Here is a 56,422-nt window from a genome sequence, read left to right on the forward strand (position 1 = left end):
ACCTCGGCCTCGGCCTCCGGCTGCGGGGCCGGCTCGGCCTCGGCCTGCGGCTCGGCGTCGGTTGCGGCCTCCGGGGCGGCGGGCGCCTGCGCGGCGGGGACCGGCTCCGACACGGCCTCGGCCTCCGGCTGCGGGGCCGGGTCGACCTCGGGCTCCGCTTCCGCTGCGGCCTCGGCCTGCGGCTCCGGCTCGGCGTCGGCTGCGGTCTCGGGGGCCGGGGCGGCGGGCGCGTCGGCCTGCGCGGCGTCGGCTGAGGCGGCGACCGGCTCCGCCACGGCCTCGTCCTGAGGCTGCGGGTCCGGCGTCACGGTCGGCTCCGCCTCGGCCTCCGCCACGACAGCGGACTCGGCGGGCTCCGGGGTGGCGGTCGGTTCCGCTTCTGCCGTCGGCGGGGCGGCCGGCTCGTCGTTCTCCGACGCCTCCGGCGTGGAGGTGGCCTCCGCCTCGGGCTCGGCGGTCGGGTGTGCCGTCGGGTCGGACTCCACTCGGGCGTCCGGAAGGTGGGGCTCTGTGCCGTTCTGGTCGGCGGCTGAAATGGGACCCGTCTGGTGGGGGACCGTCACCTTGTCGAAGGCCGCCGACACCAGTTCGTGCTCCGAGCGGGGTTCGGGCACCTGCGGGGTGGGGGCGGGAGCGTCCGGCGTCGTGGCCGTCGGCTCGGCGGTCGGCGTCGACGGCTCCGGCGTCGTGGGGGCCGGTGTAGAGGAAGTCGGTGTCGGGGCGGCCGGCGGCGTTGATTCCGGCTGCGTGGAGACACTCTCTGCCTCGGGGCTGCGGCCCTTTCGGGAACGGCCGAACGCGTTCCGCAGGAGAGTGAGAATGCCCATTAGCGCAACCCTTCGCGTGAGTTGATGCCCGTCAATCCCTGGCCAGGACGGACACGTAAGGTTAGCGGTCCTGGGAGGCCCGACGGCGTCCACGTCAAGGGTCGGACCCGGCCGGACTGCGGCCAGACCTCAACTCCCCGACCGATACCCCCGGTTCACGCGTCGTTCATTCAATGGCTCCGCTCCCGCACAAACGTGCTCCTACCGTCCGTCACGCTGGATACAAGGGGAAGCAAGGGGAGTAATGGTGCGCAATCTGCTGCCGATCATCCGAACGAACGACTCGCATTCGGGCGGACGATCTGCCCTGACCTGCCGTTTCCGCTGTGGTGACGCCTGCTTCCACGAGGTGCCCAACACCACCGCCAACCCGTACGTCGGCGACGTCATCGCCGGCGCCCTCAGCCGCCGTGGCGTGATGCGCGCCGCCGCCGTCGTCACCGCGGCGGCCGCCGCCGGCACGGCCGCGGGTGTCGCCGCCGCGCCGCGTGCCGAGGCCGCGCCCGCCGGTCACTGGCCGTGGCCGAAGCCGGGCGACAAGGGCGCCCGCGGCCTGCGCTTCACGCCGGTCGAGCCGAACACCGCCGACGTCGTGACCGTGCCCGAGGGCTACGGCCAGAACATCGTCATCCGCTGGGGCGAGCCCATCCTGCGCGGCGCCCCCGCCTTCGACCCGGACAAGCAGTCGGCCAAAGCCCAGGCCGGTCAGTTCGGCTACAACTGCGACTTCCTGGCGCTGCTGCCGCTGCCCGGCGAGCGCGGCCGCCAGATCCTCGTCGCCAACCACGAGTACACCGACGAGATCCTGATGTTCCGCGGCTACGACGCCGCCAACCCGACCCGGGAGCAGGTCGAGATCGCCTGGGCCGCGCACGGCCTGTCCGCGGTCGTCGTTGAGGAGGAGCGCCGTACGGGCAAGCTCACCCCCGTCTCCCGGCACCCCCTCAACCGGCGCGTCACCGCGACCACCGAGTTCCGCATCACCGGCCCCGCCGCCGGCTCCGACCTGCTGAAGACCTCCGCCGACCCGACCGGCACCAAGGCGCTCGGCACCCTCAACAACTGCGCCGGCGGCGTCACCCCGTGGGGCACCACGCTGCACGGCGAGGAGAACTTCAACCAGTACTTCGGCAACGCCACCCGCGCCACGGACAAGCGCTACGGCATCGGCACCGGCGCCACCGAGCGCAAGTGGGAGCGTTTCGACAAGCGCTTCGACGTCGCGCAGGAGCCGAACGAGGTGCACCGCTTCGGGTACGTCGTCGAGCTCGACCCGTACAACCCCGACGCCAAGCCGCGCAAGCACACCGGCCTCGGCCGCTTCAAGCACGAGGGCGCGACCGTGCGCCTGACGGACGACGGCCGCCCGGTCGTGTACTCCGGCGACGACGAGCGGTTCGACTACTTCTACAAGTTCGTCGGCAGCAAGCGGATGATGAAGGGCAACTCCCGCGCCGCGCGCGAGCACAACCTCTCGCTGCTGGACGAGGGCACCCTCTACGTCGCCAAGCTCACCGGCGACTCCCCGGCGATCGAGATCGACGGCACCGGCAAGCTCCCGAAGGACGGCGAGTTCGACGGCAGCGGCGAGTGGATCCCGCTGGCCACGGCCACCTCGCGCGGCGCCGTGTCCCACGTCGAGGGCATGACCGCCGAGGAGGTGTACGTCTTCACGCGTCTGGCCGGTGACAAGGTCGGCGCCACGAAGATGGACCGCCCCGAGGACATCGAGCCCAATCCGCACACCGGCAAGGTGTACGTCGCGCTCACCAACAACACCAACCGCGGCATCGGCACCAACGCCGTCGCGGACGAGGCCAACCCGCGCAACGCCAACAAGCACGGACACATCCTGGAGCTGACCGAGCGCTGGAACCGGGCCGACGCGACCCGGTTCGCCTGGTCGCTGTTCCTGGTCGCCGGTGACCCGGAGGACCCGGCCACCTACTTCGCCGGGTTCCCGAAGGACGACGTCAGCCCGATCTCCTGCCCGGACAACGTGGCCTTCGACCCGCACGGCAACCTGTGGATCTCCACCGACGGCGCCCAGCTCGGCTCGCACGACGGTCTCTTCGGTGTGGCCACGCGCGGTGACCGGCGCGGTGAGCTGAAGCAGTTCCTGACGGTGCCGAAGGGCGCGGAGACCTGTGGCCCGCTCGTCCAGGACCGGCGTGTCCTGGTGGCGGTGCAGCACCCGGGCGAGCTCGACGGGGCGACCGCCGAGAAGCCGCTGAGCGCCTGGCCCGACGGCCCCGGCAAGATGAACCGTCCCGCGGTGGTGGCCGTGTGGCGCAAGGACGGCTGCGACATCGGCGTCTGAGCGGCCGCGACGGCCCCGGCGGCCGCGGCGCGATCCGTACGACAGGCCCTAGGTCAGTGGTGACGCGATCGCCCGCGCCGCCGCGACCTCCTGGCGCAGCGGCTCCAGGACACTGCCCGCCGGGCCCGTGAGGTCCGAGCGGACCGGGACGAGGGTGTCCGCCTCGCGCAGACCCTCGGAGAGTTCCCGGAGCTGCCGGGCCACCTGCTCGACCTCTGCCCGCGACGGCGGTGCGGATCCGTGTTTGACGCGGACCCGTGCCGCCGTCGTCGCGTCCACGATGCGTTCGACGGCGACGACCAGCGGCCACCAGGCGGCGGCGCGCCGGCCGGTCGGCGGGGGTTCGGTCAGGGCGCGCTGGAACTCCGTACGGATGCCGGACAGATCGCGGTACAGCCGGCGGCGCAGCCGCGCGCGGGACGCGGGGTCGGCGGTGCCGGCGAACGCCGTCTCGACGTAGCCCGCCGTGTCCGCCACGGCGTCGGCGAGGCGGGCGCCCACGCGGGTGTGCCAGCTCTCCGGCCACAGCAGGTACCCGGCGATCAGCGCGATCGCACAGCCCATCAGGGAGTCGACCAGGCGGGGCAGCAGCAGCGCGGTGCCCTCCTGGTTGAGGATGTCGGAGAGCAGCAGGATGACCGGCGTGATGGCGGCGGTCTGGTAGCCGTACCCGCGGGGCGTGAGCGCCGGGACCAGCGGGGCGAGCAGCAGCATCACCGCCACGTCCCACCAGCCGCGCGGCACCTCCGAGAGCACCGCCGCGGCGACGACCAGCCCGACGACGGTGCCGAGCGCGCGCAGCAGGGCGCGGGAGAAGACCGAGCCGAAGTCGGGCTTGAGGACGAAGGTGATGGTCAGGGCGACCCAGTAGGAGCGCGGGACCGGGATGATCGAGACCAGGGCCTGGGCGATGCCGATGCACAGGGCGAGGCGCAGGCCGTAGTGCCAGGAGCCCGCGGACAGCAGCATGCTGCGGGTGGCGTGGGCGGTGCGGATGCCGAGGGCGGCGGGGCGGCCGAGCCGGTCCTCCAGGCCCCCCGGGTCGATGTCCGGGGCGGTGACGACCGAGGCGGCGTGCCGCAGGGCGTGGTCGACGGCGCGGCCGGTCTCGGAGGTCGGGGGCGGCAGGTGCAGCGTGAGGGGCTCGCTGCGGCTCGCCCGCACCGCCTCGGCGACGGAGCGGACGCCCGCGGGGATCTCGTCGGGCAGCGGGCTGCCGCCGAGGTGGACGGCGGGTGCGGCCTCCAGCATCGGGGTGACGGCGTTCAACTGGGCGATGAGCCGGGTCAGTTCCGGGCTGCGGCCGTGGTGGCGGGCGCGGTGGGACAGGACCAGGTCGTACGCGTCGTTCATGGCGTCGGTGACGGCGTGCCGGGCGTCGTCGTAGGCCACCTCCGACCGGCCGGCGCAGGTGGTGAGCAGGTCGGCGACGCCGTCGTAGGTGCGGGCGACCGCCAGCCGTTCGGGCACCCCGGCGCGCAGCGGCCAGGCGATCAGCGCGAGCAGCAGGACGAGCAGACCGCCGCCGCCGATGAGCAGCGCCGGCGTCCACCAGGCGCCCGGCATGGGCAGTCCGGCCCCGACGACGCAGTTCAGCAGCAGGAGCAGACCGGAGACGGAGGCGACCGCGCCGATCGTCGAGATCATCCCGGAGACCAGCGCGATGCCGGTGACGACGGCGACGGCGACCCAGCCCTGCCCGTACACGAGGGTGCCCAGGGTGACGCCGGCGGCGCCGAAGAGCTGGGGCACGGCGATGTTCAGCACCCGCATCCGGTACGCGGCGGCGGTGTCGCTGATGACGCCGTTCAGGGCCCCCATGGCGGCGAGCGCCCCGTAGGCGGGCCGGTCGAAGGCGAGTCCGACGGCCAGCGGCAACGCGAGCGCGACCGCCGCGCGGGCCACGGCGGGCCGGTTGACCGGCGCCTGCTGTGCCCGGAGGTTCCTCACCAGCCAGTCCGGCGGTGCGAGACGGACGGGAAACTCACGGGCCATGGGCCCATTATGTCCGTCAGGCCTCGGCCCGGGTCGTCGGCCGGGGCGCGGCGGCGGTGGGTGCGTCGGGGGACGGGCGGTGGCCGTGGCGGCCGGTCAGCCAGGTCGTCAGGGCCACCGCGAGGCCGAGGGTGACGAGCAGCCAGGACGCGGTGCGCAGCGTCGCGGTGAGGGCGTCGTAGACCGCGCCGGCGGCGGGGCGGGAGACCGACGGGGGCAGGTCGGCGAGGGTGAGCCGGCGTCCGATCGCCACGGCTGCGGCGAGCAGGGCGCCGCCGAGGGCGGTGCCGAGGGCGGTGGCGGTGAGCGCGCGGCGGCGGCAGGTGGCGACGGCGATGCCGGTGACGGCGAAGGCGACGGCCGAGACCGGCAGCCAGAGTGCGGCGACCTCCAGCACGTCGTACCCCTTTCTGAGCCGGTCCAGATCGCCGGGGGCGAGGACCGCGACCTCGGTGTGGCGGACCGGGATGCGGCGGGCCAACGGCACGTTCTCGTCGGCGAGCTGGTCCCTGATGCGGGTGGTCACGGGGGCGAGGTCGACGGTGACGGGTCCGGTGCGCGGCCGTTCGTCGTCGCGCAGGGCGTGCAGCACGGCGCCGTGCACGGCCCGGTTCGCCGCGTCCCAGCCGGCCCGGAAGGCGTCGGTCTGCGTGAACGAGCGCACCGCGTCCCGTACGAACGGGCCCATCATGTCCTGCGTCCCGTCGAACCGGTGGGTCACCTGCTCCCCGACGGTGTCCGCCACCGCGTCCCGCACCGCCGGGTCACCGGCCAGCGGCGCCATCGTGCGGACGTAACGGCCGGTGTCGGCCAGCCCGTACGCCGCCCATACGGACAACGCGCCGAGCGGCACGAACAGGCAGCACAGCGCGATCAGCGCGGCGGACAGGGCGCCGCGCAGCCGGGGGGCGCGTGCAGGGGCTGGCCTGGGAGACACCCTCCCAGGCAACGGCCCGGCGCCGGGCGATGCGAGCGGTGGGGCTGCGATCGGGTGTACGCGGCCCCCGTGCTCCGGTGGAGGGTTGAGCCGAACGGGTGTTTCCTGGAGAGGAAGGTTTCAGGGACCTCGTCGGACGACCGGGGCGCGCTGCCTGTCGTCCGGTGAGTGGAGGGATGAGGGAAAGTGTGGACCCCGGCCACCGTGCCGGGGTCCACACGATTGCGCGTTCCCGCGCGTGAGCCGGTCCGGGCCTACGTCCTCGACGGGGGACCTGCCGCGACCCGGTGGTCGACCGCCTTCGACGGCTCGGGCCGGGACGCCGGCTCGTGGGTGTAGTAGCGGTAGAACAGCGTCAGGAAGAAGACGCCGCCCACCACCAGCGACAGCATGGCCGAGCGCAGGACGCTGTAGTCGGTCTGGCTGTACAGGAAGCCGAACGCGACGGCCGCGAAGGCCGCCCAGAGCAGTGCGTGGGCCCCGCGGTGAAGGCGCTTGGCGATCTCGCGGACGCCGATGTACGCCAGGACGAACACGAGTGCGGTGAGGAAGCCGAACAGCAGGTTCCAGCCGGTGATCGGGCCGGCGTCGCGCCGGTTGGCGGCGGCCCAGTAGCCGTAGACGAGGCCGAGGCCAGCCGGCCAGGCCCACCGCGCGATCAGGTGCGTGCGCGCGCTGAAGACGTCGGGCAAGCGGGTGGTGGGTGCGCCGGGTGCGGGTGCCGCGTGAGCCATGAGTGCGCTCCTCTCTCCTCGCCCCCGCCTCCCAGCGCACACCGCGGCGGGGGCGGCGGCAAGTCGGACGGGCGGGCGGGCAGGGCGCGGGCGGGCAGGGTGCGGGCACGGCGGGTAGGGCGCGGGCGCGGGCGGGTAGGGCGCGGGCACGGCGGGTAGGGCGCGGGCACGGGCGGGTAGGGCGCGGGCACGGGCGGGAAGAGCGCGGGCACGGCGGGTAGGGCGCGGGCGCGGGCGGGGAGGGTGCGGGCACGGCGGGTAGGGCGCGGGCGCGGGCGGGGAGGGTGCGGGCACGGCGGGAAGAGCGCGGGCACGGGCGGGACGGGCCGGGGCAACGGATGCGCACGGCACGCAAGCGTGTTTCGCTGTGGTGCATGACCAGGCCCGTGTCCGGCGGGGGGCAGAGCCTGCTCGTGCGGTATCCCCGCGCCGGGCGCCGGGAGGCCCTGCACCGGCACCAGATGCTCCGTGTGCGCGGCCGCAGCATCGCCTGGGTCCCCCCGCTGCTGCTGCTCCTCGGCATCGCCGTGGTGGACGCCAACACCGCGGGCGACTTCCGGATCATCTCCTGGATCGTGCTGGTCCCCGGTATCGCCGCCGCGCTGTGCGGGGTGTGGGGCACGGCCGTCTTCGCGGTGCTGTCGCTGCTCACCTATCTGATCGTGGACAGCGCCTGGCCCGACGAGTTCCAGGCCGGGCTGCCCGACTTCATCCTGGTCGGGCTGGGCGGGCTGCTGGCCACGGCGGCGTGCGTGGTGCGCATCCGGGGCGAGGAGCACCTGCTGCACATCCGCAGCATCGCCGAGACCATCCGCAGCACCGTCCTGCGCCCGCTGCCCGCCGAGTGGGGCGGCCTCGTGCACGCCGCGGTGTACCTGGCCGCCGACACCGACGCCCGGGTCGGCGGCGACTTCTACGACATCCAGCCCGGCCCGCACGGCACCCGGGTCCTCGTCGGGGACGTCCAGGGCAAGGGCCTCGGCGCGGTCGACGCGGCCGCCGCCCTGCTGGGCACGTTCCGCGAGGCCGGCTACCACGAGCCGGACCTGGCGACCGTCGCCGCGCGCATGGCGGTACGCATCCGGCGGCAACGGGAACGCGAGGCCGCCCTCGGCCGCACGGACAGCGACCGCTTCGCCACCGCCGTCCTGCTCGGCTTCCCGCAGGACGCGGCGGACACGGTGGACGTCGTCAACTTCGGGCACGACCCGCCGCTGATCGCCGGGCCGCGCGGCGTGCGCACCCTGCCCACGAGCGGCGGTCTCCCCCTGGGCCTCGGCGATCTCGTGCCGTCGGGCGCGCCCACCCTGCCCCCGGTCCGCCGGTTCCCCTTCGCCGCCGACGAGACCCTCCTGCTCACCACGGACGGCGTCACCGAGGCCCGCTCCCCGGACGGCGTGTTCTACCCGTTGACCGTCGAGGTGACCCGCGCGCTCACCGCGGACCCGCGCACCGCCCGCCCCCGACGGCTCGTCGCCTTCGTACGGGACGGGGTGCTGCGGCACTCCCGGGGGCGTCTGGAGGACGACACGACGGTGTTCGCGGTGCGCAGGCTCTGAGCGCGCCCGCACAGGCCGCCCGCGGTGGTGGCGGCCCACCCGCGAGGAGCCGCGGGGAACGGTGCGACCAGCCAGGACGGGCGGGGGCGGCGTCGCAGGCCCAGGCGGCCCGCCGAAGCGCGTCCTCACGCCGGTTTCCGCCTGCGAACGGGCGGCTGTCCACCGTCCCGGCCCCGGCCGCCCGGCGCAGCGGTTACGGTGCTGAGGTACGTGATCGACAGGGAGGGACCATGCCGGGGACCGTTTTGCTGGTGGCCGCCTCGCCCGTGGGCAAGGGGCGGCTGGTGGACGCGGCGACGGTGCTTCCCGTGCTGGCGGCCGTGCCGCCCGGGGTGCTGGCGGGCGCGGACACCGCGAACGTCGTCGAACTCGCCGACCCGGTGGAGCCGCAGACCGTGCTGACGCGGCTGCGGGCGGCCGCCGCGGCGGTGGGGCCGCTGACGGTGTTCGTCACCGGTCAGCTCCTGCTCGACCGGCGCCAGCGGCTGCCGCACCTGGCGCTGGCGCGGACGACGCCGGCCACGGCCCGCTACACGGGCTTCCCCTGGCACTGGCTGCGCGAGGAGCTGCGGCTGCGCGCTCCGGGCGCCACGACGATCTTCCTGGACCTGCACGCCGACGCGGAGAGCTGGGAGCACCTGCGCGGCGCGCCCCTCGACTCCGGGCCCAACTGCGCGGTCTACGGCCGGATCGCCCCGCCGCCGCAGCGGCGCACCGTCGCCGACCCGTCGTACATGAAGGCCGTGGCGACCGTCCTGCGCAGCGGGCACCGGCCGCCCGTGGAGCAATTGCACCAGCAGGCGCTCGCCCGGACCGCCGGGGAGCACCCCGGCATCGTGCTCACCGCGCGGCCGCCCGGCGTGAGCGATCCGCACGCCGCCATCGCCGCCGCCGTGCAGGCAGGCCGGCACTCCGACGCCGACGGGCTGGCCGCCCGCTGGGAGCAGGCCGCCGTACGGGCGCACGGCGCCGCCTCGGAGGAGGCGCTGCACTGGACGGAGGTGCGCGCGGACCTCGCGATGTTCGCGGGGGACGCGGCCCGCAGCTGCCGTGCCTGGCTGGCGGTGGCCTCGACGCGGCTGGCCGCCGGGCAGGCGCCCGACGCGCCCGCCGTCGAGGCGGCCGTCGACCGCGCCCACCACCAGTGGGGCGAGATCCGCGACCCGGTGCGGGCCCGCGAGATGGGGCCGGTGCTGGCCGACCTGCGGGGGCGGGTGCCGGGCCGGCGGACCGGCGCGCTGGACCACGTGCGGCGGCAGCTGCGGCAGCTCCAGACGCAGAACTGAAAACGCGCCACCCGTGTCCGGGCCCTCCCCAGGGGACAACCCCGGTGCCATGATGGGGAGTTATGGCTGACGGGGACGAAGGGGCCAGGCGGGTCATCCGTGTCCGGTTGGACGACACCGCGACCGAGAGCGACATCGGCGCGCTGCGCAAGTGGCTGGAGCGGGAACAGGGACTCGACGAGATGGTGCGGGCGGGCCGGCTCCGGATCCACGAGCGGCGCCGCACCGACGAGACCGGCGCGCCCATGGGCGTCGGGATGGAGATCGTGGTGGCGCTGGTCAGCGCCGCCGCGACGGTGGGCTTCAACCAGCTGCTGACGCAGGTCGGCCGGGCCGTGGAGGCCTGGCGGGAGAACCGGCGCGAGGTGGAGGACGGCGATCCGCCCGAGGGCCGCGTGGACCCCGTGGACCTCGACGGGTAGGCCGGTGACCCGTTTCGACCCGCGGGGGAGGGTGAACCGGGCACTGCTGGTGGGTGTCTCTCGTTACGACTTCACGGAGCCGCCCCACGGTGTGCCCGGGGATCTGCCGGCCGTCGAGCACAATCTGGACCTGTTTCAGGACACCCTCGCCCGCGCCGGGGTCTTCGGCGCGGCCGACGTCACCGTCGAACGCTCGCCCTCGCTGGACGACTTCGACCGCGCGCTGCGCACGGCCGCCGAGGAGGCCGAAGGGCTGCTCCTGCTGTACTTCGCCGGGCACGGGGCCATCCCCAGCGCGGGCGACGAGCTGTTCCTGCAGATGCGCAACGCGAGCGTGATAGCGGGCGGGCACGCCGTCTTCCCCGGCGCGGAGATGTTCACGACCGTGCTGACCTGGCTGGCGAGCAGCCCCGCCGAGCGGATCGTGGTGATCCTCGACTGCTGCTTCGCGGGCAACGCGGCCTGGATCTGGGAGCACTTCCGCGACAAGCGGCGGGTGCTGCTGCTGATGAGCGTGCAGGCCAACCACCGCACCGACGCGGGGGACGGCGACACGCCCACGCCGTTCACCTCGGAGCTGCTGCGCCTGCTCGACGTGCCCGGCGAAGTGGGCTTCCAGGACGTCTCGGACGCGCTGCGCAAACGGATGGCCGAGGCGCGTCACGAGACGTTGCGCGGGGAGCCGTGGACGCCGCAGAGCCGGGCGGAGCACGACGAGGACGTGCTGGTGTCGGCTCCGGGGCCGGGGCACGGGGGTGTCGCTCCCGGGTCGGGGCATGGCCGAGGCGGTGGGGGCGCGGTCCCTGGGTCCGGGCACGGTCCGGGAGCTGGGGGCGTCTCTCCGGGGTCCGCGCATGGCGGGGAAGGCAAGGGCGGTGGGGGCGCGTCCGGGCGTCCTGGGCAGGGCAGGGAGGGCGACGGTTCGGCTCCGAAGTCCGGGCACGGCCGGGGCCGTGATCGCGCGGGGGTGCGTCCCGGGCGTGGGCGGGGTGGCGCGGGCCCGCGTGAGGTCGTGTCGCGCGTGCCGGGCGGCGTCACGGCCGTGCCGGGCGGCCCGGTCGCCGCGCGCCGGCGCCGCGTCCTCGCCCCGTTCCGGGCGGCCCGCCGTCTCGCCGGGCTGGCCGGGCCCTGGGGCACCGCACTGACCGCGCTGCTCTCCCTCACCGCCACCGGCCTCGGCGTGTACGCCCTGACGGGCATCGCCGGCGCCTCCCCCGACTGCGCCCCGCCCCTCGAACTGCGCGTCCTGACCGACCCCGACCTGGAGGCGACGGTCGGCGCGGCGGCCGAGGCGTATCTGACGTCGGACGCGAACACCACCGGCGACGGCTGCCGGCGCAGCGGCATCACCGTGTACAGCGCGGGCTCCGCCGACGCGGTCACCGCGCTGCGCCGCGAGTCGGGCGCCTGGCACGAACCCCACGACGAGGGCCCCAACCCGCAGCGGGACGTGGGCCCCCAGCCCGACGTCTGGATACCGGCCTCACGGGCGGACGTCGCCCGGGTCACCGACGGCCAGGACACCGACGCGCTCGCCCGCCTGGAGCCGGACGACGGGGCGCTCGCGTACTCCCCGATCGTGCTCGCCGTGCCCACCGAGCTGGCGGCCGACTCCCTGGACGAGCGGGTCGGCGGCCCGCTGACGGGGATGGTCGACGCCCTGCGCGAGCGTCACCCGCACGCCGAAGTACGCCGCTCCGACCCGGAGTTCGCCGACGGGGCGCTGCTGGCCACCATCGGCCTGTACGGCACGGGCGCCGACCCCGGCCGGGTGGAGCAGCGGCTCGCCCCGCTGGGGCCGCCCTCCCCCACGGCCGCCGCCCTGCTGTGCGCGCTGCCCGACGACGACGACGTCGACAACCGCACCGCCGCGCTCGTACCGGAGTTCCTGCTGCGCAGCGGCGTCGGCTGCGACCGCACGACGCGCAGCCCGCGCACCGCCCAGTACCCCGGCGACGTACCGGGCCTGGAACCCGTCTTCGTCCGGGTCCGCTGGGACGGTGCCGACCTGGACCGGGAGGCGCGTGACGAGGCCGCCGGGAGCTTCGGGGCGTGGCTGGCCGGCGCGGGCGGGCGGTCCGCCTTCGGCGCGGCCGGCTTCCGCGCCGCCACCGGGGACCGCGCGCTGCTGGACACGGAGGAGATCGCCGCCGGGGTGCTGCCCGCGCCGTCCCTGCTGATCGAGTCCGCCGGGCGGGACGCCATGGAGACGGCCCTGCGCAAGTACCGGGACGCGCGCGGACCCGGCCGGGTGCTGTTCCTGCTCGACAGCTCGGGTTCGATGGCCGGGCGGTGGCGGGGTCCCAGCGGCGGCCCCGGGCTGCTGAAGGAGTCGCTGGGCGGGCTCGGCGGGCGCGACGAGTACGGCGTGTGGGCGGTGGCGGACAGTGCCCGGGACCGTTCCCACGAGGTCGTGCTGCCGTTCGGCCCGCACAGCCGCCGCTCCGCCGAGTCCGTGATCGACGCCGGTGCCCGGATCCGGGACGCCGAGGCCGACCCCTACGCCGCCCTGGTGGCGGCGCTCGACGAGATGGCCGGGCGGGGCGCCGACGACGACCGGCCCCAGCTGATCGTGCACCTCACCGACGACGAGGACGCCGGCCGGCTGACCGGCGCCCGGCTCGACGACGTCCTGAGCCGGGCGCGCCTGACCGACGTGCCGATCACCACGGTGTCGCTGGTCGGCGGCGGCTGCGACGCGGGCCGGCCGGGCGCCCTCATCTCGACGGCGAGCGGCGGCCGCTGCCTGGACGCCGACGACGAACTCGGCACCGGCCTGAGCGCCGAGGTCGCCCGCACCGGAACGGGGGAGCAGTGATGATCCGACGGCTCGCGGCCCTGCTGGCGCTGCTGCTGCTCGCCGCCTGCACCGGCGGCGGGGGCGGCAAGCCGGCCGCGCCCACCGCCGATGTGCAGGGGGACATCGTGGTCGCCGGCGGACGGGACGTCACCGGCAAGAACGGCATACGGCAGCAGCTCATCGACGCCTGGAACCGGCAGCAGGAGCGGGACGGCACCGGTTACCGGGCCCGCCTGGTCGAGCTGCCCGGCAGCGCCGACGAACAGCGCAGCCAGCTGCTCGGCGCCCTCCAGTCCGGCAGCGCCACCTACGACGTGGTCATCCTGGACGTGACCTGGGTACCGGAGTTCGCCGCCGCCGGGCTGGTCCGCCCGCTGCCCGGCGAGGTGCTCGACGCGGACGTCATCGAGTCCGTCGCGGGCACCGCCCGCTGGGACGGCGAGGTCTTCGCGGTGCCGTTCAACAGCGACGTGGGGCTGCTGTACTACCGCCGCGACCATCTGCGCGACGGCGGTGTGCAGCGCACCGACCTCAGCGCCGGGCTCGACTGGCGGGAGCTGGAGGCGATGGCCGACTCCCTGGACGAGAACCCGCCGGAGGGCTACGAGAAGGGCTGGACCACCCAGCTCGCCCCCTACGAGGGGCGCACCGTCAACGCCGTCGAGGCGTTCACGTCGGCCGTGCCCGGCCTCGCGCTCACCGACGCCGAGGGCCACTACGACGCGACCGTCGAGGAACTCACCGGGGGCATCGCGGAGCTGCGCCGGCGCACCCAGGCGCCGTACCTCCTCCAGGACGCCGTGCACTCCGACGAGGCGGCGACCCTCGGTGACTTCGCGGAGGGCCGCACCGCGTTCCTGCGGCACTGGCCGTACGCCTACTTCACCCTCCACCAGACCCTCACCGCCGCACAGCTCGGCGTGGCGCCGCTGCCCGGCCGGGCCGTCCTCGGCGGCCAGAACCTCGCGGTGACGGAGGCGTCGAAGCGGCCGGGGAAGGCGCAGGAGCTGATCAGGTACCTCACCGGCGAGGAGAGCGAGCGCTGTCTGCTGGACGCCGGTTTCGCGGCGACGCGCGTCTCGGCGTACACGGACGACGCCGTACGCTGCACCGCGCCGGCCGCGTCACCGTCGCCGTCCGGCGAGAGCGCCGACCGCACCCCCCGCGACGCGGCGGGACGCCCCGCGTACGCCCGCGGCATCCTGCTCCCGGCGCTGCGCGAGGCCGTGCACCGCCCGCGCACCGCCCTGTACGGCGCCTTCACCCAGACCTTCATGGGCCGGCTCGGCCCCTTGTTCAGCGACAGCCCGCCGGGGGACGCGGCTCTGGCGGCGAGCCTGGACGAGGCGCTGAGGAAGGCGCTGCCGGACTGACGCCGCGGTCACAGCGGTGGCTGCGCGGGCGCGGGCCCGAGGGTGGTGGTGCCGGGCGCCGTACGGTGGCCCAGTCCCGTCCGGTACGCGTCCAGCGCCGCCTCCACCCGGCCGGTGCGGCGCAGCAGATCGCCGAGCAGCCGGCACAGGTCGGCGAGGTCGCCGGCGGCGCCCGCGCGTTCCAGCAGGCTGAGGGCGCGGACGTAGTGCTCCTCGGCCGACTCGGTGTCCCCGGCGTCCTCGGCGATCCGCCCCAGCAGCCGGTGCGCGGCGGCGGCGTGCACGGCGCCGCGCTCGGAGGAGAGGTCGCCGAGCACGTCGTTCAACTGGGCGGCGGCCTCCGCGGACTTGCCCCGCCGGTGCAGCACGTCGGCGAGCTCGACGGCGACCTGGCTGCTGTAGAGGGAGGCGCGCTTGGCGGAGAGCATGTCCTGGGCGGCGCGCAGTTCGGCCTCCGCCTGCTCCAGGTCGCCGTTCTGGGCGTGGACGTAGCCGCGCATCCAGTGGCAGTTGGCGAGTTCGGTACGGATCTGGAGCTGGCGGTACATCTCCGCCGCCTTGGCCAGCGAGGCGTCGGCCTCGGCGAGCCTGCCCTCGGCGACCAGGGTGCGGGCGACCTGCCGGTGCATGCGGGCGACCAGGGCGGGGTCGCCGGCCTGCGGGGCGAGGGCGAGGGCGAACTCGGCGGCCTGGGCGGCGCGGGCGTGGGCGCCCATGTCCATGTAGGGGCCGATGGCGGCGGCGTAGAGGAGCAGCAGGGCGTCCGGGTCGTGCAGGCCGCCGCGGTTCAGCTCGTCGAGGGTGGACTCCAGGAGGTAGACGGCGTAGCGGAGTTCGCCGGCGAGGTAGTGGGCGACGGCGCGGCCGCGCAGGGCGGGCACGCGGGTGGGCAGGGGGGCGTCGAGGAGCGTCTGCTCGGCGCGCTCGAAGTGCTCCCGGGCGGCGGTCAGGTCACCGGTGTCCAGCGCGCACTCGCCGAGCCCGAGCAGCGCGGTGGCCTGTTCCTCGACCAGCCCGTGCGTCTCCGCCTCCGCGAGCAGGGCGGCGTACCGCTCCCTGGCCTCTTCCGCTTCGCCGGTGGCGAGGGTGCGCTGGGCGCCCGTCAACCGCAGCCGCAGGTCGGTGGCGAGGCGGGCGGGGCGGCCGGTGGCCAGTTCGTCGAAGGCCACGCCCAGCCGGTCGGCGAGGTGGCGCAGCGCGTCGTCGGAGGGACGGACGCGTCCCGCCTCCAGGGTGGAGATGTAGGCGGGGGTGTAGGCCGGTTCGGCCAACTGCCGCTGGGTGAGGCCGCGTTCGTGCCGCAGCTGCTGCACCCTGCGGCCGATGGTCTCAGGGTCGTCCCGCTTCGCCATGCGCTTAATCATGCCAGTAAATGGACTTACGCCGGGGGTGGTTGACGAGGAGGCAAGCGCTGCTGGGAGTGGATGGACGCGTGGTCCCGCAGTCACCGTCCGGTGCCCACGGGTTTCGCCAACTCCTAAGGGCCCCCTTCCGGTTGGCCCTGGGGACCCCCTAGGTTAGGAACGAGATTAAGGCTGCTTAATCCCCCACTGTCGTTGCGGAGGTTGCCGTGCACGGACCCACATCCGCTCCCCACGGTCGGTCCTCCGCCCGCTACGCGCGGGCCGTCGCCGCGGCGGTCGTCGCGATCGCGGCGCTGATCACGGCGGCGAACGCGGGTCCTGCGCGGGCGTCGGAGCCGGCGCGGACGGCGGTGCAGGCGGAGCGCTGACGGCCGCGGCTGCCCCCTCCCGGCGTGCGCGCGCGAGCACCCTGCCGCCAGGCCCGCCGGCACCCACCCGCTCCCCTCGCCCGGCCTTCCCGGCGGCGGAGGGCGTACGCGGTTTCGGCCCGCCCGGCAGGGGTAGTCGGCCCTCGACTCCGGGCGGCTCGTGGGCCCCTGGCGCTACGGCGCAGGACGGCAACCGACGTCGTCCGAAGAGGGCGTCCGAGGAGGGAGTCACCGTGCGGCCCAGGGACGATCCGGAAGGGGCATGGGCCGCCGACGCGATCGCCGAGGGGGTCCGGGGCGCCGAGCCGAACGACGTACCCCGCAGGCTGTGCCACGTCGCGGTCCGCCTGCTCCCGGTGGCCCGGGCCAGTGTGTCGCTCTGCAACGAGGGCATGCCCGTGCCGCTGAGCGCGAGCGACGACCGCGCCGCCTACCTGATGGAGGTCCAGGCCACCCTGGGCGAGGGCCCCTGCCTGCACGCCGCGCGGACCGGGGCGCCCGTGATCGCCGCCGACCTGGCGGGCGGCGGGGACAGCGGCCGCTGGCCGGTCTTCGCCCAGCAGGCGACGGCACTCGGGGTACGGGCGGTCTACGCGCTGCCGCTCGGCGACGCCGTCGGGTGCCTGGGCACGCTCGACCTCTACCGCGACGTCCCCGGCGTCCTCAGCCCCGGTGAACTGCGCACCGCGTACCTCATGGCCGGTGTCATGACGGTCGCCCTGATGTCCCTGCCGACCGGCGACGACAGCGGTGACCGCCCCCCGAACGGCTTCTGGCTCAGCGAGCTGGCCACCGAGCACGACGAGGTCCACCAGGCCGTCGGCATGGTCATGGCCCAGCTGGGCGTCGGCGCGGACGAGGCACTGGCGCGGCTGCGGGGGCGTGCCTTCGCGCGCGGTCTGACGGTGCTGGACGTGGCGCACGACGTGGTGGCCCACCGGGAGCGCTTCGAGCGGGACCGGCCCTGAGGTCTCAGACCGACACCCGGGCCTGCTTGCGCACCTCCGCCAGCCGTTCGGCCCCCAGCTCGGCGACCGCCTGGGTGACCTCGGTGAAGACCTCGCCTAGGCCTCCGTTGGTGAGGGTGAAGGCGTCCTCGCCGACCCGGACGGCGGCGATGTCGAGGGTGAGGGTGACGGTGTCGTTGCCGTTGGGGCGGGTGACCGTGATCCGCAGGCCCTGCCGCGCGTCACCGAACTCCGGCAACCGCGAATCGGCGACCTGCACGCCCTGCACCACGCCGAGCGCGGTGGTGGCCGTGAACTGGCGGCACTTCTGCGGCAGGCTCCGCAGCCAGGCCAGCGCCGTGTCCACGTCGGCGGCGCGCTGGGCGGACACCTGGTAGCGCAGCTGGGCGCCGGCGTACCCGTCGTCGATGCCGACGGCGGCGCGGGCGGGGGCGCCGAGCAGCTCGTCGCTGTACAGCGCGTCGATCAGCCGCTGGCAGTCGGGCGTTCCGGCCGGGGTGGAGGCCTTGAGGAACGCGTCCCGCCAGGTGGCGACCCCCTGGGTGGGTCCCCACGGGTCCCCGAGGTCGGCCTCGGTGACGAGCGCGGACTGGGCCTGGGCGTCGGTCAGGGCGGGGGCGGACCCGGAGGACGTCGCGGAACCGCTGGGCGAGCCGGCGGTGCGTGGGGAGGACGCGTACCGCGCGACGTCGGAGGCGAGCCCGGAACAGCCGGTGACGGCGAGCAACCCGCTCGCCGACAGCGCGGAGACGACAAGCAGACGGGCGGCGGAGCGCCGGCGCGGGCACGGGGTCATAGGGGTGCCTCCAGGAGAACCGCAGACGGGGACATGTCCACGGGACCACCTGAACCGGCAGGTCACCAGCACGCCGGGCCGTACGGGGCGGGGGGACGGGCCGGATGGGTGAGCGGGTTCGGCCGGGCGGGCCGGAGACCACCCCCGTCCCGCCCTCCCCACCCGCAGAAATCGCCTGGTCGGCGTGCACGGGACGCGAGTAGGGTCGTCCGCCCGGAGCCAGGGCGGAGGGGGCGACCTCTACGAGTTCTGCCCCGACGACCTCCTGGCGGAGCTGAACGGTGCGGCCGACAGCGCCCGCCTCACGGCGCTCCTGAAGCGCTACCGGGCCCTGCGGCGCTGACCGGGGACGGGCCCCCGGAGCCGCGTAAGGTCGCGTCCGTAGGCAGGGGGCGTATCGCCCGGTGAAAGGAGCCCCGCGTGAACGGTCAGCCCATCCCGGTGATCATCGACTGCGACACCGGAGTCGACGACGCCCTCGCCCTGCTCTTCGCCGTACGGCACCCGGCGATCGACCTGCGCGCCGTCACCTGCGTGGCCGGGAACACCGACGTGGACGGCGTCGTACGCAACACCCTCACCGTGCTGGAGCAGGCGGGCGCCGGGGACGTGCCCGTCGCCCGGGGAGCCGCCCGGCCGCTGATCGAGGAGCCGCGTTCGGCCCGCCATGTGCACGGGCACGACGGGATGGGCGACCTGGGGCTGCCCGCCCCGGCCCGGACGCCGGTGGACGTGGACGCCGTGACGCTGCTGCGCCGCGAGATCCTCGCCTCCCCGCGGCCCGTGACCCTCGTCCCGACCGCCCCCCTCACCAACATCGCCCTGCTGCTGCGCACCCACCCCGAGGTGGCCGCCCACATCGAACGGATCGTCTTCATGGGCGGTGCGGTGGCCGTCGGGAACGCGACGCCCGTCGCCGAGTTCAACGTCTGGCACGACCCGGAGGCCGCCGCGATCCTGCTCACCGCGGGCGTGCCGATCACGATGTACGGCCTCGACGTGTTCACGCGGGTCGTCGTGCCCGCCTCGGACGTCCGGCGGCTGCGGGAGAGCTCCGAGCCGGGCGCCCGGCTCGGGGGCGAACTGCTGGCCCATCGCGGGCCGGGCACCGAGGAGGACCCGGCGGGCGGGCTCGGCGACGCGGGGGCCGTCTGCGCCGTCGTCGATCCCGCCGGGCTCACCACCCGCGCGCTGCCCGTAGAGGTGTCGCTCGCGCCCGGGCCGACCCGCGGGCAGACCGTCGTCGACCTGCGGCCGCGCCCCGGCGAGGCCGAGATCCACGGCGAGGCGCGTGAACAGTCCCTGGTCGACGTGGCGTTGGACATCGACGAGGAGCGGTACGTGAAGCTGTGGCTGGCGACGGTGGAGGGCTAGGGCCGGTCGCGAGGCATGCCCGTCCGCCGGAACGCGCGGATGCGGGCGGGTCGGCTTGCGCCTTCACTGGTGGCAGGACGGTTCCTCTCGGGGCCGGAGAGCTGGAGGCGGCATGGCGGGTTACCGGAGTCGGTGGGTGGTCGCGGCGGCGTTGGCGGGAGTCATGGGCGCCGGCGCGGTGGCGTGCGGGGGCGGCGGGGACGGCGGTGACGGGCCGGCCGCGAAGGCCAGCGACGCCGCCTCGGCCCTGAACTCGGCCGCCGCGCAGGCCTCCGAACTGTGGGCCTCGGCGTCCGCGGAGGCGGACCGCAAGCTCGACGAGATCAAGGGCGTCAACGCCAAGAACGAGGTCACGCTCGGTGAGCCGGCCACCGGCAAGGACGGGCGCACGGCCGTCGAGGTCGAGGTGCGCAACACCGCCGACAGTACGAAGTCCTTCGCCGTGCAGGTCAACTTCACGGACTCCGGGGGGCAGCTCCATGACGCCGTGGTCGTGACCGTCTCCGACGTGCCCGCGGGCCGGACCGGCAAGGGCACGGCCCGCAGCGCCCACCAGCTGTCCGGTGACGTGGGCGCGACGGTCGCGCGGGCCGTGCGCTACTGACCCGGCCGCCACCCGTACGGGCCAGTCCGCGCGTCCTTCCACGACGCCACGGCGCTACCGCGGTCCGGTGACCTCCACGCAGGCCGGCCGCAGCAGCTGGTCGCCGACCCGGTAGCCCGGACGCAGGATCGCCGTGCAGGTCAGGCGCGCGCAGGACGGGGAGACCAGATGCGCGAGCGCCTCGTGGCGGGACGGGTCGAAGGCCTCGCCCACCTCCCCGAACGCCACCAGACCGAGCGCCCCCGACCGGACCCGGAGCGTCTCGGAGATCTCCCGCAGCCCCGGCGTCATCGGCTCGTGCGCGCACGCCCGTTCCACCGCGTCCAGCACCGGCAGCAGCTCACGCAGCACGTTGGCCACCGCGACGTGCCGTACGGCGAGCCGGTCCCGCCGCACCCGTCTGCGGTAGTTGTCGTACTCGGCCTTCACACGTTGCAGGTCGGCGGTGCGCTCGGCCAGTTCCGCACGAGTGGTCCCGTCGAAGGCCCGGGTCCCGGCCATCCAGGCCACCTCCTCGTCCACCCCACGACGTCCGCCGCGTGCGAGCGGTGCCTACGAGCCCTGGGTATGCCGGAGGCCGCGCCTTGTCAAGGGCGGCGCGGACGCCCTAGCGGCCGAGCCAGACCGTGGTGTCCGGGCCCAGGCGCCCGTCGGGCTCCAGGGGCGCGCTGGACAGGAGCGGCTCTCCGGGCGGCAGCGGCACGGGCCGGTCCGAAAGGTTGGCAAGGCAGCGCCAGCCGTCGCCGCGGGCGAAGTGCACGACGCCGGGCGCTGTGTCGTCCGCCCAGGTCAGCGACTCGCCCTCCAGCAGCTTGCGGCGCAGCCGCAGAGCCGTGCGGTACAGCTCCAGGGTCGAGCCCTCGGCCCCGTCCTGGGCCTGAACGGCGTACGACGCGAAGCTCGCCGGCTGCGGCAGCCAGGCACCGGCCGACCCGAAGCCGTACGACGGGCCGGTCGTCGTCCAGGGCAGCGGCACCCGGCAGCCGTCGCGGCCCTTGCGGACGTGTCCCGTCTGCTCCCAGATCGGGTCCTGCAGCACGGCGGTGGGCAGGTCCGCCACCTCGGGCAGACCGAGTTCCTCCCCCTGGTAGACGTACGAGGAGCCGGGCAGGGCCAGCATCAGGAGGGTGGCGGCGCGGGCGCGGCGCAGGCCGGCCGCCGGGTCGACGGCGGGGGCGTTGCCGCCGGACAGCAGCCAGGCGTCGAGGTCCGTGCCGGGCGGGAGCATCAGGCGGGTGGCGTGCCGGACGACGTCGTGGTTGGACAGCACCCAGGTGGCGGAGGCGCCGGCCGCGTGGGCGGTGGCGAGGGAGGCGGTGATGACCTCGCGGAGTTCCGTGGCGTCCCAGTGGGCCTGGAGGTACTCGAAGTTGAAGGCCTGGCCGAGCTCGTCGGGGCGGGCGTAGAGGGCACGGCGGGCGCCGGGCACCCAGGCCTCGGCGACCGCCATGCGGGGCGGCGAGTAGGCGTCGAGGATCTTGCGCCAGTCGCGGTAGATCTCGTGGACCTCGTCGCGGTCGTAGAAGGGGTGGCTGCCCGGGGGCATGGTGGCGAGGGCGGCCTCGTCGCTGAGCTCGGGGTCGCCGAGGTCGCGCAGGGGTTCGTCGAGGTCCTTGGCCAGGGCGTGGGCGACGTCGACGCGGAAACCGTCGACGCCGCGGTCGCACCAGAAGCGCAGGGTGGTGCGGAAGTCGGCGCGCACCTCCTCGTTCTCCCAGTTGAGGTCGGGCTGCTGCGGGGCGAAGAGGTGCAGGTACCACTGGCCGTCGGGGACGCGGCGCCAGGCGCTGCCGCCGAAGACGGACTGCCAGTCGGTGGGCGGGAGTTCGCCGTGGGCGCCGCGGCCGTCGCGGAAGACGTAGCGGTCGCGGGCGGCCGAGCCGGGGCCGGCGCGCAGCGCCTCCTGGAACCAGACGTGCTGGTGCGAGGTGTGGTTGGGGACGATGTCGACGAGCACCTTCAGACCCAGGCGGTGGGCCTCGGCGACCATGGCGCCGAAGTCGTCGAGGGTGCCGAGGCGGGGGTCGACGTCGCGGGGGTCTGCCACGTCGTAGCCGCCGTCGGCCAGTTCGGAGGGGTAGAAGGGGCTGAGCCAGAGGGCGTCGACACCGAGGGCGGCGAGGTGGGGGAGGCGCTGGGTGACACCCCTCAGGTCGCCGAGGCCGTCACCGTCGGCGTCGGCGAAGCTGCGGGGGTAGACCTGGTAGATGACGGCCTGGCGCCACCAGTCGGGGCTCTTGGGGGAGAGATCGGGAGTGGTCACTCGGGCTCCTGTGGGTGCGGCTGCTGTCCGGTCGGGCTGCTCTGCGCCGGACGATACGAGGACTTTGTCCACATCACCGGAAAGGTGAACCTCGGCGTGTGGGGGCGTGAGGGGCGGACCGGGCTCGGGCGGCGCACGGAGGGAGTTGTTCCGGCTGTGGCCGAATGGTGAGAGTTCCCCAACTGCCTTGTGCAGATGGTCAGTTGACAGTGTTCTCCCGGTCGTCCCACCATGTGCTCACACCGTGGCGCATGTGACCAGTGGGCCCGGTGTTCCTCTTCCTTTCACTCACTCCTGTGCACCTTCATGTGCACGCCACGATGGGATACGCATGTCCATTGCGAGACGTGTCACCATGCGCCGCCTGCTGGGGACGGGCGCCGCGTCGCTCGCGCTCTGCGCGGCCTCCGCCTCCGGCGCCTGGGCCACCGGGTCGCCGGGCGGCGGCGACGGCTGGGGGGCCGGCGGCCAGTACAGGCCGGGGACCGGGGCCGGGACGGTCACGGGGAGCGACCGCTGCGAGTTCTCGCTCGACGGGGCGCATTTCCAGGACTCGGTCAAGGTCGACGACGTCAGCCTGCGGCCGACCGACGACGGCAAGGTCCACATCGAGGTCCGCGCCGCCGGGGACGCGACGACCTGCACGGCGTCCCTCGCCTCCTACCTCGCGCACGGGGCCACCTTCGCCACCTCCGGTGAGCAGAAGTTCGTCGACTTCGACACGGTGACCGTGCAGCCGGGCCGGACCGAGTCGCTCGACATAGCCGTGCCCGACGCCGGGTGCTTCGCGCAGATCGACCTCTACCGCGGCGCCGTGAAGTACGACGGGCTCCTCGGCGCGTCCGACGGCTTCGAGCACGGCGAGCTGCCCAAGGGGCCGGACCGGCCGGTGATCAAGGACAAGCTGATCGCCGCGTGGAACGGCGGCACGAAGGACTGCACGACGACGCCGTCGCAGCCGCCCGCCACGACGCCGCCCGCCACGACTCCGCCGGAGTCCGCCGAGCCGTCGCCCCCGGCCGCCACGACGCCCGCGCAGACCGAGCCGGCCGGTGAGCCGCCGTCGAGCACGTCACCGAGCGCCTCCCCGAGCACGCCGGCGCCGAACGCCCCGTCGCCGGCCGGACCCGGCGACGACCTGGCCGAGACGGGCGCCGACAGCAACACGACCCCCATCGCCCTGGGCGCGGGCGCCCTGCTCGTCGGCGGCGCCGTCATCGTCGCGACCACCCGCCGCCGCAGGTCCACCGACAACTGACCCGCCCCCCAGCGACCCCAGCCCGGCCGATGGCCCGGCCGGCCTGCGGTCTGTGTGACCGGTGTTCGGGGCAACCGGCGGGCGGGACTTCCCGGCGACGGGCGACCTGGTGAGTCGTCGATCCGGGCCGGACCACGGCCGTGCGGCCCTGGCCGGGCGGGCGGACCTGGGCCACGCCGGTCCGACACCGGGCCGGCACGTGATCGGGGCGGTGGCCGGGCGTCGGGTCGGTCCGCAGGCGGCGGCCGGTGGTCGCGTAAGTCGACTTGCCTTCGGCCGGCGAGCGGATCAGCCCAGGCAGAGGACCAGCACGCAGAGTTGCGGGGGTGTGGACTCCGGGGGTGCCTGTGGTGGCGTTGCGGGAGTGGTGGGGGCCGTGCCGGTGTCCGCGGGGGGTGCGCTCGGCTGAGGGGTGGTCGGCGCGGGGGTGGCTGCCGACTCCGGCGGGGTGCCGGGGGCGTCCGCCCGGCCCTGCGGGGACTGCGGGGCCGACGGCACGGTCACCGGGGCCTGCGAACGGTCGCTCTGCGGTACCGGTGACGCGGGGCGCCGCTGGGAGCGGTCGACCGTGGCGACCTCGTCCTCGGACGGCGTGGCGGACGGGCGGGGCGCGGTCCGCCGCTCGTCGGGCCGCGTCTCGGTGGGGGCTATTCGCTCCGCCGGATGCCCCGGCGCGGTGTCCAGCGTCAGCTCGTCGGGTGCCGCGGCCGCCTGGGCGCGGTCGGTGGAGGCGCCGCGCTCCACGGTCGTGAGGGTCAGCCCGCCCCCGATCAGCGCGACCGCGGTGGCCACCAGGGCCCGGCGCTGACTCTTCTTCCAGCGGATCCGCTGCCTGCGCCGCGCCGCGCGCCCGTCGCGCAGCGGGACCACCGCCGCCTCGGGCCCGTCCTCCGTGTCCGGAGCGACGTACGCCGGCTCCGGCTCGGCGTGCGCCTGGGGCGCCGGTGCGATGTCCGGTGCGTAGGCGCCGCAACCGGGGCACACCAGGGCGCCGTTGAGATGCCGTCGGCACGAGGAGCAGTAGTCCATCTGCCAGTAGTCCATCTGTGCGGTCTTCCTGAGTCGACAGCCCCCGAATGGCCAGCAACGCTAACGACGGATTCCGGCCACCGTGTGCAGCCGGTGTGACGCTCCTGCACAGATTCACCGGGCCGCGGTCGCCCCCAGGGCACCCCGTCCGCACGAACGTCGCCGTCAACAGGCAACCCGCACAAGCGGTTTACCCCTCTCACAGGACGCTCACAGAGTCTCGGTCGCCGGACGCGTGGGGTGCGTCGGGAAAGCGGTGGCCGCGCGGACGTGAGCTGTCCGGTCCGATGCCGCCCACGGGCGGCACTCGCAGACGAGGAACCGATGACCAGTCAGCAACACCGCAATCGTGTGAGGCGTTCGGCGCTCGCCGCCGGCACCGCGCTCACCGTCGTCGTGGGCGGCGCCGCCGTCGCCTCCGGCGCCGACCCGGCGAGCACCACGCCCGGAAAGCCGAAGCTCAAGCTGATCGCCGCGTCGAAGTCCGTGACGCTGGATCGCTGGGAGGGGGAACCCGGGGTCTACCTCGACCTCGGGACGTACGTGACCGTCGACGGCGCGCCGCTGGAGTTCAAGGTCAAGCGCAAGTCGTACAAGGACCCGGTGGTCGCCCAGCAGATCCTGCGCCACGGCAACACCGTCCGGACCAAGACCCTGCCCGCCGGCCTGGTGAAGGACTTCTCCGGACTGCCCGGCTTCCTGGAGGTGTCGATCAAGAACGCGGCCGGTCAGGAGGTCTCGAAGTCCAAGGGCACCTTCTGCCCGAACAACGCCTCCGGCCGGCTCCGCCCGGACGCCCCGGCGACCTCGCGCTACCCGGAGAGCTGCCCCACCAACCCGTGGACGCTCGGCTCCGTGTGGGGCGTGGAGAAGGGCTGGGCCTCCAACTCCAGCACCGTCGACTACGACAAGCCCGTGGACCTGCCGGCCGGCGAGTACACGGCGAAGGTCTCGGTGGCGAAGAAGTACCGCGACCTGTTCGGCATCCCCGACGACCGGCCGACTGTCAAGGTGACCGTGCGGGAGATCAGCGACGACGGCGGCGAGGGCGCGGCCGCCCCGCGCTCCGCCGGCCGGCACGGCGGTCACGCCGGCCACGGGGCGCCCGCCGGGCAGGGAGCGCACGCCGGGCACGGTGCCGCCGCGCAGGACACCCACGGCGCGCACCACTACGGCCCGCGCGGCGCCGACGCCCCGACCCCGCCCCAGCTGTCCCACGCCCTGGCCGACCGGGGCCGCGCCTCGCACCTGGGCGACGGACCGGGCCACACCGACGGCTCACGCGTCGCGCCCGCGCTGAAGCCCCACACCAAGCGGCCCTCCGGGCGCGCGGGCGTGCCGGCGGGCGTGCCCAAGCCCGACCTGCGGTCGCTGCCGGCCTGGGACATCGCCATCACGGACGGCGAGGACGGCGACGTACCGGGCAAGGACTACCTCGCGTTCAGCGCGAACGTGTGGAACGCCGGGCCCGCCCCCCTCGTCGTGGACGGCTTCCGCAGCCCGGGTGCCGACCTGATGGACGCCTACCAGTACTTCTACGACGCGAACGGCAAGCAGGTCGGCTACACGCCCACCGGCACCATGGAGTGGGACCCGCGCGTCGGGCACGAGCACTGGCACTTCACGGACTTCGCCAGCTACCGCCTGCTGAGCGCGGACCAGACGAAGGAGGTGCGCAGCGGCAAGGAGGCCTTCTGCCTGGCCAACACCGACGCCGTGGACTACACGGTCAAGAACGCCAACTGGCACCCGTACAACACGGACCTGTCGACCGCCTGCGGCCAGCAGAACTCCCTGTCCGTGCGGGAGGTGCTCGACGTCGGCTCCGGCGACACCTACACGCAGTACCGTCCCGGCCAGTCCTTCGACGTCACCGACCTGCCCAACGGCACCTACTACATCCAGGTGATCGCCAACCCGGAGAAGCGGCTCAAGGAGACCGACCTCAAGAACAACGTCGCCCTGCGCAAGGTCGTCCTCGGCGGCGAACCGGGCGCCCGCACGGTCAAGGTCCCTCCGCACCACCTGATCGACGCCCCGTGACCGCCCCCGCCTGACCGCTCCTCGAACGCCCCCGGCCACGGTGCCGGGGGCGTTCCCCGATGCGCCCGCCGTTTCTTCCGCCAGGCCTGAGCGTTGGTCCCGTTGTGCACTGAGCGATGCCCAGCAGACACGGGCGCCCGGCCGGTCGTCTCCCGTGGGCAGACGAACGGAGAAATGCTGTGCGAATGACGGACATCCAGCGCTGCGAGATCCGCCCCGGGCGGCTCGTGGAGTGGACGCTGCACCCGGCGGCGGTGCGGGCCGCGGCCGACATGCCGGAGGACTCCCGGCCGCCGGCGTACGTCCAGGAGTCACATGTGCGCACCGCGCGTTCCGTGCGCGAGGACGGCCTGTTCGTGCCGACCTGGCTCGGCGCGGCCTTCGACATCCCCGGCCAGGTCGACCTCGGCGTCCTCGAGGAGGCCCTGCGGGCCTGGACCCTGCGGCACGAGACACTGCGCAGCGGGTTCCGCTGGATCGGTGACGACATGCGGCGTTTCACCCTCGACGCCGACGCGGTCGTCCTGCACCGCGAGGACCGGGGCGCCTTCGGCGAGGCGGCCAGGCTGACCCGGTACCTCCAGGACCGCTTCGACACCGTGGCGGACGCGCTCAGCTGGCCCAACTTCATCTACACCGCGGTCGTCCGGGACGACGGCACCAGCGTCTACATGGCCTTCGACCACAGCAACGTCGACGCCCACTCCATCCACCGCATCCCCGCCGAGATCCACGAGCTCTACGCCAGCGCCCTCGCCGGCCGCCGCCTCGACGCGCCACCGGTCGCCAGTTACGTCGACTTCTGCGCCCTCGAACGCACCGAGGCGGACCGCCTCGACGACACCCACGAGATCGTGGGCCGCTGGCGGGAGTTCATCGTGCAGTGCGACGGCAGGCTGCCCAACTTCCCGGTGGAGCTGGGACTCGACCCCGAAGGCCCGCTGCCCACGCAGAAGTTCATGCAGGAGATGCTCGTCGACGACGCCGACGCGGCCGCCTTCGAGGCGTACTGCCGCCCCTACGGCGGCAGCCTGGTCGGGGTGCTCGCCGCGACCGCGCTCATCGTCCGCGAGATCGGCGGGCAGCAGGTGTACCGCACGGTCGTGCCCTTCCACACCCGCGTCCGCTCCCAGTGGTCGGACTCCGTCGGCTGGTACGTCGGCGGCGCCCCGATCGAGGTCCCGGTCGCCGAGGCGTCCGACTTCGACAGCACCCTGCGCCTGGTCCGCGCCGCGCTGCGCGAGAACCGCCCGTTGTCGCGCAAGCCCATCGCCCGCGTCCTGAAGCTCCTGGGCGCCGACTTCCGTCCCACCTCGCCCGACCTGTACTCGATCGTCTCCTTCGTCGACGCCCGCGCCACCACCGGCTCCGAGCACTGGCAGGACCTGAAGGCCTACGGACTGATCCGGGTGTCGTACGGCGACCAGGTCTGCGTCTGGCTGACCCGCCTCCACGAGGGCCTCCAGCTCGCCAGCCGCTACCCGGACACCGACATCGCGCGCAAGAACATGCGGCTGTTCACCGAGCGGCTGCGGGAGCACGTCGTCACCGTGGCCCGGGAGGCCCTCGTCGCCGGCCGCTCCGGCGTACGCCCCGCACCCCACGGGTAGGGGACCGGTGTGACGGACCGGGGGGAGCAGGGGCTGGACGCGGCGCGGGTCGCCGAGGTCCTCGTCGGCGGGCCGCGAGGACAAGGACGCCCGGGGCGGCGCGGGTCCGGGTACCGGGTGTCCGGGGACTGCGTGCTGACGGCCGCCCATGTCGTGTCCGGGCAGGTCGGGTCCCTGCGGGTGCGCTTCGACGCGGACCTGCCCGGGGAGTGGAGCGCCGCCGCCCGCGTGCTCGTGCTGGACGAGGCGGCCGACGTCGCCCTGCTGGAGCTGGCCGACACCCCGGCCGGGGTGCCCGACGCGGACCCGCCCCGCTACGCCGCCGTCCCGGACGCCGACGTGGTGCTGCCCTTCAGCGCGATGGGCTTCCCCCGCTTCAAGCTCCGCCGGGACACCGCCCCGGTCCCGGGCGACGGGCCGCCCGGCCGGTACCGCGACTCGTGCCACGTCTCCGGCACCGTCTCGGTGCTGTCCAACCGCCGCGCGGGCACGCTCGAACTGGCCGTGCTCGTCCCGCCCGCCGACGTCGAACCGGAACGCTCCCCGTGGGAGGGCATGTCCGGCGCGGCGGTCTGGTGCGGGGGCGCGGTGATAGGCGTGGTCGGCGTGCACCACCGTGCCGACGGCCTCGGCAGGCTCGCGGCCCGGCGGGTGGAGCGGTGGTACGACGTCGCCTCCGCCGCGGCGCTGGAGCGGCTCGGACGCAGGGCCGGGCTGCCGCCGCGCGAGGCGCTGGGCCGCGCCGACGGCACGCCGGCCGCCCCCCTGACCGCCCTGCCCGGCGAACTGCCCCTGCGCGACCTCATCGAGCTCGTGGACGCGCTCACGGCCCTGCCCCTGCTGCGGAGCCCGCACGGCATGAACCTGCTGCTCGACAGCATCACCGACCGCATCGCCGCCCACAGCCCCCGCGACCCCCGGCTGCGCATGGACGTCTACGGCGTCGTGCGCACCTGCCTGCGCTATCCGGGCACGCTCGACCAGCTCCTGGAGGCGGTCCGGCTGCTGGAGGGCCCCTCACCGGAAGTGGAACGGGTCGACCGCGCCGCCGCCCTGCTGGCCGCACGCCACCACTGACGTGATCTCGCGGGGCGGCCGGGATGTGGGGTTTCGACTTGTGGTCCGCTGGGTCATGATGGTTGGGAGCCGACAGCGCGCTGACTCGTAGGCACGGGAGGGGACTTGGCAGCCGTGGAGCAAACGATGCCTGCCGTCGAGTCTTGCCTCGTCGATCTCTCGGGGGTCTCCCTGCAAGCGCTGCGCTCCATGGACGGCCCGGACTTCACCGAGTCGCTGGAGCGCCTGCTGCACCACATCGACGGACCACAGGGCATCACGGCCGGTGGCTACAACGGCTCCCGGCTCGACGACTCGACGAGGTGACCGGGGTGCGGTGGGGGATGATCCGTGGCCGCTGACGCCACGACGACGGGGGATCACCTGCCCTTCCACCGGCTCTCGGCGGCCGGCGTCCAGGCCCTGGCGCGCGGCGAGGGCGACGAGGCGGTGGTGCGGGCGCTGCTCGGCGCGGAGCGCAGCCGCCGCCTGCTGCTGATGCGGGCCCTGGACAACGCGCTTCCCGAGGACGGGACCGCCCCGCTGTCGCACGCCGACGCCTGGTCGCTGCTGGAGCGCGCCCAGCAGGCGGCGCCCGAGGCCTTCGAGGACGTCCTGATGTCCCCCAACACCGGTATGTGGGTCTCCCTCGCGGTACGCGCGGCGCGGGGACGGGCCTCGGAGGCGGAGGACGCGCCGGAGTGGGTGGTCACCGGACATCTGTCCGCGCTGGCCGCGGCGGCGGGGGCGCGGGCCGGGCTGGACTTCTCGATCACCGTGCCGGTGCGGCAGGGGCTGGTGCCGCTGCCCACGCTGGGCTGCGCGGTCCTGCCGGAACGGGAACGGTGGGGCACGGCCCGGGTGACGGGCCACGCGGGCCGGTTACGGATCACCGGGGCGACCGGGGACGTGCGGGTCGCGCCCGGCTGGGAACTGCCCGAGAAGGACTGGATGCCGGTGCGGCGACTGGCGTGGCCGACCGCCGGGTCGCTCGTGCTGGAGGAGTTGGACCCGTATCGCACGTTTCCCCGTCCCACGGCACCGCGGCCGATGCCCGAGGCGGAGGCGGAATCCTGGTCGGCGCTGTTCGCCCGCGCCTGGGACATCGTCCGCCGCGACGACCCGGTGACCGCCGGAGCCATGCGCAGGGGGCTGTTGTCGATCGCCCCCACCCCGGCGAGAGAAAGGTTTCGGCCGTACAGCTGCACGTCGGCGGCCGCGTTCGGCGGCGTCGTCGCCTCCCACCCGGACGACGCCGTCCAGCTCGCGGCGACCCTGGTCCACGAGTTCCAGCACATCAAGCTCGGCGCCCTGATCAACCTGGGCCCTCTGAGCGAGCCGCCCCCCGGGCCCGGTAGGCCGGAGGAACTCTTCCACGCCCCCTGGCGTGACGACCCCCGCCCGCTGGGCGGCATCCTCCAGGGCATCTACGCCTTCCTGGGCGTCGCCGGCTTCTGGCGCACCCACCGGCACACCGCCGACCCGGCGTACGTGCCGCTCGCCCACTTCGAGTTCGCGCTGTGGCGCGGCCAGGTGTGGTCGGTGCTGAACCGGGTGCACGCGCACCCCCTGCTGACGCCACTGGGCCGGTACGTCCTGGACTGCCTGCGGGAGCGCTGCGCGCGATGGATGACCGAAGAGGTCCCCGCCGCCGAACTCGCCCTGGCCGAACAAGTCGCCGCCGACCACCTCGCCCGCTGGCGCGCCCACCATCTGCGCCCGCCGGCCGCCGCCGTCGAGGAAGCCGTACGCGCTCGGCTGCGCGGAGCCGAACGTCCGCCGCCGGCCCTGTCCGCGGAGCCGGCCCTGGTCCCCGACGCCGAGGTCCGCTTCCTCGACACCGCGGCCGTCCTCGCCCGGCACCGTCTCACCGGCCCGGAGGGAGCCCTGCGCACGGTGGCCGCGAGCGTCCAAGGCGCCGACCCGGCCGACGCCCTGCTGATCGCCGGTCACCACGAGGCCGCCCGGGACGCCTACGTGGCCCGCCTCTCGGGCAGGACGGCGCCGGTGGCCGCCTGGGCGGGCCTGGGCCGGGCCCTGTCCGCGGACCCCGCCCGGCAACGGGCGGCGCGGCTTCTGCTGAGCCACCCCGAGCGCGCACGGGCCGTCCAGGACGGCCTGCTCTCCGCCACCGGCCGCGCCGCCGACCCCGTGGAGCTGGCGCAGTGGCTGGGACAGGCCGCCCCGGACTGACGATCTCGGCTACAGCGGGAGCGGGTCGATGTCGCAGTTCGCGCGCCGGCCCTCCCGGAACTGGGCCGTCGCCGGGTGGCCCGCGCCGGACTCGAACTCCAGATGGGGCGCGTCGAGGACGCGGATCATGCGCTCCAGCGTGTCCTGGCGGAGGGCGGCGGACTGAGCCTCGGCGCCGGCCGAGGCCAGGTCCATCGACAGGTTGGCCGCGCACATCAAGGTGGTCGGGTGGTCCTCGCCGAAGGTGGACCGGCACAGGGCCAGAGTGTCCTCACCGCGTCGGCGCGCCTCCTCGTGCCGGCCGAGCGCGGCCAGGTCGCTGGCCAGGTTGACGGCGCAGATCAGGGCGAGCGGGTGGCCCGCGCCGAGCCGGTCGGCGAGGGAACCCAGCGCCGTGTCGTCCAGCCGCAGGGACTCCTCCGCCTGACCGAGCATGCGCAGCGTGACCGCCAGGTCGACGTCGGCGGAGAGCACGTGCGGGTGGTGCTGGTCGTAGATCTTCCGGTAGCCCTCGCAGGCCTTCAGGCCCCGGGTACGGGCCGCCTCCAGATCGCCGTTCTGCCTCAGGGCGACCGACAGGGTGAGGGCGGCGGCCAGCGACTGGGGGTGGGTGTCGCCGTAGCGGCGGGTGAACTGGGCGTGCGCCTCGGTGGCCAGCTCCAGCGAGCGCAGGTGGTCGCCCTCCTTGCGGCAGGACTCGCTCAGCTGGCGCATGGTCTCGACGGTGGTCGGGTTGCCGTGGCCGAACACGTCCCGGCATGCGACGAGGACGGGCTCCTGCAAGGAACGCGCGCCGACGTAGTCGCCCGTCTCGCGGACGTCGATGGCGACGCTGTTCTCGGTGATCAGGGTCCGGCGGTCCTCGCGGCCGAAGAGCCGCACCTTCAGTGCCAGCGTGCGCCGGTCCAGCTCCAGGGCCTGGCGGAAGTCACCCGCGAGGCGCAGGCTCACTCCGAAGTTGTGAGCGATGTTGAGGGTGGTCGGATCCTCCTCGCCGAAGGCGCTGTGGGCGCGCTCGTAGGCGATGCGGTCCAGTTCGGCGCCGGTGGCGAAGCGGCCCTCGACACGGCGTACGGCGGCTTCCATCTGCAGCGCGTCGAGGGCGTCCTCCCGGGTGTCCTCCTGGTCGGCGGGTGCGGTGCGCTCGTAGATCTCCCGGATGTGCGCGATCAGCTGCGCGGAGTCGTCGAACCTGCCCACCACCCAGTACATGAAGCACAGCCACCGCCCCATGAGCAGCGTCTGCTGGTCCTCCTCACCGAAGATGGTCTTCCAGGAGCCCCATGCCTGCTCGGAGAAGTCGACCGACACGTCGTGGTCGCCCCAGTAGTACAAGTACTCGGCGATGTTCCGTACCAGTTGGCGCACCCACGGCTGGTCGGACTTGATCGCGTCCGAGGCGCTCACATGGCTGTACAGCTCCGCGTACCGGGGCCAACTCGCCGGGCTCTCAGGTGTCTTGGGGTCGGCCGCGGCCAGCAGGGTGTGGGCGCCATGGCGCATGCGGGACTGCTCCTCCGGGGACATGCGGTTGTTCAGGACGAGTTGCACCAGGCGGTGCATCTCGATCGAGTTCGTGCGGTGGTCGATACGGGCGAGGGAGTAGCGGTTCACCTCCCTTATCGCCCGGGCGAGCCGCATCGGGTCGTTCAGCGCCGCGTCCAGCTCGGGGAAGATGCTGCTGTTGCCGAGGCCGGAGAAGATCGACCGGGAGATCGGGTCGGGCGCGAAGTAGGAGCACAGCTGGAGCAGCCGCAGCGCCGCGGGGCTGCGGGTCTCCAGATGGTCCAGGGAGACGTTCCAGGCGGCGGCGACCGGCAGTTGGTAGTCCGGCGGCGGCGCCACTTCCAGCAGCTCCATCCGCTTGTTCTCGAACAGCCGCAGATACTCCGAGGCGGGCATCCCGGTCTCCGCCCGCCAGGCCGCGGCTTGTTCCAGGGCCAGCGGCAGGTCGCCGAGCGCCTCGGCCAGCGCGTCGGCCTCGCCGTCCCGCAGCGGCGGCCCGGAGCGGCGCAGCAGCTCCTTGCTCTCCTCGCGGGTGAACACGTCCACCTCCAGCGAGCCGCCGACCTGGCCCCAGCGCCGGTTGCGGGAGGTGACGAGGATGGTGCCGTTGCCGCCCTGCGGGAAGTAGTGGCGGACCTGCTCGGGGTTGTCGGCGTTGTCGAAGATCAGCAGCCAGCGGGCGTACGGCCGGCCCTCGCGCAGCGCCTCGCGCACCGCGGGCCCGGCGATGTTGGCCTCGGTGGTGGTCACCAGGCCCAGTCGCTGGGCCAGTTCCACCAGCGCCTGCCCGATCTGGCCGGGCCGCTCGGCGGGGATCCACCACACGATGTCGAACTCGGCCTGATGCCGGTAGGCGTACTCGATCGCCAGCTGGGTCTTGCCGACGCCGCCCATGCCGTGGATCGCCTCCGGCAGCACGGTCGTGGTGCCCTCGCGCAGCCGCTGGTCGAGCAGTTCGAGCAGCTCGGCGCGCCCGGTGAAGTTCGGGTTGCGCGGCGGCAGGTTCCCCCAGACCCGCGGCTGTGTCGTGCGGTCCCCCGTCTCCACGGTCCGCTGGGGTGATGTCGGCATGTGCGAGGCTCCTTCGGAGGGGGTCCGGGGGGCGGGGTCGGTGGCGTCGTCGGCCGACCGGGCCGCCGCCACCCGTCCCGGCACTCCGCGTGGTGATTTCTCCAGGCTGACCGCGTAACGCCGATCGTGCCAGCTCAGCACCTGCGCCAGCATCGCGGCACGCTGGTCGTAGCGGCCCGACAGGGCGCGCAGGGCGGTCAGCTCCACCCGCAGGAAGGCGATGTTGCGGCTGCTGACGTGGGGCATCGCCAGGGTGTCCGGCGGTTCGTCGGGCGACGGCAGCAGCGTGCGGGCGATGTCGTCCGCGGCGAACAGGGCGCGCACCTCGCGCAGTACCCGGGTGGTGGCGCTGCGCCGCCCGAGCGCCAGCAGTTCCTCGCGGATGTCGGGGGCGAAGGTGAACACCACGTCCGCCGGGCCCTCGTCGTGCTCCCAGGTGGGCCGTACCAGACCGCTGATCAGCAGCTCGGAGACATGGACCGGGCCGGCGCCGGGCGTGGTCGCCACGATCGCGCGGATGACGGGCAGGCTGAGCGGCGCGGCGGCCAGCCGGGTCGCCAGGGTGAACCCGGTGGGGCTGGCCACGGCCCGGAAGTCGGAGACCCGTTCGGCGGCGGGCAGGGTGCTGAGCGGATCGGGCAGTTCCGCCGCCCAGGGCAGCGCGCGGGCCGCGTCCGGTCTGCTCTTCCACTCCCTGGCCTGGATGGCGGCCAGATCCAGCCATTCGGGCTCCGGCCCGGACACCAGCCGGGTGAGCGCCGCCGCCCATCGCCGGGTCAGTGCCAGCACGGGGACGACGACGGCGGTGCCGTCCCGGTCGGTGACCGCGTCGTCGGTGTCCCGGAGCCCGGCGGGTGGTTCGCGTTCCTCCCAGTCCCAGGCGCTGTTGGCGGTCCAGCCGCGCGGGGCCCGGATCCGCACCCGGTACACGTCGAGCCCGGTGCGGAACCACAGTTGCTGCGGCAGCAGATGCACCACGGCGACCGGGCAGCTCCGCCCCCAGCCCCGCAGCAGCGGCTGGACGGCCCCGAGCCGCCAGCCGGCCGCCAGACCGTCCGTCAGCACCAGCACGACCCGGCGGGCGTCCCGCGGTGCGGGGCCGAGGGGTTCGTCCGGGCTGACCCGGGCCGGGTCGGTCTCGTCGGTGCCGAGCAGCCGTAACACCCGTACGTGGGAGAAGGCGCCCGCGCGTTCGAGTTCCGCGACGAGGTCGTCACGGATCGTCTCGTGCCACACCCGCATCGTGGGGTGGGTGTCGATGACCAGAACCGCTTCCGTGGGTGCGGGCCCGCCCGGCTGCCCACCGAGGCGGCTCAGGACGTGGGCGGCCTCACGGCGTGCTCGTGCGGACTCTCCCGGTCGCTGGCCATCGTCATCATGCATGCGTGCCCTCAAGGCGTCGTAGTGACGATGAGCGGGTGGCGGAGTCCCGCACACCCCCGGCATGCGTGACGGCCACGGACAAAGCCTTGCAGCGGTTCCGCTCGTGAAGCAAGTGCGCACGGGGGCTCGTGGCGGGTGTACGCGAAAGCATGACGGAAGCACTGGGGCCGACCTGAAACACAGGCGGGCGGTTACGCGCACGCTCGTTCAATTCGGGTCACCCTTCGGCTCGCGGGCGGGCGGTCCGTGCACCTCGGGCCCGGCCGGCCGGTCACCCCGCGCACGGTCGGGCCCCGGGGGCACGGGTCTGCGGTCCGGGTCGTCGAGCAGGATCGCGAGATGGCGCCCCACGTGGTTGTCCCACCCCTCGGGCCCGGCGGCCAGCGCTTCCTTGCGCCATCTTCCGGTCCGCTCCACCAGACCGGCCAGCCCGCGGTCCTGCACGATGTCGGCGACGGCCTCCTTGAAGGCCGGGTCGGCGCAGTCGCCGCGGTGCCAGATCATGGCCGGGACGCCCGCGCGCAGGCCCGCGAGATACGCCTGGCGGCTGGTGGGCGAGTCGCCGCCCGGCGGTTCGCTCAGCACCAGGCAGACGGCGTGCTCGTCCTCCTTCAGCTCCCGCTCCAGATGGAAATGGGAGTGGCCGGGCCGGTTCCAGTAGGGGTGCGTGTCGGCGGGGCGCTCCTTGAAGTGCCGCCACTTGTTGTGCCAGGGACGGTGCCAGGAGGCCCTGCGCAGCCGCTCGAAACTGCGCACCAGGACGGCGTAGTCCATCACCAGCGGGGTCGGGGAGGACGAGTCGGACTCCTTGTGCCACCACTCGACGGGTTCGCCCAGCAGTTCCCACGGGAGGATGAACTCCAGCACCACCGGCTGGCGCAGGTCCGACCAGCGTTCCTCCGTCTGCTCGATGAGCTGCTCGACCTCGGAGGGGAGCTCGTCGCGGTGCAGATGCACGGTCTCGCCGGGCACCGGATGCCAGCCCTCGGCGTCCGACTGCCGCCAGTGCGACAGGTAGTAGCGCTCGCGGTCCACGCCGTCCGGCTCGAACTGGATCATCAGATACGCCGGCATCAGCGAGGACGTCACCGGTTCGGCCACGGCGCCGCCGCGCTGCCACTCGGCCATCTTGTCCTCCAGGCCCCAGGCGCGGGCCTGACCACGGTTCCAGCGGCGCAGCAGCTCGGCCGCGTCCCTCCGGCCGTCCTCGACCAGCTGGTCGGCGGCCAGGGACACGAACGCCATGCTCACCGGCAGTTCCTTCGCCGCCGAGTTGTCCCCCGCCAGGCGCAGGAAGACCGTCCAGCCCGTGTCGCACCACTGCGGCAGCTCCTGGGTGCGGGAACGGCTCGCCCGGCGGGCCATCGAGGCCAGCGTGGAGGCGGAGCGGATCTCCCGGAGCAGCGGCCGCAGCGGACGCAGATCGGCCCCGTCGAAGAAGTCGACGGCCTCCCACTCGTCCACCAGCCGGTGCAGTGCCGTCACGCCGGACGACTGCTGCTCGACGTACCCCAGGCAGCGCACCAGGCAGGGCATCCCGTCCGGGACGCCCGTGCACTTCTCCACCAGGCGCAGCAGCCAGGGCCGTAACGCCTCGCCGCGCGGCGGTTCCACCGGGGCGCCCAGTTCTTCGGCCAGCATGGTCACCAGCAGATCCGCGCTGTTCGTGTGCCGCATGGTCGCCGACTCCTGGAGGACGTCCACGACCTCGGCCACCAGCTCGTTGCGGACCCGTGCAGGGCTGCGCCCTTCCACCCCCGTGACCTCCCGACCGCCACCAGTCCCGCCTGAGTTACCACTGACAGTGCCGACCAGCGTACGGCCAGTCGTCCCCCCACGTCAGGGGGTCGAAACGAGCGTCCTGCGGCTCATCGTTCCCCTTCCGCCTCGTCACCCGAGACCAGCACGTCGTGGTGCGTGCCGTCCGGTGCGACGAGTTTCGGCTGCAGGGTCAGGCAGATCCGGTGCGTCCGCGACGACTCGACGCGCGCCTCACCGTCCGCCTCCACCACCCAGAACCGCACCTTGCCCCCGGCCCCGCCGGAACGCCCGACGGCCACGGTCGCCTCGATCTCGACCGGTCCCAGCTCGAACCGCACGGGCCCGTCGCCGCCACCGGCCAGCGCGGAGTTCAGCTCGTGCCTCAACTCCCGGATCATTTCGGCTAGTTCGACCATGCCGGGATCCTAGCCCCTGTCGTCGCGCTCCCGTCCGCCTCGCGACGCCGGGCCGGCGCGCAGGCACTCGACCGCCAGTCTGGCCGTCGTACCGATGACCGCGTCGGCCGCCGGGAGGGTGGCCGCCGGGTTGGCGGTGCGGGTGAAGACGGCCACGGCGTAGCGGCCGCCGTCGGGGTACTCGACGACGCCGACCTCGTTGCGCAGCGTCGGCAGGGTGCCGGTCTTGCCGGCGACATGGACGTCGTCGAAGGGGAAACCGGAGGCCAGGCGGTGCGGCCAGACCTGGAGGCCGAGCAGCCGGCGGACCGCCGCGGCTCCTTCGGGGCCGCAGACCTCGTCCCGCCAGACGGCGCTCAGCAGACGGGTCATGTCGCGGGGCGTGCTGCGGTTGGTGCGGGCCGGGTCGAGCGCCCGCAGGCGGGTCAGGACATGCGGGTCGGTGAGCACCCGCGCGCCCCCGGGACCGGCGTCCTCCCGCAGGGTGGCGAGGAGTTCGCCGAAGGTGTGCACGGCGTGCGTGCGGGCCAGGCCGAGGCGGGCGGTGGTGCGGTTGACGGCGTCCAGGCCGACGCGGTGCAGCAGCAGGTCGGCGGCGGCGTTGTCGCTGACGGCCGTCATCAGGTAGGCGAGGTCGCGCAGCGACATGCGTACGGCGTCCCGCATGGCGGCCAGACCGGTGGGGCCCGGGGTGCGGCCGGCGGGCGGGCAGTCCACCGGCTCGGTCAGGTCCAGCCCGCCGCCGGCGGCGAGTTCGTGGAGGGTGACCAGCAGGCACAGCTTGTGGACGCTGGCCGTGCACACCGGCTGGTCCGCGCCCGCGTCGAGCTGCGCCCCGGTGTCGATGTCGACGGCGTGCAGCCAGCCGGTGACGCCGGCGTCGGCGAAGGCCGCGCGCACACGGCCGAGGGCGTCGCTCACAGCCAGTACTCCGATGCCGGGCGCAGATGGAGCGGACGGGCCGGTACGTCGGGGGTGGCGCCGGCGGTGGCGCGCAGCGCGTGGGTGGCCGCGTCCGCGAAGGCCGTCACCGCGGCGCCGCCGCGGCCCTTGGGCCAGGCGACGGAGTGCCGCCAGGCCAGTGGCGCACCGGTGAGCGGGCGCCAGACGATGTCCGGTCCTGCCAGGGTGTCGCGGGGGGCGAGGGCGACGGCCCCGGCGGACAGCACCAGGCCGCGCACGAAGCTGGCGCCCTGCGCGTGGCGTACGGCGGGCGGGGTGTAGCCGTTGCGGGCGCAGGTGGTGAGGAGGTCGTCGTAGAGCGCGGGGGCGTCGCCGCGCGGGAACAGGATCAGGTCGCGGCCGGTGAGGGAGGCGAGAGGCACCTCGCCGGGGCCGGCCGGCGCGGTCTTGGCCGGCAGCAGCACGCCCAGTTCGCGGCGCAGGACGGGGCCGAGCTCCAGGCCGGTGATGTCGCACGGGTGGTGGATGAGGCCGACGTCCAGTTCCCGGGAGGCGAAGCGGGCCAGCTGGCCGGCGGTGGACAGTTCGTGCAGCTCCAGTTCCGGCGCGGTCAGGTCGTGGCGCCGGTCGAAGTCCGCGAGGAGGGCGGCGACCGTCTCGCCGGAGAGGTCCGGCGGCAGCGCGGCCCGCAGGAGGCCCGTCTCGCCGTCCCGGAGGCGGTGCGCGGTGGCCAGGAACTCCTCGGAGCGGGCGAGCAGTTCCCGGGCCCGCGCCAGCAGCAGGGCACCGCCCTCGGTGATCCGCACCTGCCGGCTGGTGCGCTCGAACAGGCGCACGCCCAGTTCACGTTCCAGGCGCTGGATGCGCTGCGACAAGGGGGGCTGCGCCATGCCGAGGCGGGCGGCGGCACGGCCGAAGTGTGACTCTTCTGCAACAGCCACGAAGCACTCCAGGTGCCGAACCAGGTCCACGAGCAGCAATCATATCGGGAATTGATGAATGCGAGATCGATATCTGTCTTGGACAGACGGGTGGGGGCGTTGTTGTCCTCGGTGCCATGGACAACCGCGATTCGTATCTCCCGGACTCCGTGCACCGAGCCCCCGCCGGACAGGCGGCCAGACGGCGACGAGGCGGGGTGAGAGCCGTGACCGCGGTCGCGGTGGTCCTCGCCGTCGGGGCGGGCGGCGCGTACGCCGCCGGGGTCGGCCCCTTCGCCGGGGGCGACGACGGACCCGATCCCGCGGCCCTGGAGCAGGCGCGGGCGTTCCTGGCCGACTGGGCGGGCGGCCGGCTGCCGAGCGCCGCCGCGCGGACGACGGATCCCGGTACGGCCCAGGAGGTGCTGGGCAACTTCACGGGCGGGCTGGACATCGCCGAGCCGCGGCTTGTGGCGGGCGAGCCTGCGTCCGCCGAGGACGGGAGTGTCACCGTCCCCTTCACGGCCCGGATGCCCGTCACCGGCCTGGGGACATGGACGTACCGGTCGAAGCTGCCGTTGCGTGAGGCGGGGGAGGGCCGCTGGAAGGTGGACTGGCGGCTGTCGCTGGTCCATCCACGGCTGAGCGGGACGGAGAAGTTCCGTCTGGAGCGGGAGGAGCGGGATGTTCCGGAGGTCACCGACCGGGACGGGGTCACGCTCCCGGTGGGCGAACTCCCCTCGCTCGCACCGGTGCTGGGGCAGCTCACAGGCGGCGGGACGGGTTCCGGGCCGCGCGGCGCGGTGCAGCTGGTGGACCGGGTGACCGGGGAGGTGGAGCGTACGGAGGTCCGGTTCGGCGGGACGGAGGGCCCCCGGGACGACGAGCCCGTGCGGACGACGCTCGACGCCGACTGGCAGTCCGCCGCCGAACGGGCCCTCGCGCACGAGACCGAGGGGAAGAACGCGGCGCTGGTCGCGCTGCGCATCGACGACGGGGAGATCCTGGCGGTGGCCAACTCGCCGGCCTCCGGCTTCAACCGTGCCGTCTCCGGCACCTACGCGCCGGGCTCCACCTGGAAGATCGTCACGAGCACCGCCCTGCTGCTCAAGGACGCCGTCGCCCTGGACGACGTGGTGGACTGCCCGAAGTACCTGACGGTGGGCAAGCAGTTCCACAACGTCGAGACCTCGGAGTTCCCCGGGGCGACGTTTCGCAAGGACTTCACCGAGTCGTGCAACACGGCGTTCATCGGTCTGCGCGACGAGCTCGGGGACGGCGAGCTAGGCGAGGTCGCCGGCGAGTACTTCGGGGTAGGACGGGAGTGGCACGTCGGGATCCCGTCGTACGACGGTTCGGTGCCGGCGGCGCGGGACGAGACCGAGAAGGCGGCGTCGATGATCGGGCAGGGGCGGTTGCAGGCGAACCCGCTGATCATGGCGTCGGTCACGGCCACGGCGGTCTCCGGCAGGTTCCACCAGCCGACGATCACACCGGGCGGCGCGGGCGGGGCCGCGGTGCCGACGACGCCGCTCCCGGACCGCGTGGTCGCGCAGCTGAGGGAGTTGATGCGGGCGACCGTGACGGAGGGCACGGCACGAGGGCTCGCCGATCTGCCGGGCGAGGTCGGGGCGAAGACCGGCACGGCCGAGGTGTCGGAGGAGCAGGACAACAACGGCTGGCTCGTGGCCTACCGCGGCAATGTGGCGGTGGCGTGCGTGGTGGAGGAGGGCGTGACGGGCGGGGGCTCGGCCGGCCCGGTCGTCCACAGCCTGTTGAAAGCGGTGCCCGAGTGAGGAACGGCGAGGAACGCGCCCTGTCCGGCCCCTCCCGACGGCAGGTGCTGCTCGGGGCGCTGGTGGTGCCCCTGGGCGCGTCGTCGTGCGGGCGCGGCCGGCCCGAGGAGCGGCCCTCCGCGAGCCCCTCCCGCCCGGCTGCCCGTCGTATGCCCGACCTGTCCCGGTACGCGGCGCTGGAACGCCGGTACGGGGCCCGGCTCGGCGTGTACGCCGTGGCCACCGGCTCCGGTGCCACGCTCGCCCATCGCGCCGGCGAGCGGTTCGCGTTCTGCTCGACCTTCAAGGCGCCGGCCGCGGCGGCGGTCCTGCACGCGCACCCGATCGGCCACCTGGACGACCGGATCACCTTCACGCGGGCCGACGTGAACTCCGTCTCGCCGGTCACCGAGAACCACGTGGGGACCGGTATGACGGTGCGCGAACTGTGCGACGCGGCCGTCCGCCACAGCGACGGCACGGCGGGCAACCTGCTGATGCGGGACGTCGGCGGCCCGGCGGGGCTCACCGCGTTCCTGCGCGGTCTCGGCGACGAGGTCAGCCGGGTGGACCACTACGAGCCCGAACTGAACCGCATGGCACCGGGCGACCCGCGCGACACGACCACGCCCCGCGCGATCGCCGGGACCTACCGCGCACTCGTCCTCGGCCGCGCCCTGCCCGCCGACCGCCGCGCGCTCCTGACGGACTGGCTCGTCCGCAACACCACCGGCGACGCCCGCGTCCGGGCCGGTGTCCCCCGGGGCTGGACGGTGGCCGACAAGACCGGCACCGGCAACTACGGCCGGGCCAACGACGTCGCGATCCTCTGGCCGCCGCACGGCGAGCCCTTGGTGCTGGCCGTGATGACCGACCGCCGGGGACACGGCACCCCGCCCGAGGAGGCCCTGATCGCGGAGGCGACCCGTCAGGTGGTGGCCGACCTCACGTGAGCGCGGGACATGCGTCGGGGCCCGCACTCCGTGGAGTGCGGGCCCCGATCTGCATCACGCGTCAGGCGGGAACGATGTTCTCGGCCTGCGGGCCCTTCTGGCCCTGCGTCACGTCGAAGGTCACCTTCTGGCCTTCCTGAAGCTCGCGGAAGCCGCTGGTGGCGATGTTCGAGTAGTGAGCGAACACGTCGGCGCCGCCACCGTCCTGCTCGATAAAGCCGAAGCCCTTTTCCGCGTTGAACCACTTCACGGTGCCAGATGCCATATTGAATCTCCCTAAAAACGAGTGCTTCTCTCAAGCTAGCACAGTCATGGGTATATGGCCTGGGCGATTTTCGCGCCCTCGCATTCTGTTTTTGAGTGCAGAAATTCTGCACCGGCCGCGACAGATATTCAGCGGCCTCCGGGGTGGTGCCCTTTTCCCTGACCCGTCAGCTGCCGCCGGGCCTCGGCGAGCTGGTCCTCCAGGCTGATGATGCGGCAGGCGGCGTCGATCGGGGTGCCCTGGTCGACCAGTTCCCGGGCGCGCGCGGCCATCCGCAGCTGATGGCGGGAGTAGCGGCGGTGGCCGCCCTCCGAGCGCAGGGGGGTGATCAGCCTGGCCTCGCCCAGGGCGCGCAGGAAGGCCGGCGTCGTGTCGAGGACGGCGGCCGCCCGGCCCATGGTGTAGGCGGGGTAGTCGTCGTCGTCGAGGTTGTCGACGGTGGGGGCGGACTCGTCGGCCGCACGATCAGGTGGCACACAAAAACCCTAGCCTGAGGGAGGGGCGAAATCTGTGCCGGCCGCGACAGAATCGCCCCTCACCGGGGCCCGGGCTTCAGCGAAAGTGCCGGATCAGAGGCCGAACTCCTGCGGCGACAGGCCCAGCACCGAGCACGCCTCCCGCAGCACCTGCTCCTCGGCCGGGGCGATGTAGCCGTCGGCCCCGGCGATGACGAAGCCGGTCTGGACGACCGCACGCGCCTCCGCCGGCTTCTTCGCCGCCTTGGCGATCTCCTGGAGGACCTGCGTCTTGCCCTGCGGGAAGTCGAACGACAGCTGGTCCACGTGCTTGCTGAACCGCTGGCGCAGCTGCTCCGGCGGGAAGTTCTGCAGGACGTCGTTGTTCAGGATGAGCGACTCCATCTGCTGCCGCTCGGTCGGGTCGACATGGCCGTCCGCCGCCGCGACCAGGGCGCACATGGCCATGCTGGCGTCCCGGTAGGCACCGCTCTTCAGCTCCGTCTTCAGGGACGAGAGCTGCGTCTTGAGCGTGCTCACCAGCTGGGCGCGCGAGCCGCCGGAGGAACCGGAACCCGGCCGGCCGTGACCGCCGGGAGCCGCGAACCCGCCCTGGCCGCCCTGCATGCCGTGCCCACCCTGTGCGCCGGAGCCGCGCGCCCCCTGAGCCTGCTGCTGCAGGTTCTTGGCCTGGTCCTTGATCCGATCCCACATAGCCATTCCGTGCCACCTCGGCTTCAGCCGTGTCGTTCCGGTCGTCCGTGCGCGTCCGCACACGTCGTCGTGGCAACGCCTGCCCGTTCCCCGAAGTTCCATGAGGGGCGCCCGTACGGCCCAAGGCGTTCCCCAGGCCGAGGTGACGCGGATCACTCGGGCGGAGCGACCACTTGTCCGTCCGGAGCCGGTCTTCACCGACGACACATCACAAGGCTCCCGGCAAAGGACGTGACCGCCATGACCGCACCCGTGAAGGGCCCCGCCGCCTACTTCCCCTCGATCGAGAAGAAGTACGGCCGTCCCGTCGCCGAGTGGAAGGACCTGATCCGTTCCTCGCCCCTGACCCGGCACATGGAGCTCGTCTCCTGGCTGAAGACCGAGCACGGACTGGGCCACGGCCACGCCAACGCGCTCGTGGCACACACCCTCGCCGAGAGCTCCGACGGCTAGGGCCTGTCGCGAGGCGGCGGTTCAGACGAACGCGCTCTCGCCGGTGATCGCCTTGCCGACGATCAGGGTCTGCATCTCCCGTGTGCCCTCGTAGGAGTAGAGGGCCTCGGCGTCGGCGAAGAACCGCGCGACGTCGTGGTCCAGCAGGATCCCGTTGCCGCCGAGGACCTCGCGGCACCAGGCGACGCTCTCCCGCATCCGGGAGGCGACGAACGCCTTGGCCAGCGCCGAGTCCCGGTCGCGGAAGATGCCGGAGTCCTGGAGGCGGGCGAGCTGCACGAGCATGCCCCAGCACGCGGTGATGTTGCCGAGGCACTTGACCAGGTGGTCCTGCACCATCTGGAACCCGGCGAGGGGGCGGCCGAAGGCCTGACGCTCCTTGACGTACTCCAGCGCCAGTTCGTACGCGCCGATCATCACCCCGAGCGACATCCAGGCGACGCCGCCGCGGGTCTGGCGGAGGATCTCCGCGACGTCACGGAAGTCGTTGATCCGCTGGAGCCGGTCGGCCTCCGGGACCCGGACGTCGGTGAGCGTGATCTCGGCGTTCTGCACGATACGCAGCGCGATCTTGCCCTCGATCTTCTCCGGCCGGAAGCCGGGGGTGCCCTTCTCGACGACGAAGGCCTTGACCTGGTCGTCCTCGACGTCCCGGGCGAACACCACGACGAGATCGGCGAAGGTCGCGTTGCCGATCCACTTCTTCGCTCCGTTGAGCACCCAGGTGTCCCCCTCGCGCCGGGCGGTGGTGCGCATGCCGCCCGCGACGTCGGAACCGCCCTCCGGCTCGGTCAGCGCGAACGCGGCGACCTTGTCCAGGGCGGCCAGGGCGGGCAGGAACCGCTCGCGCTGCTCCTCGCTGCCGCCCGTGTGGAAGGTAGAGAGACCGAGGTCGTTGTGGACGCCGAAGAACGTGCAGACGGAGGCGTCCGTACGGGCCAGTTCCATCGCCAGCATGCCGCCGAGCAGGTGGCTGACGGCGGGCTTGTGCTCGCCGTACCCCTCGTACCCGAGCGCGACCAGACCGCTGCCGCGGAACTTCTCCATCAGCTCCGGCGGCAACTCCGCCTTCGCCCAGGCGTCGTTGACCAGCGGTTTGATCTCGTCCCGCAGGAAGGTCCGCGCCTTCAGGAGGATCTTGCGCTCCTCGTCGGGGAGGAGTGACTCGAAGTGGTAGAAGTCGGCGGTGAGCTGGTCCTCCAGCGGGCCCACGGTGGTCATCTCGGTTCGTCCCCTCGTCCACTCCTGATGCGTAGAGCCTCGTATGCCCCGCGTCCCACGGACCGAACGGCGTTGACAGGAGCCCCTGCCGCCTTCCATCATCATTCCACTAATCAAGTAGTTAAATGGTGGTGGAAGACGTGAGTGACGGTCAGTACGCCGGCGACACGGCGTTGGAGGCCTCCGGCGTGGGGGTGCGCTACCGACGGGGCTGGGCCCTGCGGGACTGCTCCTTCCGGCTGCCGGCCGGGCGGATCTGCGGTCTTGTCGGACCGAACGGGGCGGGAAAGACCACCTTGATGGGCATCGCCGCGAACGTGCTGGAGCCGACCGAGGGCACGCTCCGGGTGTTCGGCGCGGCCCCGGAATCGGCGGAGGCCGGCCGGCGCACGGCCTTCCTCGCCCAGGAGAAGCCGCTCTACCGCCGCTTCACGGTGGCCGAGACCCTGCGCATGGGCAGGGAGCTGAACCCCGGCTGGGACCAGCGGGCCGCCGAGGGCATCGTGCGCGCCGGGAACGTGCCCCTGCACGCCAAGGTCGGCACCCTCTCGGGTGGGCAGCGCACCCGCGTCGCCTTCGCGCTCGCCTTCGGCAAGCGACCCGACCTGCTGCTCCTCGACGAGCCCATGTCCGACCTCGACCCGGTCGTACGGCACGAGCTCATGGGCACCCTCATGGCCGAGGCCGCCGAGCGCGGCACCACCGTGCTGATGTCCACCCACGTCCTCGCCGAGCTGGAGAACGTGTGCGACTACCTGGTCGTCGTCGCCGCCGGAGCGGTGCGCCTCGCCGGTGACGTCGACGAGCTGCTCGCCGTGCACCGGCTGGTCACCGGCGTCCACGAGGGTGAGGGCCTCCCCGCGGGACTCGCGCCGCACACCCTCGTCGAAGCCCGCGTGACCGGACGGCAGTTCACCGCCCTCGTCCGTGCCGAGGGGCCGGTCACCGGCCCCTGGGAGACGGCGGCCCCGACCATGGAGGAACTCCTGCTCGCCCACCTGCGCTCCGCCGACGCGCCCTCGCTGATCACCCCCACCGCGCAGGTGCACGGCTCCCGGGCGGTGGCCGCATGAGCACCCTCACCGGCACGCCGGTCACCACCGGCGCCGAGGCCCCCGCCTCCCGGCGCCCCCGCCTGTCCGGCATGACCTGGCTGGTCTGGCGCCAGCACCGGGCCGCCTATCTGTCGCTGCTGGGCGCGAGCGTGCTCCTGCTGGCCTGGATCGTGTTTCAGCGCGGCCGCCTGATCGACTTCCTGACCGGTTACGGCTGGCCCACCACGAGCCTCGACGGACTGGGCACGGAGTTCGAGCCGTACGCCGCCGCCTTCGGCCCCGTCGCCACCGCGCTCGGCATGGTTCCCGTGGTGCTCGGCGTGTTCGTCGGCGCCCCGCTGCTGGCGGGCGACCTGGAGCACGGCACCGCCAAACTGGTCGCCGCGCAGAGCGTGAGCCGCACCCGCTGGCTGGCCACCAAGCTGGGGCTGACCGCGGTGGTCGTCACGGTGAGCACGGTCGCGCTGTCCGTCGCCTTCGGCTGGTGGTGGGCGCCGGTCAGGGAGCAGGGCACGGTCCTGGACTGGACGAGCACCGCCTTCGACACCACCGGCCCGGTACCCGTCGCCCTCACCCTGTTCACGGTCGTCGGCGGCGTGGCGATCGGCGTGGTGCTCCGCCGCACGCTGACCGCCATGGTGGTCACCTTCGGATTCGCCGTCGCCGTCCAGCTCGCCTGGGGCCAGCTGCGGCTGTCCCTCGGCGACGTGGTCACGGCCACCACGAACAAGGGCGTCCTCGCGGAGGACTCGTTCCCCACCCTGCCCGACGCCGCCTACCAGATCGACCAGTCCTACCTCACCGGCGGCGGCGAGCTGCTCGGCTGGAGCACCTGTGTCGACTCGTCGTCGGAGCAGGCCCGCGAGCTGTGCCTGAAGCAGGCCGACGTGGTCGGCTGGTCGGTGGACTACCTGCCGATGTCCCAGATGGCCGGCATGCAGTGGCTCGGTGCGGCGATCCTGTTCGCGCTGACCGCCGCCGTCGCGGCCTTCCTCTTCGTGTGGGGTCGCAAGCGCCTCGTCTGAGACGCGGGCCCGGGCAGGGCGCCTACCGACGGGTGGCGCCCTGCTTCGGGATCAGCCGTGAGGACGAGTCCCGCTCACGCGCGCTCCGGGCGGAACCGGCGGAGCCCGGGGGCTCCCGGCGGCCCTCCCGGGGCGCGGAGCCGCGTGACTCCTCGGCGCCGGGCGACGGGGCGGGCGGCCGCGAGCGGTGCCGGGGCAGCGAGCGCCGGGGCGGACGCGTCAGGGTGATCTGCCTTACGAGCTGCTGAAAGCAGGCAAGCGCCGCCAGACCGGGCAGCGCCGCGGTCACGGTGTCGACGACCGTCCGGGGCGCCTGCGCGACACATAAAAGCATCGCCGCCGTCGAAAAAAGGAGAATCACACACCAGGAGTGCACTGCCCGGCGCTGATGGAGTGCGGCCCGCAGCACGGACAGCGATGCCACCAGCCAGGGGCCGTAGATCAACAAGGGCCACAAGGAAACAATGCCGTCGTGTGTTCGGGAAACGGAAAGGCGCAGCGGTTCGTAGACGGCCATTCCGCCGAAGAAGCTCACGCTGCACGCGATCACCGCCGCCAGCGCGGCGAGAAACCGGCTGACCGCGCGCAGGGCGTTGCGGCCGACACGCGCGCGGGGCTTGCGATGACCTTTCGGGGAATCCCTCAGCGGGGGCAGCTCGGCCGTGATCTCCTGGAGATTTCCGAGCGGCGAGCCGGGGACGGGATCGGTGACCGAGGCGTCCGCCGGGGGAAGGTAGGTCGGCTCCTCCGCCAGCGCGTCCTGGAGCATGAACGCCAGTTCCTCGGCGGGGTCCCAGCCGGAGTCCGGGGGAACCAGGGGCTGCGGGTACGGTTCGGCGGGGCCGCGGTGCCGGCCGGTGCCGTGGGTGCCATGGTCGCCAGGAGTGCCATGCGTGCCATGGCTCTGCGTATACATGACCAGGCGCTATTTCGCCGTGGTGAAGCCGGTCGCACCCTGGGGTCCGAGCCACCGGCGCGCGAGATCGTCTTCCAGATCGGCCATGACATCCAGGAAATTACGGAGAATCGGCTCGGTGGCCCGGAGTGTGACCGGGGGACCGTCCTTGGTGAGTGTTCCGTTGACACCGGCCGAGCAGTGGGCCGGGGCCGGAATGTAAGTGTAGGGACCCAGCGTCACCGCATGTCCCGCAGCCCTGCCCCCTCGCTGCTGACTCGCCAACAGGCCGAAAATACCGTCCCTGGTTGCCTTGGTCATATCCAAACTAACGGCACCCCATTCCGCCGGATGCGCAGCAAACGGGTGAACGATTAAGGTAATAAAAAGGTCACTGCGAGTGGAATAAAGTGATGACTGGTCTTACATTTCGCGAGGCCGTCGAAGATCAGACATCCCCGCCGATGTGACCCGGATCACCGGCAACGGGTGCATAGGGGAGGGCCCGCCGACGTCTTCACTCCAGGTGAAGGCGACCGACGGGAGCGGGGGCGGTGGGGATGGAGCAGGCGCGGGCGGGTGAGTTCGACGCGTTCGTCACGGCCCGCTGGCCGGTGCTGCTGCATCTCGCCCGGCTGCTCGTCGGCGGCGACCGGCATCGCGCCGAGGACCTGGTGCAGGACTCCCTGGTCAAGCTCTGGTTCGTGTGGCCGAGGATCGCCGAGGAGGCGCCGGAGGCGTACGTCCGCAAGGTCATGGTGCGGGCGGCGGCCCGCTCGGGCCGCCGGCTCTGGTGGGGTGAACGACCCGTCGACCGGCTGCCCGACGTGGCCGGGGCGGACGACGTGTCCGCGGACGTGGCGGAGCGCTCCCGGCTGGAGGCGGCGCTGGCCCGGCTGACGCCCCGGCAGCGGGTGGCCGTGGTGCTGCGCTACTACCAGGACCTCCCCGAGCAGCAGGTGGCGGAGGCGCTCGGGTGCCCGGTGGGCACGGCCCGGTCCCATGCCGCGCGGGGAGTCGCACGGCTGCGGCAGCTGCTCGCCGACGTCGTCGAGCCGGTGCGCTGAAGGAGAACCCCATGGACCACTTCGAGCGGCGCCTCGCACGGATGATGCGGGAGAGCGAGGAGCACGGCTCCTTCGGTCCCCGGCACCGGGAACGCCTCCGGGAAGGGGTGCGGGCCCGCCGCCGGGTCCGGGCCGCGCAGCGCGCCGCCGGCTCCGTGCTCGCCGTCGCCGGGCTCGCGCTCGGGCTGTTCCTGCTGCCCGGCGGCCCGGACCGGGTCCAGCCCGCCGGGCCCCCGCCACGGCCCGGGGTGAGCCCGGTACCCTCCGGCACGGGGCCGACGCAGCCGCCGGACGCCCCGGGCGGGTCCCCCTCCCCGCCCGCGTCGACGTCACGCGCGCTCACGGGCGGGGCGAGCGCCACGACGACCCCGCCGTACTCCACCTCCCACCCGCCCTCGGGCACGCCGGACCCGACGGGACGGAGCGCACCGCCCGGGGCGCCGACCTCGACGGCGCCGGCCGGCCCGTGACCGGCAACCGCGACCCGCGGCCGTCGGCGCCCGCGTGCCTTCGGCATACGCTGCGCCCGAGCACCCACAAGGACGAACCAGTGACTGAACGAGGGACCGCCGCCGTGAAGGACGTACATCCGCTGCCCCGACGCACCCCGGTCCCGACCGATCACTCCGACCCCGTCCTCGACGTGGTCGTCCCCGTGTACAACGAGGAGACGGACCTGGAGCCGAGTGTGCGGCGGCTGCACGCGCACCTGAGCGAAACCTTTCCCTACGCGTTCCGGATCACCATCGCCGACAACGCCAGCACCGACCGCACGCCGGAGATCGCCGTACGGCTCGCCGGTGAACTGGCCGAGGTCGAGGAGCTGCGGCTCGACGAGAAGGGGCGCGGCCGGGCCCTGCACGCCGCCTGGACCCGCTCGCCGGCCCCCGTGCTCGCCTACGTCGACGTCGATCTGTCCACGGAACTGGCCGCGCTGCTCCCGCTCGTCGCGCCCCTGATATCCGGGCACTCCGACATCGCCATAGGCACCCGGCTGGCCCGGGGCGCCCGTGTCGTGCGCGGCCCCAAGAGGGAGTTCACCTCCCGCTGCTACAACGCCCTGCTCCGCTCGACCCTCGCCGTGGGCTTCACCGACGCGCAGTGCGGTTTCAAGGCGGTACGGCGGGACGTGGCCGAGCGGCTGCTGCCCCTGGTGCGCGACACCGGCTGGTTCTTCGACACCGAGATGCTGGTCATCGCCGAGCGCGCGGGCCTGCGCATCCACGAGGTGCCGGTCGACTGGGTGGACGACCCCGACAGCAGAGTCGACATCGTCGCCACCGCGCTGGCCGACCTGCGCGGGATCGCCCGGATCGGCTCGGCGCTGGCGCGCGGCACCCTGCCGCCGGCCGAACTGCGGCGCAGCGACGGCGACGAGCCCTCGGGCGGACTGATGATGCAACTCGTACGCTTCGCCACCGTCGGGGCGGTGAGCACCCTCGCGCACCTCCTGCTGTACTCGCTGCTGCGCCCGGTGGTGGGGGCGCAGGCCGCCAACGCGCTCGCGCTGCTGATCTGCGCCATCGGCAACACGGCCGCCAACCGCCGCCTCACCTTCGGCATCCGCGGCCCCGGCGGCGCGGTGCGCCATCAGGCCCGCGGGCTCGTGGTGTTCCTGGTCGGCCTGACGCTCACCAGCGGCTCGCTCGCCCTGCTGCACCAGGCGGCGCCGTCCGCCGGTCCGCGCGTCGAGCTCGCCGTGCTCATCGCCGCCAACCTGACCGCGACACTGCTGCGCTTCCTGCTCTTCCGGGCGTGGGTGTTCGGCACCCGGCCCCGACGGCGGACAGAGCCCGGCATCTCATGACCACGACGCTCCCCCGTCCGGCCACCTGGAACGCGCGGTTGCCGGACAGGTCACCCCTGCCCGGACGCGGGCACCGGCTGCGTCGCGCGGTCGCGCTGTACGGCCCGGTGCTCGCCCTCTACGGCGGCCTGAAACTCGTCGGCTTCGGCGTCTTCCTGTACCTGCTGCACACCACCGGCGACTTCCGCTCGCGCCACCCGCGCTTCGGTGGCGGCGCCCAGCCGTGGGACGTGCTCGCCACCTGGGACGGCTGGTGGTACCAGCAGATCGCCGCGCACGGCTACGAACCGCGGCTGGTGCCGGTGCCCGGAGCCACCGGCATGATCACGCTCGAAGGGAACTCGGCGGCGTTCTTCCCCCTCTACCCGGGGCTGATGCGGCTGGTCAGCGAGGTGACGGGACTGGGCACGTACGGCGCCGGGATGCTGGTCTCCGTCGTGGCCTCCTTCGCCGCCGCCCTCGGGATCCACGCCGTGGCCGCACGCTTCGGCGGCAGGCGCGCCGGGCTGGCCGCGGCCGGGCTGTGGGCCGTGTGGCCCGGCTCCGGCGTGGAGTGGGCGGTGTACTCCGACTCCCTCTACGTGGCGCTGGCCGCCTGGGCCTGTCACGCCGTCATGACCCGCCGCTGGCTCACCGCGGGTCTGCTCACCTTCGCCGCGGGCCTGAACCGGCCGACGGCCGCGGCGCTGATCGCCGCCCTCGGGGTGGCCGCGGTGCTCGCGCTCGTGCGGGACCGCCGCCGGGACGGTGTCCTGCGACCGCTGGTGGCGCTGGCCGTCGCGCCGCTCGGCCTGCTCGCCTACCTGGGCTGGGTCGGTCACCGGATGGGCGACCTCGGCGGCTATTTCACGCTCCAGTCCGGCGCCTGGGCCCACGAGTTCGACTACGGCCGGCAGACCCTGGACGTCCTCACCTCGGTCCCCGTGGGCAGTGACGACTACCTCTTCGCCATGCCGTACGCGGACATGATCGGCGTCGGGGTGGTGCTGCTGGCGCTCACGCTGCTGCCGCTGCTGATCCGGCTGCGGCCGCCCGCCGTCCTCGTCGTCCACACGGTCGTGACCCTGGTGCTGGTCCTCGGCAGCCAGCAGATCTTCGCCAACGTCTCGCGCTACCTGCTGCCCCTGTTCCCCCTCTACCTCCCGCTCGCCGTGGCCCTGCGCCGCCTCAGCGCCCTCCACCTCTGCACCCTCCTCGGCACAGCCGCCCTCGCCTCCGGCTCCTACGCGGGCTACGCCCTTTTCGAACTGGGGGTCCCGTAGCGGAGAACCACCGCACGGGCGAGGTTCGCACAATCACGGACGCTCCCGCTGGGGCGCCCTTACGATGGCCGCCATGCATCCGAGGGACCGTCAGATCAGCGCGGAGATCGGCCTGCCCTTCCTGAAGATCGGGACCAACGACGTCGGCGCGTTCTTCAAACGCCGGGCGCGGCAGCCCAGCGGTCCCTTCCTGCTCATCTCGGTGACCAGCGGGCTGGCGCTCGACACCGCCTTCCACAACGAGGACGGCAGCCATCCCCACCTGTGGGGACCGCACGGCCAGCCGCACCAGCTGTGGTACCTGGAGGCTTCCGGCCACGGCAACGACGTGCACATCGTCTCCGCCTCCAACAACCTCCGCCTCGACGGGCACGGGGCCGCGTCCGGTCACCATCCGCGGATGCGGGGCCACGCGGACAACGGCGCGGCGTGGCAGCGCTGGCACATCTTCCCGGCCCCCGGCCTACGGGCCCATCGCATCGTCAACGCCGGGACGGGCCAGGCGCTGGACTGCCCCCACGAGGCCGAGCCGAGGACCATGCCGGTGTTCTGGGAGCCGCACGACGGCGCCAACCAGCAGTGGCTGCTTGCGATGCCGTTCGTGATTCCGGGCGACGCTTCCTGAAAGGTCCCCCGCGGCACCCGGTGCGATGAGTTCGGCCTCGCCGTACGCGTACCGGAACCGGTCCTCGTTGCTGCCGGTACCCCGGGCGGCGAACGCCTCGGCCCGCGCCCCGGGCCGGAACCACGGCGGGCAGAGCGTAGTACGCGGCGTCGACCTCGACTACCGGGAACCGCCCGGCGTAGTGCCGCAACCGCCCCCGGCGTCCCGCCGACCCGCCGGATACCAGCAGCTGCCCATCGGCGCCGGGTCGGCCCACGAGCACGTGCCCACCAGGATGTCGCCCAGGGGGGGCTCAGCCCGAATCGCGACCCGGCCCCTCGGACGCCTCGTCCGCGGCGCGGCGGTACTCGGCGTTGATGCGCTGTGCCTCCTCCAGCTGGTCCTCGAGGATGACGATGCGGCAGGCGGCCTCGATCGGGGTGCCTCTGTCGACGAGCTCGCGGGCGCGCGCGGCGATCCTCAGTTGGTAGCGGGAGTACCGGCGATGTCCGCCTTCCGAGCGGAGCGGCGTGATGAGACGGGCCTCCCCGATGGCACGCAGGAAGCCGGGGGTGGTGCCGAGCATCTCGGCGGCCCGGCCCATGGTGTACGCGGGGTAGTCGTCGTCGTCCAGACGATCGCTGAGCGGAGAATCTGCTGCCATGTCACCTCGTAGTGCAACGCGTCGCGGGGCCCTCGCGCCGTACGGCACCAGGGCCCCGGGGGAAATTCAACACCATCCCCCCGACCCGACGCCGTGCCGCCCGCCCGATCCGCGCAGGGGACACGACGGTGAGGGCCCTGCCGACGCGCGTCGGCAGGGCCCTCACCGGGTCTTTCTTGACGCCTGACCGTCGATTCGTGACGGCCGGGCGACCTCGTACACCTCCCCGGTCCCCGACCGGCAGCCGTCCGGACGACGACGCGAATCGTCCGGACAGGCCCTGGGGGCCTAGGCGGCCGAGCCGGAGCCGGCCCGGCGCGGCGTCCTGCGGCGGGCCGCCGCGTCGCCGACGGGCCGGCCCTGGCCGGTGCGGCCCCGACGGCCCCGCCGGCTCTGGGACGAGGAGGTGCCGCCGGCACGCTGCGCGGGCGGCGCGGTGATGACCACCGGCACTCCGGAAGGCGCCTGCGCACCGGTGATGCGGCTCAGCTCCGCCTCGCCCGAGCGCACCGCGGTGATCCGGGGGGTGATGCCCGCCGTGGCCATCAGCCGGCTCATGTCGCGGCGCTGGTCGGGGGTGACCAGGGTGACGACGCTGCCCGACTCCCCGGCACGGGCCGTACGGCCGCCGCGGTGCAGGTAGTCCTTGTGATCGCTGGGCGGATCGACGTTGACGACCAGGTCGAGGTTGTCGACGTGGATCCCGCGGGCGGCGACGTTGGTGGCCACCAGCACCGTCACCTGCCCGTCCTTGAACTGGGCCAGGGTCCGCGTGCGCTGCGGCTGGGACTTGCCCCCGTGCAGGGCCGCCGCGCGGACGCCGCTGCTCAGCAGGTGCTTGGTCAGCCGGTCCACCGCGTGCTTGGTGTCGAGGAACATGATCACCCGGCCGTCGCGCGCCGCGATCTCGGTGGTCGTGCGGTGCTTGTCGGCGTCGTGCACATGGAGGACGTGGTGCTCCATCGTGGTGACCGCGCCCGCGGAGGGGTCCACGGAGTGGACCACCGGGTCGGACAGGTAGCGGCGCACCAGCAGGTCGACGTTGCGGTCCAGGGTGGCCGAGAAGAGCATCCGCTGCCCACCCGGTCGCACCTGGTCGAGCAGGGCGGTGACCTGGGGCATGAAGCCCATGTCGGCCATCTGGTCGGCCTCGTCCAGGACCGTGATGTCCACGGCGTCCAGCCGGCAGTCGCCCCGGTCGATCAGGTCCTTGAGCCGGCCCGGCGTCGCCACGACCAGCTCCGCCCCGCCGCGCAGCGCGCTCGCCTGCCTGCCGATGGACATGCCGCCCACGACGGTGGCCAGCCGCAGGCTCACGGAGCGGGCGTACGGGCTGAGCGCGTCGGTGACCTGCTGCGCCAGCTCGCGGGTCGGGACGAGGACGAGGGCGAGCGGCTGCCGCGGCTCGGCACGCCTGCCCGCGGTGCGGGCCAGCGCGGCGAGGCCGAAGGCGAGGGTCTTGCCGGAGCCGGTGCGGCCCCGGCCGAGCACGTCGCGGCCGGCCAGCGAGTTGGGCAGGGTGGCGCCCTGGATCGGGAACGGCACGGTCACGCCTTCCCGCCCGAGCGTCGCCAACAGCGGTGCGGGCATGGCGAGATCGGCGAACGAGTCGACGGCGGGCAGCCCGGGAGTGATCGTCCTCGGCGGTGCGAACTCGCCCTGTACGGGCCGTCCGGCCGGCCGGTTTCCGTTGCTCCTGGAACGGCGCGGACCACCGGAGCGGTTGGCGCCGCCGCCGGCGCCTCCTCCGAAGCGCTCAGAGCGGTTGGACGTACGGGGTGTGCGGGCACGCGTCATGCGGAACCTTCCTTGATGAGGCACGTGTCAAGGAATTCCCGCAGCGGTGGAGCGGCGCTGAGAATCTCGAGACGAGCCGAATGCGAGGGGGCGTGTCGAACCGACGGGGAATGCGTCACCGTCCGGTGACCGAGTGGAGCCGTCCCGTCGTGCGCCCCGAAATGCAGCGAGCCAGGGCCCGCACTCCAAGGTGCGGGCCCCAGCTGTGAAGTATGCGTCGCGCCGGTGGATCAGACGGGGACGATGTTCTCGGCCGTCGGGCCCTTCTGGCCCTGCGCGATGTCGAACGACACCTTCTGGCCTTCCTGCAGCTCGCGGAAGCCCGAGGTGGCGATGTTCGAGTAGTGGGCGAAGACGTCGGGGCCGCCGCCGTCCTGCTCGATGAAGCCGAAGCCCTTTTCCGAGTTGAACCACTTCACGGTGCCGGTAGCCATTTGATTTCTCCTTCGGAGGCGGTTTCCGGAATTGACCCTGTGCCAATTCCTTGTCGCCGTGTTGATTACCCCGTCGGAAATGAATCTTCTGGCAACCACACCTGCAACTGAGATCGACAGTAGCACGGTGCGATCGGCCCTGCACTGTCGATAATTGCGATCGGGTGCACGCCCGGGGAATACTCGCGGGGCCCCGCACCGAATTCTCACGTCGCAAGCACAGATATGGGCCCCCTCGGGCACCCCCTTCCCACCCGCACACGACTGCGAACACCCCCGTGACCTCCACGGATGCCCCGCACGCGGCCACCACCGCCGCGCACCACGACCCCCACCCCGCACCCCTGCACCGCGACGAAGGTCACATCTGCGTCTCGCGCCGCGATCTTCCTCCCCGGTACTCCTGAGTGGCCTGTTTCTGCTGTTACCCTCATGCCGCTGTGCGTGGGGGGCAGTTGGGGGCTGGACGTTTTCGCAGCACCGTCGAACGTTGCCTGAGCGGCCGTTGCCGCGCTTTCACGCCTTTTCGTGGAGGCCCTGGAGGCGACGATGACCCCTCGCAACACCGTCCGTGGCGTCGTGGCCACCGCTGCGGTCCTCGCCGTGACGGTGGGCCCCGGCCCGCTCGCGGTCACGGCCGGCGCGGACGACACCGTCACGGGCGCCACGGTCGCGGCCACTGCGGACGCGGGCGTCGCCTTCGCGGGGGAGAAGGTCTTCCAGGCGGATCGCTACATACCGCGCGGGGACCGGATCCACAGCGCCGGCCCCAGCGGCTATCTGCACGTCCAGGAAGGGCGTTCCGGGTACCTGTGGACGTCGTACGACACCGGTGCG

At 73.6% G+C, this 56,422-nt stretch carries 50 protein-coding genes and 2 pseudogenes (1 of these 52 cut by a window edge); 28 read left to right on the top strand and 24 right to left on the bottom strand.

Annotated elements, in window-relative coordinates:
- Positions 1-614, bottom strand: a pseudogene (locus tag ACIP2X_RS21260) (Toxic cation resistance protein); the annotation flags it as partial.
- A gap of 460 nt (positions 615-1,074) precedes the next feature.
- Here ACIP2X_RS21260 and ACIP2X_RS21265 point away from each other — a divergent pair.
- Positions 1,075-3,147, top strand: coding sequence for a PhoX family protein (locus ACIP2X_RS21265; protein WP_401675821.1), 2,073 nt, complete (start codon positions 1,075-1,077; stop codon positions 3,145-3,147).
- Positions 3,148-3,195: 48 nt separating this feature from the next.
- On the opposite strand, the gene ACIP2X_RS21270 is transcribed toward ACIP2X_RS21265, so the two are convergent.
- The 3 genes from ACIP2X_RS21270 to ACIP2X_RS21280 all read right to left on the bottom strand — a co-directional run bounded on the left by ACIP2X_RS21270 (position 3,196) and on the right by ACIP2X_RS21280 (position 6,813).
- Positions 3,196-5,142, bottom strand: a complete 1,947-nt coding sequence (locus ACIP2X_RS21270; protein WP_401675302.1) for an FUSC family protein — start codon at positions 5,140-5,142, stop codon at positions 3,196-3,198.
- 16 nt (positions 5,143-5,158) lie between these two features.
- Positions 5,159-6,079: a hypothetical protein gene (locus ACIP2X_RS21275; protein WP_401675305.1), complete on the bottom strand. Its 921-nt coding sequence runs from the start codon at positions 6,077-6,079 to the stop codon at positions 5,159-5,161.
- 254 nt (positions 6,080-6,333) lie between these two features.
- On the bottom strand, positions 6,334-6,813 hold the full coding sequence (locus ACIP2X_RS21280; RefSeq protein WP_401675307.1) for a hypothetical protein: 480 nt from the start codon (positions 6,811-6,813) through the stop codon (positions 6,334-6,336).
- Between the two features lie 374 nt (positions 6,814-7,187).
- Between ACIP2X_RS21280 and ACIP2X_RS21285 the strand changes: the two genes are divergently transcribed.
- From ACIP2X_RS21285 to ACIP2X_RS21305, 5 genes are all read left to right on the top strand, one after another.
- Positions 7,188-8,372 (top strand): PP2C family protein-serine/threonine phosphatase, encoded by a 1,185-nt coding sequence (locus ACIP2X_RS21285; RefSeq protein WP_401675310.1) that lies wholly within the window; start codon positions 7,188-7,190, stop codon positions 8,370-8,372.
- Between the two features lie 230 nt (positions 8,373-8,602).
- A complete protein-coding gene (locus ACIP2X_RS21290; protein WP_401675312.1) occupies positions 8,603-9,658 on the top strand; it encodes a hypothetical protein in 1,056 nt (351 codons plus the stop codon).
- Positions 9,659-9,720: 62 nt separating this feature from the next.
- A complete protein-coding gene (locus tag ACIP2X_RS21295; RefSeq protein WP_401675314.1) occupies positions 9,721-10,080 on the top strand; it encodes a hypothetical protein in 360 nt (119 codons plus the stop codon).
- Between the two features lie 31 nt (positions 10,081-10,111).
- Positions 10,112-12,898 carry a caspase family protein gene (locus tag ACIP2X_RS21300; protein ID WP_401675317.1) on the top strand — a complete coding sequence of 929 codons (2,787 nt, stop codon included), beginning with the start codon at positions 10,112-10,114 and terminating at the stop codon, positions 12,896-12,898.
- Entirely contained in the window at positions 12,898-14,253 is a 1,356-nt protein-coding gene (locus ACIP2X_RS21305; protein ID WP_401675319.1) for an extracellular solute-binding protein, read from the top strand. The genes ACIP2X_RS21300 and ACIP2X_RS21305 overlap by 1 nt, the downstream gene beginning before the upstream one ends.
- An 8-nt stretch (positions 14,254-14,261) precedes the next feature.
- Here the strand turns inward: ACIP2X_RS21305 and ACIP2X_RS21310 are convergent, their stop codons facing one another.
- A complete protein-coding gene (locus ACIP2X_RS21310; protein ID WP_401675322.1) occupies positions 14,262-15,605 on the bottom strand; it encodes a tetratricopeptide repeat protein in 1,344 nt (447 codons plus the stop codon).
- Between the two features lie 218 nt (positions 15,606-15,823).
- On the opposite strand from ACIP2X_RS21310, the gene ACIP2X_RS21315 reads away from it, so the two are divergent.
- Both ACIP2X_RS21315 and ACIP2X_RS21320 read left to right on the top strand, forming a co-directional pair.
- Positions 15,824-15,985 (top strand): hypothetical protein, encoded by a 162-nt coding sequence (locus ACIP2X_RS21315; RefSeq protein WP_401675325.1) that lies wholly within the window; start codon positions 15,824-15,826, stop codon positions 15,983-15,985.
- Between the two features lie 233 nt (positions 15,986-16,218).
- Positions 16,219-16,953 (top strand): GAF and ANTAR domain-containing protein, encoded by a 735-nt coding sequence (locus tag ACIP2X_RS21320; RefSeq protein ID WP_401675327.1) that lies wholly within the window; start codon positions 16,219-16,221, stop codon positions 16,951-16,953.
- A gap of 4 nt (positions 16,954-16,957) precedes the next feature.
- Here the strand turns inward: ACIP2X_RS21320 and ACIP2X_RS21325 are convergent, their stop codons facing one another.
- Complete coding sequence (locus tag ACIP2X_RS21325; RefSeq protein ID WP_401675330.1) at positions 16,958-17,749, bottom strand: hypothetical protein; 792 nt, start codon at positions 17,747-17,749, stop codon at positions 16,958-16,960.
- 184 nt (positions 17,750-17,933) lie between these two features.
- Between ACIP2X_RS21325 and ACIP2X_RS21330 the strand changes: the two genes are divergently transcribed.
- The 3 genes from ACIP2X_RS21330 (at position 17,934) to ACIP2X_RS21340 (ending at position 19,727) form a co-directional block, all read left to right on the top strand.
- Positions 17,934-18,092 carry a hypothetical protein gene (locus ACIP2X_RS21330; protein WP_401675333.1) on the top strand — a complete coding sequence of 53 codons (159 nt, stop codon included), beginning with the start codon at positions 17,934-17,936 and terminating at the stop codon, positions 18,090-18,092.
- A 77-nt stretch (positions 18,093-18,169) separates the two neighbouring features.
- Positions 18,170-19,123: a nucleoside hydrolase gene (locus ACIP2X_RS21335; RefSeq protein ID WP_401675336.1), complete on the top strand. Its 954-nt coding sequence runs from the start codon at positions 18,170-18,172 to the stop codon at positions 19,121-19,123.
- Between the two features lie 112 nt (positions 19,124-19,235).
- Positions 19,236-19,727 carry a hypothetical protein gene (locus ACIP2X_RS21340; protein WP_401675338.1) on the top strand — a complete coding sequence of 164 codons (492 nt, stop codon included), beginning with the start codon at positions 19,236-19,238 and terminating at the stop codon, positions 19,725-19,727.
- A 54-nt stretch (positions 19,728-19,781) separates the two neighbouring features.
- Here ACIP2X_RS21340 and grpE read toward each other — a convergent pair whose 3' ends face one another.
- Entirely contained in the window at positions 19,782-20,228 is a 447-nt protein-coding gene (gene grpE / locus ACIP2X_RS21345) for a nucleotide exchange factor GrpE (RefSeq protein WP_401675341.1), read from the bottom strand.
- 106 nt (positions 20,229-20,334) lie between these two features.
- Positions 20,335-21,990, bottom strand: coding sequence for a glycoside hydrolase family 13 protein (locus ACIP2X_RS21350; RefSeq protein ID WP_401675344.1), 1,656 nt, complete (start codon positions 21,988-21,990; stop codon positions 20,335-20,337).
- A 331-nt stretch (positions 21,991-22,321) separates the two neighbouring features.
- On the opposite strand from ACIP2X_RS21350, the gene ACIP2X_RS21355 reads away from it, so the two are divergent.
- Positions 22,322-23,248, top strand: a complete 927-nt coding sequence (locus ACIP2X_RS21355; RefSeq protein ID WP_401675347.1) for an LAETG motif-containing sortase-dependent surface protein — start codon at positions 22,322-22,324, stop codon at positions 23,246-23,248.
- 288 nt (positions 23,249-23,536) lie between these two features.
- Here ACIP2X_RS21355 and ACIP2X_RS21360 read toward each other — a convergent pair whose 3' ends face one another.
- Positions 23,537-24,292 (bottom strand): hypothetical protein, encoded by a 756-nt coding sequence (locus ACIP2X_RS21360; RefSeq protein ID WP_401675350.1) that lies wholly within the window; start codon positions 24,290-24,292, stop codon positions 23,537-23,539.
- Positions 24,293-24,601: 309 nt separating this feature from the next.
- On the opposite strand from ACIP2X_RS21360, the gene ACIP2X_RS21365 reads away from it, so the two are divergent.
- The 5 genes from ACIP2X_RS21365 to ACIP2X_RS21385 all read left to right on the top strand — a co-directional run bounded on the left by ACIP2X_RS21365 (position 24,602) and on the right by ACIP2X_RS21385 (position 31,179).
- On the top strand, positions 24,602-26,320 hold the full coding sequence (locus ACIP2X_RS21365) for a lysyl oxidase family protein (RefSeq protein ID WP_401675353.1): 1,719 nt from the start codon (positions 24,602-24,604) through the stop codon (positions 26,318-26,320).
- Between the two features lie 185 nt (positions 26,321-26,505).
- Positions 26,506-27,930, top strand: a complete 1,425-nt coding sequence (locus ACIP2X_RS21370; protein ID WP_401675355.1) for a condensation domain-containing protein — start codon at positions 26,506-26,508, stop codon at positions 27,928-27,930.
- Positions 27,931-27,939: 9 nt separating this feature from the next.
- Positions 27,940-29,007, top strand: a complete 1,068-nt coding sequence (locus tag ACIP2X_RS21375) for a trypsin-like peptidase domain-containing protein (RefSeq protein WP_401675357.1) — start codon at positions 27,940-27,942, stop codon at positions 29,005-29,007.
- A gap of 126 nt (positions 29,008-29,133) precedes the next feature.
- Complete coding sequence (locus tag ACIP2X_RS21380) at positions 29,134-29,313, top strand: hypothetical protein (RefSeq protein ID WP_401675360.1); 180 nt, start codon at positions 29,134-29,136, stop codon at positions 29,311-29,313.
- Positions 29,314-29,337: 24 nt separating this feature from the next.
- On the top strand, positions 29,338-31,179 hold the full coding sequence (locus ACIP2X_RS21385; RefSeq protein ID WP_401675362.1) for an HEXXH motif domain-containing protein: 1,842 nt from the start codon (positions 29,338-29,340) through the stop codon (positions 31,177-31,179).
- Positions 31,180-31,188: 9 nt separating this feature from the next.
- Here the strand turns inward: ACIP2X_RS21385 and fxsT are convergent, their stop codons facing one another.
- The 5 genes from fxsT to ACIP2X_RS21410 form a co-directional block, all read right to left on the bottom strand.
- Positions 31,189-35,139, bottom strand: a complete 3,951-nt coding sequence (gene fxsT / locus ACIP2X_RS21390) for an FxSxx-COOH system tetratricopeptide repeat protein (protein WP_401675364.1) — start codon at positions 35,137-35,139, stop codon at positions 31,189-31,191.
- Between the two features lie 207 nt (positions 35,140-35,346).
- Entirely contained in the window at positions 35,347-36,894 is a 1,548-nt protein-coding gene (locus ACIP2X_RS21395; RefSeq protein ID WP_401675367.1) for a hypothetical protein, read from the bottom strand.
- A 113-nt stretch (positions 36,895-37,007) separates the two neighbouring features.
- Positions 37,008-37,316 (bottom strand): trypco2 family protein, encoded by a 309-nt coding sequence (locus tag ACIP2X_RS21400; RefSeq protein WP_401675370.1) that lies wholly within the window; start codon positions 37,314-37,316, stop codon positions 37,008-37,010.
- A gap of 9 nt (positions 37,317-37,325) precedes the next feature.
- Positions 37,326-38,237 (bottom strand): serine hydrolase, encoded by a 912-nt coding sequence (locus tag ACIP2X_RS21405; RefSeq protein ID WP_401675373.1) that lies wholly within the window; start codon positions 38,235-38,237, stop codon positions 37,326-37,328.
- Entirely contained in the window at positions 38,234-39,190 is a 957-nt protein-coding gene (locus ACIP2X_RS21410; protein WP_401675376.1) for a LysR family transcriptional regulator, read from the bottom strand. Before ACIP2X_RS21410 ends, ACIP2X_RS21405 begins: the two co-directional genes overlap by 4 nt.
- 86 nt (positions 39,191-39,276) lie before the next feature.
- On the opposite strand from ACIP2X_RS21410, the gene ACIP2X_RS21415 reads away from it, so the two are divergent.
- Entirely contained in the window at positions 39,277-40,935 is a 1,659-nt protein-coding gene (locus ACIP2X_RS21415; protein WP_401675379.1) for a penicillin-binding transpeptidase domain-containing protein, read from the top strand.
- A 20-nt stretch (positions 40,936-40,955) separates the two neighbouring features.
- A complete protein-coding gene (bla, locus tag ACIP2X_RS21420; RefSeq protein ID WP_401675822.1) occupies positions 40,956-41,867 on the top strand; it encodes a class A beta-lactamase in 912 nt (303 codons plus the stop codon).
- A gap of 61 nt (positions 41,868-41,928) precedes the next feature.
- Here the strand turns inward: bla and ACIP2X_RS21425 are convergent, their stop codons facing one another.
- The 3 genes from ACIP2X_RS21425 to ACIP2X_RS21435 all read right to left on the bottom strand — a co-directional run bounded on the left by ACIP2X_RS21425 (position 41,929) and on the right by ACIP2X_RS21435 (position 43,307).
- Positions 41,929-42,132, bottom strand: coding sequence for a cold-shock protein (locus ACIP2X_RS21425; protein ID WP_007383480.1), 204 nt, complete (start codon positions 42,130-42,132; stop codon positions 41,929-41,931).
- Positions 42,133-42,260: 128 nt separating this feature from the next.
- Positions 42,261-42,530 (bottom strand): MerR family transcriptional regulator, encoded by a 270-nt coding sequence (locus tag ACIP2X_RS21430; RefSeq protein ID WP_401675824.1) that lies wholly within the window; start codon positions 42,528-42,530, stop codon positions 42,261-42,263.
- A gap of 171 nt (positions 42,531-42,701) precedes the next feature.
- Positions 42,702-43,307, bottom strand: coding sequence for a tellurite resistance TerB family protein (locus ACIP2X_RS21435; protein ID WP_401675382.1), 606 nt, complete (start codon positions 43,305-43,307; stop codon positions 42,702-42,704).
- A gap of 234 nt (positions 43,308-43,541) precedes the next feature.
- Between ACIP2X_RS21435 and ACIP2X_RS21440 the strand changes: the two genes are divergently transcribed.
- Positions 43,542-43,754: a DUF4287 domain-containing protein gene (locus ACIP2X_RS21440; protein ID WP_401675385.1), complete on the top strand. Its 213-nt coding sequence runs from the start codon at positions 43,542-43,544 to the stop codon at positions 43,752-43,754.
- Positions 43,755-43,775: 21 nt separating this feature from the next.
- Here the strand turns inward: ACIP2X_RS21440 and ACIP2X_RS21445 are convergent, their stop codons facing one another.
- The gene (locus ACIP2X_RS21445) at positions 43,776-44,975 is read right to left on the bottom strand and encodes an acyl-CoA dehydrogenase family protein (RefSeq protein ID WP_401675388.1); all 1,200 of its coding nucleotides are present in this window, start codon (positions 44,973-44,975) and stop codon (positions 43,776-43,778) included.
- Between the two features lie 125 nt (positions 44,976-45,100).
- Here ACIP2X_RS21445 and ACIP2X_RS21450 point away from each other — a divergent pair, with 125 nt between their 5' ends.
- Both ACIP2X_RS21450 and ACIP2X_RS21455 read left to right on the top strand, forming a co-directional pair.
- On the top strand, positions 45,101-46,048 hold the full coding sequence (locus ACIP2X_RS21450; protein ID WP_401675391.1) for an ABC transporter ATP-binding protein: 948 nt from the start codon (positions 45,101-45,103) through the stop codon (positions 46,046-46,048).
- Positions 46,045-47,055, top strand: a complete 1,011-nt coding sequence (locus ACIP2X_RS21455; protein ID WP_401675394.1) for an ABC transporter — start codon at positions 46,045-46,047, stop codon at positions 47,053-47,055. The genes ACIP2X_RS21450 and ACIP2X_RS21455 overlap by 4 nt, the downstream gene beginning before the upstream one ends.
- Before the next feature lie 22 nt (positions 47,056-47,077).
- Here ACIP2X_RS21455 and ACIP2X_RS21460 read toward each other — a convergent pair whose 3' ends face one another.
- Positions 47,078-47,971: a hypothetical protein gene (locus ACIP2X_RS21460; RefSeq protein WP_401675396.1), complete on the bottom strand. Its 894-nt coding sequence runs from the start codon at positions 47,969-47,971 to the stop codon at positions 47,078-47,080.
- Between the two features lie 9 nt (positions 47,972-47,980).
- On the bottom strand, positions 47,981-48,271 hold the full coding sequence (locus ACIP2X_RS21465; protein WP_401675398.1) for a hypothetical protein: 291 nt from the start codon (positions 48,269-48,271) through the stop codon (positions 47,981-47,983).
- A gap of 239 nt (positions 48,272-48,510) precedes the next feature.
- Here ACIP2X_RS21465 and ACIP2X_RS21470 point away from each other — a divergent pair, with 239 nt between their 5' ends.
- The 5 genes from ACIP2X_RS21470 (at position 48,511) to ACIP2X_RS21490 (ending at position 52,711) form a co-directional block, all read left to right on the top strand.
- Positions 48,511-49,017, top strand: a complete 507-nt coding sequence (locus ACIP2X_RS21470; RefSeq protein ID WP_401675826.1) for a SigE family RNA polymerase sigma factor — start codon at positions 48,511-48,513, stop codon at positions 49,015-49,017.
- Between the two features lie 11 nt (positions 49,018-49,028).
- Positions 49,029-49,487 carry a hypothetical protein gene (locus tag ACIP2X_RS21475; RefSeq protein ID WP_401675401.1) on the top strand — a complete coding sequence of 153 codons (459 nt, stop codon included), beginning with the start codon at positions 49,029-49,031 and terminating at the stop codon, positions 49,485-49,487.
- 80 nt (positions 49,488-49,567) lie between these two features.
- Positions 49,568-50,824: a glycosyltransferase gene (locus ACIP2X_RS21480; protein ID WP_401675404.1), complete on the top strand. Its 1,257-nt coding sequence runs from the start codon at positions 49,568-49,570 to the stop codon at positions 50,822-50,824.
- The gene (locus ACIP2X_RS21485) at positions 50,821-52,086 is read left to right on the top strand and encodes a hypothetical protein (RefSeq protein WP_401675407.1); all 1,266 of its coding nucleotides are present in this window, start codon (positions 50,821-50,823) and stop codon (positions 52,084-52,086) included. The genes ACIP2X_RS21480 and ACIP2X_RS21485 overlap by 4 nt, the downstream gene beginning before the upstream one ends.
- A 73-nt stretch (positions 52,087-52,159) precedes the next feature.
- Positions 52,160-52,711 (top strand): RICIN domain-containing protein, encoded by a 552-nt coding sequence (locus ACIP2X_RS21490; RefSeq protein WP_401675410.1) that lies wholly within the window; start codon positions 52,160-52,162, stop codon positions 52,709-52,711.
- A gap of 124 nt (positions 52,712-52,835) precedes the next feature.
- Here ACIP2X_RS21490 and ACIP2X_RS21495 read toward each other — a convergent pair.
- From ACIP2X_RS21495 to ACIP2X_RS21510, 4 genes and pseudogenes are all read right to left on the bottom strand, one after another.
- Positions 52,836-52,996: pseudogene (locus ACIP2X_RS21495) on the bottom strand (DUF72 domain-containing protein); the annotation flags it as partial.
- Positions 52,997-53,003: 7 nt separating this feature from the next.
- Complete coding sequence (locus tag ACIP2X_RS21500) at positions 53,004-53,354, bottom strand: MerR family transcriptional regulator (RefSeq protein ID WP_401675413.1); 351 nt, start codon at positions 53,352-53,354, stop codon at positions 53,004-53,006.
- Between the two features lie 288 nt (positions 53,355-53,642).
- Positions 53,643-55,151, bottom strand: a complete 1,509-nt coding sequence (locus tag ACIP2X_RS21505; protein ID WP_401675416.1) for a DEAD/DEAH box helicase — start codon at positions 55,149-55,151, stop codon at positions 53,643-53,645.
- Between the two features lie 230 nt (positions 55,152-55,381).
- Positions 55,382-55,585, bottom strand: a complete 204-nt coding sequence (locus ACIP2X_RS21510; RefSeq protein WP_401675418.1) for a cold-shock protein — start codon at positions 55,583-55,585, stop codon at positions 55,382-55,384.
- Positions 55,586-56,134: 549 nt separating this feature from the next.
- Here ACIP2X_RS21510 and ACIP2X_RS21515 point away from each other — a divergent pair.
- Positions 56,135-56,422, top strand: the 5' portion of a protein-coding gene (locus ACIP2X_RS21515; protein WP_401675421.1) for an FG-GAP-like repeat-containing protein. Its footprint extends 2,811 nt past the window's final position; only the first 288 of its 3,099 coding nucleotides appear in the window; it begins with the start codon at positions 56,135-56,137; the stop codon falls past the right edge of the window.

This window comes from Streptomyces sp. NPDC089424, from assembly GCF_044749345.1.
Taxonomy (GTDB): Bacteria; Actinomycetota; Actinomycetes; order Streptomycetales; family Streptomycetaceae; genus Streptomyces.

What these genes read in the sequence shown, in the direction of transcription:
- ACIP2X_RS21505 (WP_401675416.1), bottom strand. Translation starts at nt 55,151, where the DNA reads ATGACGCGTGCCCGCACACCCCGTACGTCCAACCGCTCTGAGCGCTTC.
- ACIP2X_RS21280 (WP_401675307.1), bottom strand. Translation starts at nt 6,813, where the DNA reads ATGGCTCACGCGGCACCCGCACCCGGCGCACCCACCACCCGCTTGCCC.
- ACIP2X_RS21475 (WP_401675401.1), top strand. Translation starts at nt 49,029, where the DNA reads ATGGACCACTTCGAGCGGCGCCTCGCACGGATGATGCGGGAGAGCGAG.
- grpE (WP_401675341.1), bottom strand. Translation starts at nt 20,228, where the DNA reads ATGGCCGGGACCCGGGCCTTCGACGGGACCACTCGTGCGGAACTGGCC.
- ACIP2X_RS21380 (WP_401675360.1), top strand. Translation starts at nt 29,134, where the DNA reads ATGCCTGCCGTCGAGTCTTGCCTCGTCGATCTCTCGGGGGTCTCCCTG.
- ACIP2X_RS21370 (WP_401675355.1), top strand. Translation starts at nt 26,506, where the DNA reads ATGACGGACATCCAGCGCTGCGAGATCCGCCCCGGGCGGCTCGTGGAG.
- ACIP2X_RS21355 (WP_401675347.1), top strand. Translation starts at nt 22,322, where the DNA reads ATGTCCATTGCGAGACGTGTCACCATGCGCCGCCTGCTGGGGACGGGC.
- ACIP2X_RS21435 (WP_401675382.1), bottom strand. Translation starts at nt 43,307, where the DNA reads ATGGCTATGTGGGATCGGATCAAGGACCAGGCCAAGAACCTGCAGCAG.
- ACIP2X_RS21440 (WP_401675385.1), top strand. Translation starts at nt 43,542, where the DNA reads ATGACCGCACCCGTGAAGGGCCCCGCCGCCTACTTCCCCTCGATCGAG.
- ACIP2X_RS21485 (WP_401675407.1), top strand. Translation starts at nt 50,821, where the DNA reads ATGACCACGACGCTCCCCCGTCCGGCCACCTGGAACGCGCGGTTGCCG.
- ACIP2X_RS21465 (WP_401675398.1), bottom strand. Translation starts at nt 48,271, where the DNA reads ATGACCAAGGCAACCAGGGACGGTATTTTCGGCCTGTTGGCGAGTCAG.
- ACIP2X_RS21415 (WP_401675379.1), top strand. Translation starts at nt 39,277, where the DNA reads ATGGACAACCGCGATTCGTATCTCCCGGACTCCGTGCACCGAGCCCCC.
- ACIP2X_RS21400 (WP_401675370.1), bottom strand. Translation starts at nt 37,316, where the DNA reads ATGGTCGAACTAGCCGAAATGATCCGGGAGTTGAGGCACGAGCTGAAC.
- ACIP2X_RS21430 (WP_401675824.1), bottom strand. Translation starts at nt 42,530, where the DNA reads ATGGGCCGGGCGGCCGCCGTCCTCGACACGACGCCGGCCTTCCTGCGC.
- ACIP2X_RS21450 (WP_401675391.1), top strand. Translation starts at nt 45,101, where the DNA reads ATGGTGGTGGAAGACGTGAGTGACGGTCAGTACGCCGGCGACACGGCG.
- ACIP2X_RS21290 (WP_401675312.1), top strand. Translation starts at nt 8,603, where the DNA reads ATGCCGGGGACCGTTTTGCTGGTGGCCGCCTCGCCCGTGGGCAAGGGG.
- ACIP2X_RS21295 (WP_401675314.1), top strand. Translation starts at nt 9,721, where the DNA reads ATGGCTGACGGGGACGAAGGGGCCAGGCGGGTCATCCGTGTCCGGTTG.
- ACIP2X_RS21305 (WP_401675319.1), top strand. Translation starts at nt 12,898, where the DNA reads ATGATCCGACGGCTCGCGGCCCTGCTGGCGCTGCTGCTGCTCGCCGCC.
- ACIP2X_RS21470 (WP_401675826.1), top strand. Translation starts at nt 48,511, where the DNA reads ATGGAGCAGGCGCGGGCGGGTGAGTTCGACGCGTTCGTCACGGCCCGC.
- ACIP2X_RS21285 (WP_401675310.1), top strand. Translation starts at nt 7,188, where the DNA reads ATGACCAGGCCCGTGTCCGGCGGGGGGCAGAGCCTGCTCGTGCGGTAT.
- ACIP2X_RS21310 (WP_401675322.1), bottom strand. Translation starts at nt 15,605, where the DNA reads ATGGCGAAGCGGGACGACCCTGAGACCATCGGCCGCAGGGTGCAGCAG.
- ACIP2X_RS21270 (WP_401675302.1), bottom strand. Translation starts at nt 5,142, where the DNA reads ATGGCCCGTGAGTTTCCCGTCCGTCTCGCACCGCCGGACTGGCTGGTG.
- ACIP2X_RS21325 (WP_401675330.1), bottom strand. Translation starts at nt 17,749, where the DNA reads ATGACCCCGTGCCCGCGCCGGCGCTCCGCCGCCCGTCTGCTTGTCGTC.
- ACIP2X_RS21425 (WP_007383480.1), bottom strand. Translation starts at nt 42,132, where the DNA reads ATGGCATCTGGCACCGTGAAGTGGTTCAACGCGGAAAAGGGCTTCGGC.
- ACIP2X_RS21510 (WP_401675418.1), bottom strand. Translation starts at nt 55,585, where the DNA reads ATGGCTACCGGCACCGTGAAGTGGTTCAACTCGGAAAAGGGCTTCGGC.
- ACIP2X_RS21365 (WP_401675353.1), top strand. Translation starts at nt 24,602, where the DNA reads ATGACCAGTCAGCAACACCGCAATCGTGTGAGGCGTTCGGCGCTCGCC.
- ACIP2X_RS21340 (WP_401675338.1), top strand. Translation starts at nt 19,236, where the DNA reads ATGGCGGGTTACCGGAGTCGGTGGGTGGTCGCGGCGGCGTTGGCGGGA.
- ACIP2X_RS21360 (WP_401675350.1), bottom strand. Translation starts at nt 24,292, where the DNA reads ATGGACTACTGGCAGATGGACTACTGCTCCTCGTGCCGACGGCATCTC.
- ACIP2X_RS21500 (WP_401675413.1), bottom strand. Translation starts at nt 53,354, where the DNA reads ATGGCAGCAGATTCTCCGCTCAGCGATCGTCTGGACGACGACGACTAC.
- ACIP2X_RS21460 (WP_401675396.1), bottom strand. Translation starts at nt 47,971, where the DNA reads ATGTATACGCAGAGCCATGGCACGCATGGCACTCCTGGCGACCATGGC.
- fxsT (WP_401675364.1), bottom strand. Translation starts at nt 35,139, where the DNA reads ATGCATGATGACGATGGCCAGCGACCGGGAGAGTCCGCACGAGCACGC.
- ACIP2X_RS21455 (WP_401675394.1), top strand. Translation starts at nt 46,045, where the DNA reads ATGAGCACCCTCACCGGCACGCCGGTCACCACCGGCGCCGAGGCCCCC.
- ACIP2X_RS21445 (WP_401675388.1), bottom strand. Translation starts at nt 44,975, where the DNA reads ATGACCACCGTGGGCCCGCTGGAGGACCAGCTCACCGCCGACTTCTAC.
- ACIP2X_RS21490 (WP_401675410.1), top strand. Translation starts at nt 52,160, where the DNA reads ATGCATCCGAGGGACCGTCAGATCAGCGCGGAGATCGGCCTGCCCTTC.